The organism is Flagellimonas aequoris (assembly GCF_003584165.1).
Classification (GTDB): domain Bacteria; phylum Bacteroidota; class Bacteroidia; order Flavobacteriales; family Flavobacteriaceae; genus Flagellimonas; species Flagellimonas aequoris.
Genome location: NZ_QXFJ01000023.1, coordinates 461,372 through 518,334 on the forward strand (window position 1 = coordinate 461,372; position 56,963 = coordinate 518,334).

General features: G+C 43.5%; 57 protein-coding genes and 2 pseudogenes (2 of these 59 running past the window's edge). 37 read left to right on the forward strand and 22 right to left on the reverse strand.

Annotation, left to right across the window (positions count from 1 at the left end):
* On the forward strand, positions 1–522 hold the 3' portion of the coding sequence (locus D2U88_RS10735; protein WP_119640572.1) for a helix-turn-helix transcriptional regulator. 321 nt of this gene lie to the left of the window's left edge; the window shows 522 of its 843 coding nt (coding positions 322–843); its start codon lies beyond the left edge, outside the window; it ends in the stop codon at positions 520–522.
* Positions 523–616: 94 nt separating this feature from the next.
* On the opposite strand, the gene D2U88_RS10740 is transcribed toward D2U88_RS10735, so the two are convergent.
* Positions 617–1,534, reverse strand: a complete 918-nt coding sequence (locus D2U88_RS10740; protein ID WP_119640661.1) for a nicotinic acid mononucleotide adenyltransferase — start codon at positions 1,532–1,534, stop codon at positions 617–619.
* Positions 1,535–1,658: 124 nt separating this feature from the next.
* Between D2U88_RS10740 and D2U88_RS10745 the strand changes: the two genes are divergently transcribed.
* Complete coding sequence (locus D2U88_RS10745) at positions 1,659–2,660, forward strand: NAD(P)H-dependent glycerol-3-phosphate dehydrogenase (RefSeq protein ID WP_119640573.1); 1,002 nt, start codon at positions 1,659–1,661, stop codon at positions 2,658–2,660.
* 5 nt (positions 2,661–2,665) lie between these two features.
* Here the strand turns inward: D2U88_RS10745 and D2U88_RS10750 are convergent, their stop codons facing one another.
* The 4 genes from D2U88_RS10750 to D2U88_RS10770 form a co-directional block, all read right to left on the reverse strand.
* Entirely contained in the window at positions 2,666–5,266 is a 2,601-nt protein-coding gene (locus D2U88_RS10750) for a TonB-dependent receptor (protein WP_235855775.1), read from the reverse strand.
* A gap of 126 nt (positions 5,267–5,392) precedes the next feature.
* Positions 5,393–6,115, reverse strand: a complete 723-nt coding sequence (locus tag D2U88_RS10755; protein WP_119640575.1) for a GLPGLI family protein — start codon at positions 6,113–6,115, stop codon at positions 5,393–5,395.
* Positions 6,116–6,379: 264 nt separating this feature from the next.
* Positions 6,380–7,117: a GLPGLI family protein gene (locus D2U88_RS10765; protein ID WP_119640577.1), complete on the reverse strand. Its 738-nt coding sequence runs from the start codon at positions 7,115–7,117 to the stop codon at positions 6,380–6,382.
* A 55-nt stretch (positions 7,118–7,172) separates the two neighbouring features.
* The gene (locus D2U88_RS10770) at positions 7,173–7,379 is read right to left on the reverse strand and encodes a hypothetical protein (protein WP_119640578.1); all 207 of its coding nucleotides are present in this window, start codon (positions 7,377–7,379) and stop codon (positions 7,173–7,175) included.
* A 251-nt stretch (positions 7,380–7,630) separates the two neighbouring features.
* Here D2U88_RS10770 and D2U88_RS10775 point away from each other — a divergent pair.
* Positions 7,631–7,756: pseudogene (locus tag D2U88_RS10775) on the forward strand (NAD(P)H-dependent glycerol-3-phosphate dehydrogenase); the annotation flags it as partial.
* On the opposite strand, the gene D2U88_RS10780 reads toward D2U88_RS10775, so the two are convergent.
* The 3 genes from D2U88_RS10780 to D2U88_RS10790 are packed head-to-tail and all read right to left on the reverse strand — an operon-like array spanning position 7,753 to position 9,137.
* Positions 7,753–8,091 carry a glycerol-3-phosphate dehydrogenase C-terminal domain-containing protein gene (locus D2U88_RS10780; protein ID WP_119640579.1) on the reverse strand — a complete coding sequence of 113 codons (339 nt, stop codon included), beginning with the start codon at positions 8,089–8,091 and terminating at the stop codon, positions 7,753–7,755. The pseudogene D2U88_RS10775 and the gene D2U88_RS10780 sit on opposite strands and share 4 nt — an antisense overlap.
* A 21-nt stretch (positions 8,092–8,112) precedes the next feature.
* The gene (locus D2U88_RS10785) at positions 8,113–8,865 is read right to left on the reverse strand and encodes a GLPGLI family protein (RefSeq protein ID WP_119640580.1); all 753 of its coding nucleotides are present in this window, start codon (positions 8,863–8,865) and stop codon (positions 8,113–8,115) included.
* Positions 8,866–8,921: 56 nt separating this feature from the next.
* The gene (locus D2U88_RS10790; RefSeq protein WP_147378578.1) at positions 8,922–9,137 is read right to left on the reverse strand and encodes a hypothetical protein; all 216 of its coding nucleotides are present in this window, start codon (positions 9,135–9,137) and stop codon (positions 8,922–8,924) included.
* Between the two features lie 248 nt (positions 9,138–9,385).
* Between D2U88_RS10790 and D2U88_RS10795 the strand changes: the two are divergent.
* Positions 9,386–9,511: pseudogene (locus tag D2U88_RS10795) on the forward strand (NAD(P)H-dependent glycerol-3-phosphate dehydrogenase); the annotation flags it as partial.
* On the opposite strand, the gene D2U88_RS10800 reads toward D2U88_RS10795, so the two are convergent.
* The 3 genes from D2U88_RS10800 to D2U88_RS10810 are packed head-to-tail and all read right to left on the reverse strand — an operon-like array spanning position 9,508 to position 11,843.
* A complete protein-coding gene (locus D2U88_RS10800; RefSeq protein WP_119640582.1) occupies positions 9,508–11,175 on the reverse strand; it encodes a glycerol-3-phosphate dehydrogenase/oxidase in 1,668 nt (555 codons plus the stop codon). The pseudogene D2U88_RS10795 and the gene D2U88_RS10800 sit on opposite strands and share 4 nt — an antisense overlap.
* Before the next feature lie 3 nt (positions 11,176–11,178).
* Entirely contained in the window at positions 11,179–11,487 is a 309-nt protein-coding gene (locus tag D2U88_RS10805) for an antibiotic biosynthesis monooxygenase family protein (protein WP_119640583.1), read from the reverse strand.
* Positions 11,487–11,843 (reverse strand): hypothetical protein, encoded by a 357-nt coding sequence (locus D2U88_RS10810; protein ID WP_119640584.1) that lies wholly within the window; start codon positions 11,841–11,843, stop codon positions 11,487–11,489. Before D2U88_RS10810 ends, D2U88_RS10805 begins: the two co-directional genes overlap by 1 nt.
* Before the next feature lie 60 nt (positions 11,844–11,903).
* Between D2U88_RS10810 and D2U88_RS10815 the strand changes: the two genes are divergently transcribed.
* From D2U88_RS10815 to D2U88_RS10840, 6 genes are all read left to right on the forward strand, one after another.
* Positions 11,904–12,437: a CvpA family protein gene (locus tag D2U88_RS10815; protein WP_119640585.1), complete on the forward strand. Its 534-nt coding sequence runs from the start codon at positions 11,904–11,906 to the stop codon at positions 12,435–12,437.
* Between the two features lie 183 nt (positions 12,438–12,620).
* On the forward strand, positions 12,621–13,130 hold the full coding sequence (locus D2U88_RS10820; RefSeq protein WP_119640586.1) for a CAP domain-containing protein: 510 nt from the start codon (positions 12,621–12,623) through the stop codon (positions 13,128–13,130).
* 107 nt (positions 13,131–13,237) lie between these two features.
* Positions 13,238–13,780: a 3-hydroxyanthranilate 3,4-dioxygenase gene (locus D2U88_RS10825; protein WP_119640587.1), complete on the forward strand. Its 543-nt coding sequence runs from the start codon at positions 13,238–13,240 to the stop codon at positions 13,778–13,780.
* Positions 13,777–14,151, forward strand: a complete 375-nt coding sequence (locus D2U88_RS10830) for a DUF1304 domain-containing protein (RefSeq protein ID WP_417935285.1) — start codon at positions 13,777–13,779, stop codon at positions 14,149–14,151. Before D2U88_RS10825 ends, D2U88_RS10830 begins: the two co-directional genes overlap by 4 nt.
* 74 nt (positions 14,152–14,225) lie before the next feature.
* Positions 14,226–15,779 (forward strand): L-piperidine-6-carboxylate dehydrogenase, encoded by a 1,554-nt coding sequence (gene amaB, locus D2U88_RS10835; protein ID WP_119640588.1) that lies wholly within the window; start codon positions 14,226–14,228, stop codon positions 15,777–15,779.
* A 334-nt stretch (positions 15,780–16,113) separates the two neighbouring features.
* Positions 16,114–16,671 (forward strand): hypothetical protein, encoded by a 558-nt coding sequence (locus D2U88_RS10840; protein WP_182859168.1) that lies wholly within the window; start codon positions 16,114–16,116, stop codon positions 16,669–16,671.
* A 7-nt stretch (positions 16,672–16,678) separates the two neighbouring features.
* Here D2U88_RS10840 and D2U88_RS10845 read toward each other — a convergent pair whose 3' ends face one another.
* Positions 16,679–17,674: an acyl-ACP desaturase gene (locus tag D2U88_RS10845; protein WP_119640589.1), complete on the reverse strand. Its 996-nt coding sequence runs from the start codon at positions 17,672–17,674 to the stop codon at positions 16,679–16,681.
* Positions 17,675–17,728: 54 nt separating this feature from the next.
* Complete coding sequence (locus tag D2U88_RS10850) at positions 17,729–18,454, reverse strand: metallophosphoesterase (protein WP_119640590.1); 726 nt, start codon at positions 18,452–18,454, stop codon at positions 17,729–17,731.
* Between the two features lie 154 nt (positions 18,455–18,608).
* Here D2U88_RS10850 and D2U88_RS10855 point away from each other — a divergent pair, with 154 nt between their 5' ends.
* Together D2U88_RS10855 and D2U88_RS10860 are read left to right on the forward strand one after the other, a co-directional pair.
* Complete coding sequence (locus D2U88_RS10855; protein WP_119640591.1) at positions 18,609–19,553, forward strand: carbohydrate kinase family protein; 945 nt, start codon at positions 18,609–18,611, stop codon at positions 19,551–19,553.
* Positions 19,554–21,482 carry an amylosucrase gene (locus D2U88_RS10860; protein ID WP_119640592.1) on the forward strand — a complete coding sequence of 643 codons (1,929 nt, stop codon included), beginning with the start codon at positions 19,554–19,556 and terminating at the stop codon, positions 21,480–21,482.
* On the opposite strand, the gene D2U88_RS10865 is transcribed toward D2U88_RS10860, so the two are convergent.
* The 4 genes from D2U88_RS10865 to D2U88_RS10880 all read right to left on the reverse strand — a co-directional run bounded on the left by D2U88_RS10865 (position 21,479) and on the right by D2U88_RS10880 (position 24,722).
* The gene (locus D2U88_RS10865) at positions 21,479–22,615 is read right to left on the reverse strand and encodes an ATP-binding protein (protein ID WP_119640593.1); all 1,137 of its coding nucleotides are present in this window, start codon (positions 22,613–22,615) and stop codon (positions 21,479–21,481) included. The two genes, D2U88_RS10860 and D2U88_RS10865, sit on opposite strands and share 4 nt — an antisense overlap.
* A gap of 45 nt (positions 22,616–22,660) precedes the next feature.
* Positions 22,661–22,927, reverse strand: coding sequence for a four helix bundle protein (locus tag D2U88_RS10870; protein WP_313782077.1), 267 nt, complete (start codon positions 22,925–22,927; stop codon positions 22,661–22,663).
* A 155-nt stretch (positions 22,928–23,082) separates the two neighbouring features.
* On the reverse strand, positions 23,083–23,838 hold the full coding sequence (locus D2U88_RS10875) for an SDR family oxidoreductase (RefSeq protein WP_119640594.1): 756 nt from the start codon (positions 23,836–23,838) through the stop codon (positions 23,083–23,085).
* 11 nt (positions 23,839–23,849) lie between these two features.
* Positions 23,850–24,722, reverse strand: coding sequence for an aldo/keto reductase (locus D2U88_RS10880; protein WP_119640595.1), 873 nt, complete (start codon positions 24,720–24,722; stop codon positions 23,850–23,852).
* Between the two features lie 159 nt (positions 24,723–24,881).
* On the opposite strand from D2U88_RS10880, the gene D2U88_RS10885 reads away from it, so the two are divergent.
* The 23 genes from D2U88_RS10885 (at position 24,882) to D2U88_RS10995 (ending at position 50,081) form a co-directional block, all read left to right on the forward strand.
* On the forward strand, positions 24,882–25,883 hold the full coding sequence (locus D2U88_RS10885) for an AAA family ATPase (RefSeq protein WP_119640596.1): 1,002 nt from the start codon (positions 24,882–24,884) through the stop codon (positions 25,881–25,883).
* 68 nt (positions 25,884–25,951) lie between these two features.
* Entirely contained in the window at positions 25,952–26,818 is an 867-nt protein-coding gene (locus tag D2U88_RS10890; protein WP_119640597.1) for a DUF58 domain-containing protein, read from the forward strand.
* Positions 26,818–28,479 carry a BatD family protein gene (locus D2U88_RS10895; RefSeq protein WP_235855776.1) on the forward strand — a complete coding sequence of 554 codons (1,662 nt, stop codon included), beginning with the start codon at positions 26,818–26,820 and terminating at the stop codon, positions 28,477–28,479. Before D2U88_RS10890 ends, D2U88_RS10895 begins: the two co-directional genes overlap by 1 nt.
* Positions 28,480–29,478, forward strand: coding sequence for a vWA domain-containing protein (locus tag D2U88_RS10900; RefSeq protein ID WP_119640598.1), 999 nt, complete (start codon positions 28,480–28,482; stop codon positions 29,476–29,478).
* A gap of 3 nt (positions 29,479–29,481) precedes the next feature.
* Complete coding sequence (locus D2U88_RS10905) at positions 29,482–30,528, forward strand: VWA domain-containing protein (protein WP_119640599.1); 1,047 nt, start codon at positions 29,482–29,484, stop codon at positions 30,526–30,528.
* A complete protein-coding gene (locus D2U88_RS10910; RefSeq protein WP_119640600.1) occupies positions 30,521–31,417 on the forward strand; it encodes a tetratricopeptide repeat protein in 897 nt (298 codons plus the stop codon). Before D2U88_RS10905 ends, D2U88_RS10910 begins: the two co-directional genes overlap by 8 nt.
* On the forward strand, positions 31,417–33,201 hold the full coding sequence (locus D2U88_RS10915) for a BatD family protein (protein WP_119640601.1): 1,785 nt from the start codon (positions 31,417–31,419) through the stop codon (positions 33,199–33,201). The genes D2U88_RS10910 and D2U88_RS10915 overlap by 1 nt, the downstream gene beginning before the upstream one ends.
* A gap of 2 nt (positions 33,202–33,203) precedes the next feature.
* Positions 33,204–33,962 (forward strand): tetratricopeptide repeat protein, encoded by a 759-nt coding sequence (locus D2U88_RS10920; RefSeq protein ID WP_313782081.1) that lies wholly within the window; start codon positions 33,204–33,206, stop codon positions 33,960–33,962.
* A 90-nt stretch (positions 33,963–34,052) separates the two neighbouring features.
* A complete protein-coding gene (locus D2U88_RS10925) occupies positions 34,053–34,331 on the forward strand; it encodes a hypothetical protein (RefSeq protein WP_147378579.1) in 279 nt (92 codons plus the stop codon).
* Positions 34,332–34,407: 76 nt separating this feature from the next.
* Positions 34,408–36,000 carry a SulP family inorganic anion transporter gene (locus tag D2U88_RS10930; RefSeq protein ID WP_119640604.1) on the forward strand — a complete coding sequence of 531 codons (1,593 nt, stop codon included), beginning with the start codon at positions 34,408–34,410 and terminating at the stop codon, positions 35,998–36,000.
* Positions 35,997–36,623 carry a carbonic anhydrase family protein gene (locus D2U88_RS10935; protein WP_119640605.1) on the forward strand — a complete coding sequence of 209 codons (627 nt, stop codon included), beginning with the start codon at positions 35,997–35,999 and terminating at the stop codon, positions 36,621–36,623. The genes D2U88_RS10930 and D2U88_RS10935 overlap by 4 nt, the downstream gene beginning before the upstream one ends.
* Before the next feature lie 131 nt (positions 36,624–36,754).
* Positions 36,755–37,447 (forward strand): hypothetical protein, encoded by a 693-nt coding sequence (locus D2U88_RS10940; protein WP_119640606.1) that lies wholly within the window; start codon positions 36,755–36,757, stop codon positions 37,445–37,447.
* On the forward strand, positions 37,440–38,456 hold the full coding sequence (gene pheS, locus D2U88_RS10945; RefSeq protein ID WP_119640607.1) for a phenylalanine--tRNA ligase subunit alpha: 1,017 nt from the start codon (positions 37,440–37,442) through the stop codon (positions 38,454–38,456). Before D2U88_RS10940 ends, pheS begins: the two co-directional genes overlap by 8 nt.
* Before the next feature lie 9 nt (positions 38,457–38,465).
* A complete protein-coding gene (locus D2U88_RS10950) occupies positions 38,466–38,864 on the forward strand; it encodes a hypothetical protein (protein ID WP_119640608.1) in 399 nt (132 codons plus the stop codon).
* A 94-nt stretch (positions 38,865–38,958) separates the two neighbouring features.
* Positions 38,959–39,444 (forward strand): GbsR/MarR family transcriptional regulator, encoded by a 486-nt coding sequence (locus D2U88_RS10955; protein WP_119640609.1) that lies wholly within the window; start codon positions 38,959–38,961, stop codon positions 39,442–39,444.
* A 49-nt stretch (positions 39,445–39,493) separates the two neighbouring features.
* Complete coding sequence (locus D2U88_RS10960; RefSeq protein ID WP_119640610.1) at positions 39,494–40,564, forward strand: efflux RND transporter periplasmic adaptor subunit; 1,071 nt, start codon at positions 39,494–39,496, stop codon at positions 40,562–40,564.
* Between the two features lie 33 nt (positions 40,565–40,597).
* Positions 40,598–43,741 carry an efflux RND transporter permease subunit gene (locus tag D2U88_RS10965; RefSeq protein WP_119640611.1) on the forward strand — a complete coding sequence of 1,048 codons (3,144 nt, stop codon included), beginning with the start codon at positions 40,598–40,600 and terminating at the stop codon, positions 43,739–43,741.
* A gap of 18 nt (positions 43,742–43,759) precedes the next feature.
* Positions 43,760–45,160: an efflux transporter outer membrane subunit gene (locus D2U88_RS10970; RefSeq protein WP_119640612.1), complete on the forward strand. Its 1,401-nt coding sequence runs from the start codon at positions 43,760–43,762 to the stop codon at positions 45,158–45,160.
* 8 nt (positions 45,161–45,168) lie between these two features.
* Positions 45,169–45,777 carry a TetR/AcrR family transcriptional regulator gene (locus D2U88_RS10975; protein ID WP_119640613.1) on the forward strand — a complete coding sequence of 203 codons (609 nt, stop codon included), beginning with the start codon at positions 45,169–45,171 and terminating at the stop codon, positions 45,775–45,777.
* A 153-nt stretch (positions 45,778–45,930) separates the two neighbouring features.
* A complete protein-coding gene (locus tag D2U88_RS10980; protein WP_119640614.1) occupies positions 45,931–47,124 on the forward strand; it encodes a pyridoxal phosphate-dependent aminotransferase in 1,194 nt (397 codons plus the stop codon).
* Positions 47,124–48,257, forward strand: a complete 1,134-nt coding sequence (locus tag D2U88_RS10985; RefSeq protein WP_119640615.1) for an AEC family transporter — start codon at positions 47,124–47,126, stop codon at positions 48,255–48,257. Before D2U88_RS10980 ends, D2U88_RS10985 begins: the two co-directional genes overlap by 1 nt.
* Before the next feature lie 50 nt (positions 48,258–48,307).
* Positions 48,308–49,603, forward strand: a complete 1,296-nt coding sequence (locus D2U88_RS10990; protein WP_119640616.1) for a Zn-dependent hydrolase — start codon at positions 48,308–48,310, stop codon at positions 49,601–49,603.
* 31 nt (positions 49,604–49,634) lie between these two features.
* Complete coding sequence (locus tag D2U88_RS10995; protein ID WP_119640617.1) at positions 49,635–50,081, forward strand: PepSY-like domain-containing protein; 447 nt, start codon at positions 49,635–49,637, stop codon at positions 50,079–50,081.
* A 303-nt stretch (positions 50,082–50,384) separates the two neighbouring features.
* Here the strand turns inward: D2U88_RS10995 and D2U88_RS11005 are convergent, their stop codons facing one another.
* Together D2U88_RS11005 and D2U88_RS11010 are read right to left on the reverse strand one after the other, a co-directional pair.
* Entirely contained in the window at positions 50,385–51,065 is a 681-nt protein-coding gene (locus D2U88_RS11005) for a lysoplasmalogenase (protein WP_119640619.1), read from the reverse strand.
* Positions 51,059–51,532: a CYTH domain-containing protein gene (locus D2U88_RS11010; RefSeq protein ID WP_119640620.1), complete on the reverse strand. Its 474-nt coding sequence runs from the start codon at positions 51,530–51,532 to the stop codon at positions 51,059–51,061. The genes D2U88_RS11005 and D2U88_RS11010 overlap by 7 nt, the downstream gene beginning before the upstream one ends.
* A 27-nt stretch (positions 51,533–51,559) precedes the next feature.
* On the opposite strand from D2U88_RS11010, the gene dinB reads away from it, so the two are divergent.
* Positions 51,560–52,660: a DNA polymerase IV gene (gene dinB / locus D2U88_RS11015; RefSeq protein ID WP_119640665.1), complete on the forward strand. Its 1,101-nt coding sequence runs from the start codon at positions 51,560–51,562 to the stop codon at positions 52,658–52,660.
* A gap of 43 nt (positions 52,661–52,703) precedes the next feature.
* Here the strand turns inward: dinB and D2U88_RS11020 are convergent, their stop codons facing one another.
* Positions 52,704–55,484, reverse strand: coding sequence for a M16 family metallopeptidase (locus D2U88_RS11020; protein ID WP_119640621.1), 2,781 nt, complete (start codon positions 55,482–55,484; stop codon positions 52,704–52,706).
* Positions 55,485–55,681: 197 nt separating this feature from the next.
* Here D2U88_RS11020 and D2U88_RS11025 point away from each other — a divergent pair, with 197 nt between their 5' ends.
* A complete protein-coding gene (locus D2U88_RS11025) occupies positions 55,682–56,260 on the forward strand; it encodes a TetR/AcrR family transcriptional regulator (protein ID WP_119640622.1) in 579 nt (192 codons plus the stop codon).
* Between the two features lie 55 nt (positions 56,261–56,315).
* On the opposite strand, the gene D2U88_RS11030 is transcribed toward D2U88_RS11025, so the two are convergent.
* Positions 56,316–56,864 (reverse strand): carboxymuconolactone decarboxylase family protein, encoded by a 549-nt coding sequence (locus D2U88_RS11030; protein WP_119640623.1) that lies wholly within the window; start codon positions 56,862–56,864, stop codon positions 56,316–56,318.
* A gap of 28 nt (positions 56,865–56,892) precedes the next feature.
* On the reverse strand, positions 56,893–56,963 hold the 3' end of the coding sequence (locus D2U88_RS19530) for a hypothetical protein (RefSeq protein WP_182859170.1). Its footprint extends 85 nt past the window's final position; the window shows 71 of its 156 coding nt (coding positions 86–156); its start codon lies beyond the right edge, outside the window; it ends in the stop codon at positions 56,893–56,895.

A 56,963-nucleotide genomic window follows, 5' to 3' on the forward strand; every position in this document is an offset into this window, starting at 1 on the left:
TATGAACTCTTGGAAAAATCACAACACGGCATTGCCTTTTATGGGGAGACGAAAAAATCCGTGGGGCAGATCATGAAACAATTACAGCCCATGACCCGGTTCGGGCAATTTTTGGAAATCTTGAAACTGTTGAAAATCTTGGCGAAAAGCAATGAATTTGAACTGTTGCATACCAATCCCATCATCAACGATAAGGCAAACAAACAGCAACAACGGTTGCAACAGGTGTATTCCTATATTGATGAGCATTATTCCCAAAAAATTGAATTGGACGATATGGCCCAGCAAGTAAATTTGGGCAAGGAGGCTTTTTGTAGGTACTTTAAACAGAACACGGGTAGCACCTTTACCCAATTTTTGAACCAATACCGCATCACCCAGGCCAAGCGACTTTTGCTGGCCGGAAGAAACATCACCGAAACCTGCTACGAGTGTGGATTTGAAAGCCTCTCCTATTTTAATAGGACCTTTAAAAAGATCAGTGGGGAAAACCCATCGACCTACAAAAGGAAACAGTCCTAAAAAGAACCGCCCCAAGTATTGCTACTTGGGGCGGCCCTTAACTAAATAACCAACCAAAAAAACTATTAGTATAGTCGAACATTACTGTTCTTCCTTACATATCTCGTTGTCGGGTTACGTTCATGGTCGGGTTAATAATCTTAGAACGTTTTTTACCCGTATCTCCTGATTTCAAAAACTGCATGTATCCTCTTCCTGTAAACTCATAGACCGTTCCGCTGGACACATGGTACAACTCTATTGTACTGTCATTAATAACGTACAACTCAAAATAATCATTGCCCAAGAAGTCATAATCCAGTGTTAAAGTTTTTAGGGCTGCATCGTTGGCCACATCGTACACTTCGTAATCCCCTTCATAGTCCCATTGAATGTTGGAAATCGGGATGCCCTGTCCATCAATGGAAGATCTAAAATATCCACCGCCATCGGAGAAGAACTGGAGGTAATTTTCCTCATCAAAATCATTCAGTGCACCAACTTCGCTGGTATAGGTTTTCTCCCAAACCTGATATTCCTGTAGAAAATAATGGATGTTATCGTAGAACACTTGATCGTAATCGAAGGTGCTTCTCTGGAAGCCACGAAGAATATAGGAAGTTTTGCTCTTGGCATCGTATAACTCCAAGGTGTTGTTGTTCACGGCATACACATCGAGAAGCCAAAGCCCGTCCACATCATGATCCACCTCAACTTGTCCAACAAAAGTTCCATAGGTTCCCACATCAATCCCCAAACCATTTCCGGTTTTGCCTATTCCCACCAAATTGTTATTGGCGTACACGACTCCCCTGTCAAAGGAAATGGTAAAGGCCCGTTGTAGGAAAGGAACTTCCCCGTTTCCTTTGGTGGCATTGATATCGATATACCACAGATCATAGGATTCCAAAACCAAGGCGGTGTTGATGGGTGATTCTTCAATATATCCGTCGTCCACGATGACCTCGGTGTAGCACGAACTGGCCAAAAGGCCTATCATTAAAATTCCAAAGAGTAGTTTTCCATTTTTCATAATCGAGGCTTTAAAGTTCACCTCATGTAAACCAAGCACCGTGCCAAAATTTTTAACTATTTGATAATCAATTGATAATGAAGCCATGATTTTATTTTTTAGCTTTACAGCCTAATTTGGTTGCATGCAAGACAAACTACGATTCGGTGTTTTTGGTGGAGGGAGCTGGGGAACGGCCATTGTAAAAATGTTGACGGAAAACGGGGACCGTGTTGGGTGGTATATGCGGAGTGATTCGGCCATCAGGCACATCATTAAAGAGGGGCATAACCCCAATTATTTGAGTTCGGTGGAATTTGAGGTGGAACAACTTCATTTGAGTCATGACATCAATGAAATTGTGGAAGCCAGTGATGTGTTGATCTTTGCCATCCCTTCCGCTTTTTTGGAGGGCGAACTTCAAAAATTGACGGCTTCCCTGAAAGACAAGATCATATTTTCAGCCATCAAGGGCATTGTTCCCGAAAGTGGTTTGATCGTGGGGGAGCATTTTCATGAAAAATATAACATTCCCTTTGAGAACATCGGGGTACTCACAGGACCCTGCCATGCCGAAGAGGTGGCCTTGGAACGTTTATCCTATTTGACCATTGCCTGCGCCGATGCCAAGAAGGCTAAAATAGTGGCCGAACATTTAAAAAGTGAATACATCCGTACCAAAATTTCCGACGACATCATCGGTACCGAATATGCCGCCATGCTGAAGAACATTTATGCCATTGCCGCTGGGATTGCTCATGGTTTAGGTTATGGCGACAATTTTCAAAGTGTCCTTATGAGCAACGCCATCCGGGAGATGAAACGGTTCATAGATCGAGTCTATAAAATGAAACGCAACATCAACGCCTCGGCCTATTTGGGAGACCTTTTGGTGACGGGCTATTCCGTTTTTAGTAGAAACCGCATGTTCGGGAACATGATCGGAAAGGGCTATACCGTAAAAAGCGCCATGATGGAGATGAACATGGTGGCCGAAGGGTATTACGCAACCAAAAGCGCCCATTTGTTGATGGAAAAATTGGAGAAGAAATCCAAGACGCCTATCATCAATGCGGTGTACCAAATACTATACAAAAACAAGGATCCCAAAAAGGTTTTTGAGAAATTGACAGAGAAGTTGGATTAAGCAATCTAAAGTTTGTAAACGATTTTGAACATTGCAATTCTTGGCATAATGAGGGTGGATTGATCACTTATCAGGAAATCTGAAAAGGAGTTCTGCCGTTTATAACTCACATCAAAAAGGTTGGATGTAGAGATTTCGAAACCCCAAGGGCTGTTTTCTTTTTGATAGAACAAAGAAGCGCCTGCTACATTAAAGATATTGGTCAGGTTTTGATCTTCATTTTTGTACTCGGTCCTTTCAAAGTCTCCCTTGAAATGAAAATCCTTTAAAAACACATAGTTAATTTGTGCAGAAAACCTTGTGTTGGTAAAGGTGTTCCTAGTATTCACTGTTCTATATATGGAAGGTTGATGGGTATAACCCAATTCCACATTTGGCCAATTAATAAAAAAGGTCTCCATTTTACCTGTAAGGGATATGGATCGGGATAGATTCTTGGATACATTATTATTTACCAATTGATAAAACTCATTGTAGCTCCCCCTACTTTCCAACCCTAACTTAATTTTATTGATTTTCTTTCCAAAATTGAAATTGGCCGTGAATCCATTCTCTGGTTGGTTGAATATGGTATAGGTCACAAATTGATCAATACCGTCCAACACTGTTGTATTTTTAATGCCCTGACTTTTTCTGTTATAGGTAATCCCAGCATTGAGGTTCAGCCCCCGGAACAGGCTGTATTTGAAATAGTTCAATGAATAGGAATGGATTCGTTCGTTCTGCAACTCTGGATTACCAAGAATCACTGAATTGAAAGACCCTAGCATGAAGTTGGCCGCCAATTGTCCCATATTGGGAAAGCGCATCCGTTGCCTGTATTGAAAGCGTAGCTTTTCACTGTTGTTGAACTCTGCTTCGGCATTAAATGTCGGCAATAAAACTTGGATATTGTTTTGTATGGAGACACCCTTCTGGTCATTGTCCCAATTGTACTGATGATAAAAAAGACCTGATTTCACCGTGAAGATTCCTGTCAGAAACTTGTACTCCAATCCTAAAAAGCTATCATTAAAGCGATGGTCAATATCGTTTCCAAATCCATTTTCGGAAAAATCATTTATGGTTCCATTGGAGAGTTGCTGTGCTTCCTGTACTTTAAAATCTTCAAAAGAAAGGCTTGTGCCAATACTGGTGTAGATATGGTTGTAATTATTGAGTACCCAATAATCCTTCAAAACCAAATCAAAGGAAGTGGTATGGGTCTGTTTTTGCTGCAAGACCTTATACATGGTGTCCTCCTCCAAAGGAATAAGTCCAAAAAGAAAGGCATCATTGGTTTCCCAATCCTTATCAGGGGTATTCTTTAAATGTGCAACCGTTGCCTCCATGCTAAAGGTCTGGGCCCTTGAAAAGCGCTTGTTGTATTCCAGGTTCTGTTTAAGATCAAGGGCAGAAATATTCGAAACGGTATTAAAAAAGTTGCTTTGATCAAAGCTCTGTGTCAGAATGGAACCTTCTCCCTTATTCTCTGTGAGTTTTACAAAGGTGTTTGCGGATAGTTGTTCCTTGGAATTGGGTTCGTGTTCCACAGTGAATTTTCCGATCAAGAAGAAATTGTCATAATCATTGGTGACATTTCTGCCTTCGTCAAAGGAACCATCAGAATTAATGTATGTATTGAGGTAGTTGGTTTCGGTCACAGTGGTACTTCCATTGACAATAGCATAGCTATTGATGTCCATTTTGGAAGTGACCGATTGTCTTATGTTCAAAGCTCCAAAACGATTGGTATTGGCCTTGAAATCAGTGTTGGACAAAAATTGTGAAAAATCATCGTTGCTCAGGGACAGATATGCGCCGATATCCCCAATGAGCTTTCCAAACCCGCCGTTGAACTCCAGATAATCGGTGAGGGTAAAACTCTTGATGCCCACGTTGTTCAAGTCGCCGATAAAATTGAGGTTGGTCTTGGGACTGTAATAAAAAATGTTGGGATGGACCAAATAACGGTCCTTAATACCTCCCCCAACTTCCATGTCGCCAAAGGCGAATTTTTTTTTGTCCTCCTTGAGCTTGATGTTAAGGGCGACCTCATCGGAATCCTGAAGCCCTTTTAAAAAACCAATTTTGTTGTAGTTGTCCAACACTTGAACCTGGTCCACGGCATCCGCAGGAATGTTGTTCACGGCCAGTTTGCTGTTGCCAGTAAAAAAGGTCTTGTCCTCTACCAGTACCTTGGTCACTTTTTTGCCCTGCGCGGTAACGTTTCCTTCGCGGTCCACTTCTATGCCCGGGAGTTTTTTGAGCACTTCCCGTAATTTTCGCTCCTCTCCGGTTACAAAAACATCGGTTTGGTAAGTAATGGTGTCTTCCTTTACTTCAATGGGGATTTTATATTCCAGCACCACCTCTTCCAGGTCATTTGCCTTGGGAACCAGGGCTAAATCTTTGGTCTCGTCTTGGGTGGCCGTATATTCAAAAACAAGTTTTTGGTAACCGAGATAGCTTACCTCAATGGTGTAGGCAACATCCTTTTCCAAGCGGAGCACATATTCCCCTTTTTCGTTGCTGATGGCAAACCGGGTGCTTTCATCGGGGTTTTGGGGAAAGGCCAAAATGTTGGTATTGACCAACGGTGTGGCACTGGTAGTATCCTTTACCATACCGCTTAGGACTATATTCTGACCGAAAGAGTTGGTAAGGTTGAAAAAAAGAATGCCAACCAATAAAAAATATCTGATCAATGAAATCTTAACCTTTATAAATCAACATTTGCCCATTCGTTTGCATCATCTTCCCCCAAATTGTTCCTTGGCGATTTTGGCACCAATGGCGTCAAATTCTTCCTGTGAAATGGGTTTTTTACCTTTTGGGGGGACAATCAGCTGAAGCTGATCATTGTCTAAGTTTCCCAACATTATTTTATCCGCATAGAAAACCCTATCCTTTTCCTGTAATTCCAAAATAAGTCCGGGCAGACCAGAATAATTTTTAGGACCAAAGGGTAGGTTTATTTCAGGAGTGTACCATGCCACGACAGGAAATTCAAATCTTCCTTTACTATTATTCACCACATAAGTAGTAGTTGCCTTGAAACATTCATATTTACCAATTCTCTTCTTCTCCTTCTTTAATTGCCAACCACTTATTATTACGTGCTCAATTACAAACCTTTCTCCAAAAGCTGGTAAATCCTCATAAACCAAACCCTTTTGGAAATTTGTAAAATACTTGCCTTTTGCTCCTAAAATTGTCAATGCAATGTCAGCGCCTTTTTCTGCATCATTAGTCAACAACTTTTCCCTATAAAAAATAGACTCATTTGTGGAACCCAAAAGTTTAAATTCTATAAACTTTACATTCTCATAAGCTATTTTATAAATGTCCTTTAAAACTTCAGAAACTTCAGTTTCCAAAAGATCTACCTTGTATGTAACCTCAACCGCTGGTTGTTGGGCAAATGCACAGAAATTGATACTAATAAAGAACAGAATCAACACTGTTTTTTTCATAAAATTTAATTTAATTAACGCTCCTACCACTTATATAAGTGGCAGGGACATAAGATTATACAATTCCAGCACACGCCTTATAAACTTTGTCTACAACATCCATTGCCTGGCTCTCAGACAATCCAGCATCCATGGCCCCTTCATAAAAATCCTCCATGCTTACGTCATACCAAACCCGTCTGCTTTGAATCTGTGCAAACACGTAATGAAAGTTCTGTAGAACGAAACAGATGTGTATGACAACGTACTTTTTCATTATTGACTTTAGTTAGGTATAGGCCTCATTTTTTGGAGAAGCTCCAAGTATTCTTTTTCGGTCATTTCCTCACCACTATCTATCATCAACTTTCTTTCGTTTTTGAGATTTGTGTTTATTTCTATTTTATCAGCATACAAGAAAAGTTTTCCATTCATAGAACCCTCTAACACCAAACCTGGAAGTCCATCAATTCCATTCGGCCCAAAAGGCATGTTGAGTTCTGGAGCAAACCATGCTACTGGGGAAAATGTTAACAATTTTTTACGCCCAGGGTCGTATTGTTCTTTGTATCCAACTGCTTTGTAACAGGTATAGCCCAATATTGACTTTGTCTCATCCGTAATCTCCCAATTAAGTTCATTAGGGTCGTAAACCACATTAATTTTTTTACCAAAGTCATTAATATGTTCTATCTTTTTTTCTATTGTTCTAAAATAAATTGAGTTGCCACCACCATGATTAACAGCCAATTGATAAATTATATCATCTTCCCCGATTTCAAGTTTCTTAACATATTTATAAACCCCGATTTCACTATTCGACACTAGTTCAAACTCCAATTGTGAATATGCTTGATAGAGTTTTTCAATCACATCTTTATGCTTAGTAACCTTTGAATTACTTTCGGATTCAACCTTTAGCTTATAAATAACTTTTATTTCCTGCCTTCGGATTTGCGCAACTATTTTTTCAAAGCAAAAGATAGCTACGATACAAACTATTATTAAATACTTTTTTTTCATTTGAAATTACAATAATAAGGGTGGCCTAACCACCCTTATTTAAATATCGCTTTAACTACATCTGATTAGCACAATATTTTACCAAACTATTATAATCCGAGTTGTAATCAGAAGCAGACATACAGCCTGATTCCTCTTCAATAACTTCGAGAATATCAGCAGCCCACTCACCACATGTTTTTGCCTCTTCATCATCATAAGGATTGTTCGCTGAGAGCACAAAGGAGAACATAAACAATAATCCAAAAATCACTTTTCTCATTTTCAAAAAATTTAATAGGTTAAGAATTTGTTTCCCTTACCCTATTCAGCGCTAAAAATGTAAGATTGGGATGAAGCTATTTAAAACATATCCTTCAATACCCCAAAAGTCTACAGATGCTAATTTTGGATTGATGGATGGTGTGATTGAATTGATGAATTGACGATTTTGAGTTTGTTTCGAAAGAAAAAACGCCTCAAAATGCAATCCATTTATGCTTTTTGTGAGTTGAAATCCGTTTTGTTCAGAAGCACTTGTTGATGGAAAAATTGGAGAAGAAATCCAAAACGCCCATCATCAATGCGGTGTTCCAAATCCTGTACAAAAACAAGGATCCCAAAAAGGTTTTTGAGAAATTGACAGAGAAGTTAGATTAGGCCCTATCCAACGAAAAATTGGAATGGCTTTCCAGTTCTTCTTCCAAATCTTTTTTGAACATATCCATTTCATCCGAAGTATAATCAAACGCCTTTTGGAATTCATCAAAAACAGGTTCCATAAAGTTCCTGACGCTGTCGATATCAAAATAAAGTCTGCCCGTTCTTCTTATGAAAAAGTCCAACGGGTTCAAGACCATCTCATGGGCAATGGTAAACTGGGCTTCGGCACGGATCATTCTTTCCTGCAGATTTTCCGCCTTGATTTGGGCATGCATACATTGAAAGGTCAAGAAGGCAATACTGAAGTGGATAAAAATATATTTACTTATCATTGAACTATAAACCTATTGTACCTATTTATTACCTGTTTTCCCCATCCTTTGTAAAATTATCCTCCTGGCTTCTTCCTCAAATTCCTTTTCCGTAATCTCCCGACCTCCTTTTGGTTTTTTGATTTTCACAATGCTTGAATCCTTGTGAATCTTTATTTCCTTGGCAACAATTCTACTTCTACCATCTTCCACCTCCAATATTAGACCTGGTAACGAGTTATATTTTTCTGGCCCAAAAGGCATTTTTAGTTCCTGGGTATACCAAGCAATAATTTTGTTATGCTTGGGATTATTGTTTATATCATTATAAACAATGTCCCACTCTGCCTTTGTACACCTATATCCCCCAATAATTTTTTCCTCATCCAATATCTGCCATTGTGGATCTGTATAAGACAACATCAGTATTGGTTCCCCTAAGTGTTCTTTTTTATGTATTGTTTCGTTGGTTTGAAAATTAAAATAAAAGTCTCCAATGAAGCTACCAAGATTCAATTTTGAAAGGGCTCCTCTATCAGAATCATTTACCAGCCTTTTGACCATAGTATAATTTGACTCCTTCCCTGAAAAGGAAAGTAGGTATTCATTATTTTGGGATTCTTTCTGCAATTTTTCTAGAAACAAAACTGTTTGCTCGTTGTTATCCTGACCTATCCTATCTTTGAGTTCTTCAAAATTTAGTTTTTTGGTATATACCACCTCTCCAGAAATAGTTTGGGATACACATACCATGCATTGGAAGACAAAAAACATTATCGGAGAAATTTTGATCATTTGGATTAATTTTATGATAAGGGCCTCAAGTTTTGAGGCCCTTATAATTTTTGAAATTAAAAAATAGGTTCAAGGGCATCACAAGTATCATATAGATTGTTCCAATCCTCAACGGCTTGCGACAAATTACCATCATAAGCACCTGCAGCAACAAGGTTCGACATCAAAGTATCCACCATCCCATGGCAATCCAACTTAACAATTTCTTCAGATGCATTTATTGTGGAACCAATAAATAGTACCCCGCACAGTGTCAAAAACATTCTTTTCATTTCATAAGGATTTAAATTAAAAAACAGGATTTCCCTTACTTGTTTTTGCGCAAAATGTAAGATTGGCATGAAGCTATGTAAACCTTATCTTTCAATTTCCTGGAAATCTACGGATACTCCTTTTGGATTGATGGATGGTGGCATTGAAATGATGAAAAAGCAATTTTGAGTTTCTTTGAAAGAAAAAACACCATAATATGCAATCTGTTTTTTGCTTTTCATGGATTGAAACCCGTTTTATTCGGAAGCACTTGTTGATGGAAAAATTGGAGAAGAAATCCAAAACGCCCATCATCAACGCAGTGTACCTAATCCTGTACAAAAACAAGGATCCCAAAAAGGTTTTTGAGAAATTGACCGAGAAGTTGGATTAGGCCCTATCCAACGAAAAGTTGGAATGGCTTTCCAGTTCTTCTTCCAGTTCCTTTTTGAACGCATCCATTTCTTCTGAAGAATAGTCATACGCCTTTTGGAATTCATCAAAAATGGGTTCCATAAAATTCCGGACGCTGTCGATATCAAAATAAAGCCTGCCCGTTCTTCTTATGAAAAAGTCCAAAGGGTTCAGGGCCATCTCATGGGCAATAGTGAATTGGGCTTCGGCACGGATCATTCTTTCCTGTAGATTTTCCGATTTAATTTGGGCATACAGTTCCAAGATGGTCTCGGTCTGTTTGCCATACGTGGTCACCAAATACCAAGCATCGTATTCCGTAAAACCGTTGTCATGCAGTCGATCAAAAACCGTGGCAATATATTTTTTTACATGTTTGTACTTTTTAAAATCGCTGCCGCAAAGTGGAATTTTATCGGTGGTGCAAGGCTCCAATTTTCGGTCATGGTCCTCTTCCATATGTTTGGCGATGCGATTTACCGTACGCTCCGCCATTTTTCGATAGCCCGTCAATTTTCCACCGGCAATACTGATCAATCCGGTATCCGAAGTAAAGATTTCGTCCTTACGTGAAAGCTCCGAAGCAGATTTGCCCTCTTCGTGGATCAAGGGGCGCAATCCGGCCCATGAGGAAACGATATCGTCCAACTCCAAATGGATGTCGGGAAACATATGGTTTACTGCGGTAATCAAGTAAATGGCATCGGCAATATCGGTGGTTACATGGTCCTTATCAGCATTGTAATTGGTATCCGTAGTGCCAATATAGGTGACCTTACCACGGGGAATGGCGAACATCATCCGGCCATCGGGAATATCAAAATAAACGGATTGTTGTACCGGGAGCTTTTCCTTTGGAAACACCAAATGCACCCCTTTGGTCAAATGCAAACGCTTTCCCTTTTTGGAATGGTTCACGCTTCGAAGTTCATCTACCCAAGGCCCGGCAGCATTGATCACATAGGTGGAAGAAACACTGTATTCCTCCCTAAAAACCTCATCCTTGAAAGTAACGCCGGCCACTTGTTCGTTTTCATACACAAAATCGGTAACCTTTGCATAGTTAAGGGCCTGGGTGCCAAATTTTAGACTGGTCTTGACGTTCTCCAACGTTAGCCTGGCATCATCGGTACGGTATTCGGCATAGTAGCCGGCACCGTTCAATATCTTTTTGGGCAAAAGAGGTTCCAATTTCATGGCCTCCTTTTTTTCCAACATCTGCCTTTTATCGTCCCCCGTTACTTGGGCCAAAATATCGTATACCTTCAACCCTATGGAAGTCAACCATTTACCGTAGGAACCTCCTTCGATCAAAGGGAGCAACATTTTTTCGGGAATGACCAAATGGGGCGCCAGTTTGTGCACAATGGCCCTTTCGGAACCTACTTCTTTCACCAACCAAAAATCGAACTGCTTCAAATACCGCAAACCTCCGTGGATCAACTTGGTAGATTTGCTACTGGTACCCGATGCGAAATCTCCTTTTTCCAATAACAAGACTTTTAACCCTCGTGAAGAAGCGTCCAACGCTATTCCTGCACCGGTAATCCCACCTCCTACTACAATCAAATCGTAGGTGTCAGAGGCTATTTTTTGAAGTTTTTCTTTTCGGCCAATGTTGGAAAAAGCAATGTCCTGGCTCATAGATTATTTATTGAATTCGTATTCCCTTTCCACACGGCAAATCCTCACCTTGTACCAGGAATACCATTTTTTTATTCCATTTTTTTGGGCCTGTTTGTGGTCCATGTTCGCCTTCCAATTGGCAATGGCTTCCAAACTTTCCCAATAGCTCACGGTAATACCAAGTCCGTCCCTGGCACTTTCAACATCCAAAAACCCAGGTTGCTGTCGGGCCAGTTCTTCCATTTCGGCACCCATTTGGGCATAGCCTTGGTCTCCCTCGGTACGTAAGCTAGTAAAAATAACGGCGTAATAGGGTTTTTGCAGTTCCATTATATGATGTATTCTTTTTCAAGGAAATAGTTGACCAAGGCCTCTTTCATCAGAACGGTCTGTTCCCCAGCCTTTAAGGGTGGCAATTGCTCCTTTACTTTGTAATGGGGCCAACCTTCGTCATCAAAAAATTCGAAATCGTAATACCCATAGGGCTCCAACAACCTACAAATGGCAATGTGCATCAGGTTTACCTTTTCATCTTTTTTGAAACTGCGGTGGTAACTTCCCAGTTCCTGTACACCTACTAGATAGATGATACCGTCCAACTCCAAGGGGTCCCCATCCGAAAACTGTGCGGACAGTTTCACCACCAAATCATCCCAGCGTTCCCTTAATTTTTCGTCTCTGGACATAAGTTTTTGTAAGAAATCCAAAGGTACAAATCAATATTCTATATTTGTTAAAACCTGCCTATGAGCTTTTTTGATATCGTCATCGGAATATTGTTGGTCTGGGGCCTGTACAAAGGGCTCAAAAATGGACTTTTTGTGGAAGTGGCATCTTTAGTGGCCCTTATTGCAGGGATTTATGGGGCCATCCACTTTTCGCACATCACTGGGGAATATTTGGCCGAACGCTTTGATTGGAGTGAACAGTACCTGAAACTGGCCGCTTTTCTCATTACTTTTTTTGCCATCATCATTGTGGTGAACCTTGCCGGAAAGTTTTTGACCAAGATTGCCGATTTTGCTATGCTGGGCCTATTGAACAAGATTGCCGGTGGACTTTTCGGTATGTTGAAAGTTGCCGTCATCTTGGGCGCGCTGCTCATTTTCTTGGAGAAACTTGCGGGTCCCATGAACATGATCAAGGAAGAAACCAGGGAGAATTCCGTATTTTACCAACCTGTTCGGGATATCGGCGCCTTTGTATTTTCATTGGTTTTGGATGACGATGATGAAGCCGAACCAGAGGAAAAAATTGAGGTAAACCAACAAGTCATATGACATTCAATGCCATAAGACAAAAGGCAAGATTTTTCGACTACCTGCTATGGTAGATTTCAGTTGGTGCAATTCAACGTAAGAAATTGACTTTCTGCGGATATTTTATGGTAATGCCTTTTCTCTCCATTAGATTAGCGACCAGAACACTAGGGGATTTAGAACACCCCCGAAAACACCCCGAAAATGAAAAAAGTATATGGCATAGTATTGGTCATAGTGCTCTTGTTTACTCTAAGCAAATGTAGCACAACATCCACCCAAGAAGAAGAACAGTATACCGAGGCTACCTTGGGCAACGATAAAGTAACCATTGATCCAGTGGCTATGGAAACAGATTTGTTGGCTTTGGTGAACCAACATCGCTCTGCTATTGGATTGAATACGTTGGAAAACAGTTCTGTTTCGTATAAATATGCAGAGCAGCACAATGATTACATGATCTCCAAAAACTCTTTGAGCCACGATAACTTTGAAAATAGGGCAACCAAAATTGCAGAGGTGACTAATGCAGTGAGCATTTCAGAAAATGTGGCACGCTATTATACCACCGCTGAAAAAACCTTGGAGGGTTGGCTCAATAGTTCATCGCACAAAGCAGCCATGGAAGGTGATTTTACGCATACCACCCTCAGCGTTGAATTGGACAAGGAAGGTAGGCCTTACTTTACCCAGATTTTCATAAAAGTGGAATAATCAAACCAAAATATTTGTGAAAAGAGGTCTGCAGGATTGCAGGCCTTTTTTTGTTGTATGCTATGTTGCCACCTAGGTTTTTTTTACCTTTCGTAAAATCTTGAATTATGGCTATACAGGCTCCATTCAACCTGAACAAATGGATAGAGGAAAACCGGGATACCCTTAAACCCCCCGTGGGCAACAGGAACCTTTACAAAGAATCGGATGACTATATCGTGATGATCGTTGCCGGGCCCAATGCCCGAAAGGATTATCACTATAACGAAACGGAGGAACTCTTTTATCAACTGGAAGGCCACATTGAAGTGCATATTCAGGAAGACGGACAAAAGAAAACCATGAAACTGGGGCCCGGGGATATGTACCTACATCCCGCCAAAGTACCCCATTCCCCTGCACGCCAGGAAGGTTCCATCGGACTGGTAGTGGAACGGAAAAGGGTAGCGCTTGATGCCAAGGATGGCCTGCTCTGGTTCTGCGATAACTGCAACCACAAACTTTACGAAGTGTATTTTCCCCTGAACGATATCGAAAAGGACTTTTTGGGTCATTTTAAACATTTTTACGGGTCGGAAGAACTCCGCACCTGCGACAATTGCGGTACCGTTATGCCTGTGGATGAACGTTTTGTAGCCAAAGAAGAATGATACTGTTGCTAGCCAAGATCATTGTGGCCATTGTGGCACTGCTCCATCTCTATTTTTTATGGCTGGAGATGTTCGCATGGACGACCAAGGCAAAAAAGGTCTTCCGTCAGTTTCCCGAAGACTTGTTTGAACCTACCAAGACCTTGGCTGCCAATCAAGGGCTGTACAATGGGTTTCTTTCTGCTGGATTGATTTGGTCTTTGTTAATCGAGGATCCCACGTGGCAGGTGTATGTGGCCCTTTTCTTTTTGGGCTGTGTGGCCGTTGCAGGAATTTATGGGGCACTGACCGCATCCAAGAAAATTTTTACCGTTCAGGCACTGCCAGCCCTCTTGGGAATAGCCTTGTTCCTAGTACACCAAATGCTTTAAAAATCTTCATTTTCCTGTGAAGTATTATTTGTATTTTTGTGAAAATATAACAATTCACCTTTAAAAAGTTATAAATGTCGATAGTTGCCACAGATTTTGGAATGGACAAGGCCCTAAAACAACTTGGGCTTCAAGAGATAAACAATGGAACATCCACCGGTTCGGAAAATTTTGGGTCGGGTGAGATCATTTCATCCATATCACCTGTTGATGGTACCCTAATCGGCAAGGTGAAGACCACCTCGCCCGAAGACTATGAAAAAGTAATGCAAACGGCAACGGCTGCCTTCAAACAATGGCGATTGGTTCCTGCTCCGCAAAGAGGGGAAATCGTTAGGCAGTTCGGCGAAAGGTTGCGCGAGCTTAAAGAACCCCTAGGAAAGTTGGTGTCCTATGAAATGGGTAAATCCTACCAAGAAGGGTTGGGAGAGGTCCAGGAAATGATCGACATCTGTGATTTTGCCGTTGGCCTTTCCCGACAATTGCACGGATTGACCATGCATTCCGAAAGACCAGGACACCGCATGTACGAACAATATCATCCACTGGGAGTGGTCGGCATCATCTCGGCCTTTAACTTTCCCGTGGCCGTTTGGGCTTGGAACACGGCTTTGGCCTGGGTATGTGGTGATGTCTGTATCTGGAAACCTTCCGAAAAAGTTCCGCTTTGTGGGGTTGCCTGCCAAAATATCATTGCCGAAGTGTTGAAAAAAAATAACCTTCCCGAAGGAATTTCGTGCCTTATCAACGGTGATTATAAGGTCGGTGAATTGATGACCAACGACAAAAGAGTCCCTTTGATTTCTGCAACAGGATCTATCCGAATGGGCAAAATCGTAGCGCAGGCCGTAGCATCCCGATTGGGCAAATCCCTTTTGGAACTGGGCGGCAACAATGCTATCATCGTAACTCCGGATGCGGATATTAAAATGACGGTAATCGGTGCTGTATTCGGTGCCGTGGGTACCGCAGGCCAACGATGTACCTCAACCCGAAGATTGATTATACACGAATCCATTTATGATAAGGTAAAAGATGCCATTACTTCTGCCTATAAACAAATCAAGATTGGAAACCCGTTGGATCAGTCTAACCACGTAGGACCTTTGATCGATACCGATGCCGTGAACATGTACCTAAAAGCCTTGGAAGAGGCCAAAAAAGAAGGAGGTAACATTTTGGTTGAAGGCGGGGTACTGCAAGGAGAAGGTTACGAAACCGGTTGCTATGTTAAACCGGCCATTGTGGAGGCCGATAATTCCTTCAAAATCGTACAGGAAGAGACCTTTGCTCCCATCCTATATCTTTTGAAATATTCCGGTGGGGTCGAGAATGCCATTGAACAACAAAATGGCGTGGTCCAAGGACTTTCTTCTGCCATCATGACGAACAACCTAAGGGAGGCGGAGCGTTTCCTTTCGGCTGCGGGCAGTGATTGCGGTATTGCCAATGTGAACATCGGTACTTCGGGTGCCGAAATAGGCGGTGCTTTTGGTGGTGAAAAAGAAACTGGAGGCGGACGTGAAAGTGGTTCCGATGCCTGGAAAGTATACATGCGCAGACAGACAAACACCATCAATTACACTACGGAACTGCCTTTGGCTCAAGGCATTAAGTTTGACCTATAAAAAAAGCCGCCCAACTAGGATGAACACTAGATGGGCAGTCTTTAAAACCAACTTAACTAACTCAAACTTAACTTAAACCCTACTCCAATGCCAATCTTTGTCGGGAGAAATAGGGTTGTTTGTCTTTTATTGCCTGCAATTTCTCAAATATTGTTCGAGAATTTAGGAAGTATCTTACAGGTGGTCATAAATAGTGTATGATTGGTTCCTTTTGTTCCTTTTTCCGTTCGTGAATTGGTGCCCATTGCTTAAATTCTAGCATTTAAATTCAAAATTTTAAGATTTTTTTAATATTTTGGATAGGCTGTTGTGCGGCAAATTAACCTCATACAAAATGGATTTGGAAGGCGCTAACATTTGGTACTGGATCATACTCGCCATAGTGGGTATCATAGCCGCCATTCTAGGCTACTTTTTTGGAAAATCAGATGCTCCTTCTGCTCCAGACTTTTCGGAACAGATCAGTATTTTGGAAATTGAAAATGCCAAGCTAAAGGCCGATCTGGATACTTGTAAAAAAAGATTGTCCTCAACAAAACAACCCAAAATTTCCGAAGAGCTTTCTTCTTCTATAGCCGCAAATCATGTACCGGCATTTAATGCCGATGAAGCCAAACTCGCATTCGGCACCAAAGTCAAGGACAACGACCTTAAAATCGTGGAGGGCATTGGCCCAAAAATCGAGGGCCTATTCCACGATTTCAACATCAGAACATGGAAGCAACTATCAGAAACCTCTGCGGACAAATGTCAAGAAGTATTGGATTCCGGAGGCAAGAGATACCGTATACACGACCCTGCCTCATGGCCCATGCAGGCAAAAATGGCCTATGAAGGCCACTGGAAGCAATTAGCGGAATGGCAAGAAAAACATCGCGCCGGAAAATTCTAATCTTATCTTAAAGCGACCCGTTGGCCTCCACCCATTTGAAGGTCTGTTGGGTCTGGGGAAATTTCATCCGCTCCGCGATACGCTCCAATCGTTCCGGAAGTTTCATCAAATAATCCCTTGCCTTTTCTCCCTGTTCAGTAAGGGAACGTAGATTGCCGATTTCCCAATAGCTGTTCAATTTCTTCAAGATGTCCACATAGTCTTGGGCGGTATACACACCCAACTTCTGTGCACAGTTGGAAAAGTGTTCAAATGCGGTACCAATACTTCCACCGGATTCCCTTAAAAAATGAGCCGGCATCACGATTTTTCTTTTCATCATATCGGCAAAAGCCTGCACCATACCATCAGGATCCTGTCCCATAATGGTCTTCACAAATTCACGATAGGCCAAGTGGTGCCTCATTTCATCCCCAGCGATGATGGTACACATTTTTGCCAGCAGACCGTTGCTCTTTTGTCTGGCCATTTTGCCCACCCTTTTGTGCGAGATGTTGGTGGCCAACTCTTGGAAGGAAGTATATACAAAATTCTTGTAGGGATCTCTATCCGTGCCAATATCAAATCCGTCCGATATTAGGTGTTGGGTGGTGATTTCCACCTCCCTCATGTTCACCCTGCCTGATAAGTAAAGGTACTTGTTCAAAACATCACCATGGCGGTTCTCTTCGGCGGTCCAAGCCCTCACCCATTTGCTCCATCCGTTTTCCTTTCCGTTGTGCTGGTCGATTCCCTCCACATCCATTAACCAAGATTCATAGGTAGGCAACGCCTCCTCCGTAATGGTATCCGCCACAAGGGTCACCCAAAAATCGTAACCGAGTTCTTTAGCTTCTTCCCTGATCTGTTCCACTTCATCAAAAAAGTTATCGGATTGGGAATCGGGTAAAAAATCAGTGGGTTGCCAAATTTTCTCGGTTGGTATAAGAAACTCATCCATAAAACCCTTTACCTGGGGTTCAATGGCCTGCATCACCTCCAAACGCACATTTTTAATCGACATAAACTTGTTTTTTACAAAGGTCTCGATTAAAATTTATTTTGGGATGGATTTATCCTAATTTCTGCCCCGTTCTCCCGGATAAAAAGTATGCACGGGATCACTTTGCCAAAATTCCTTGGTTTCAACGTTCAGAATAGTGAGCCCTCCCTTGAATGCCGCTCCGGTATCCACATTCCATACATTGGCCGCTTTTTGGGGTTTTACCACTTGGGTCTTGGATAAGGGAGTATGGCCAATAAAAACCTCTTTGTAATGGGTGAGTCTTTTTGGGAATTTGGGGTCGGTGGGTTCCAATTGAGGATTAAGCGCAGTGGCCAGTTCCCACAAGGTCCTGTCCCAATAGTAGGATTGCACAAAATATTCAAAATCAATGCCTTTTAGGTTGGTGTAACCTGCATGCAGATAAAGTCTGTTGTCCTCCGCGAGGTGGTAGTTTTCCAAGTTTGCATAAAATTGAAGATGTGTTTCCCACTTGTCCCGATTGGCATCCAAATAGGATTGTCTGGTAGCGGTACCTCCGTGGGCCAACCATTGAGGGTTATCTTTTTGTGTCAACAGCCATTCCCTGCAAAGTTCATCATGGTTACCCCGAATAAAAGTGCAGTTGAAAGCATCCTTCAACTGAATTAAAAAATCCACCGTTTCTACAGCAGTGCTCCAAGCATCCACATAATCCCCTAAAAAAATAATATGGTCTTTTGGTGTTACCTTGGCTTTGTCCATAACCTGCTCCAAAGCCCTTAGCCCGGAATGGATATCGCCCACAACCAGTGTTCGCATAGAGAAGTTTTTGGCAATATTACACACAAATGACCGGGATGCTAAACAAATACGGCAAAGTTTATCAACGGATTATTACAGGTCATTTAAAAAGCGATGCCTATTTTTGGCCGCGGTACAAAATTCTATGTACCTTAGGATAATTCCATAAAAAATGAAGAAGGTATTCTGTATTGGTGAAGCATTGATCGACTTTGTTGCCGAAAAACAGGGAAGTGATCTTTCCAAAGCTGTACAATTCACCAAAAAAGCAGGGGGTGCCCCCGCCAATGTGGCCTGTGCCATATCCAAACTTGGGGGAAAGGGAATATTTGTGGGATGCGTTGGGAACGATCCTTTTGGAAAATTCCTTCTTGATGTGCTCAAACATGAGGGGGTCGATATTTCCCTCGTTCAATTGTCCAGAACCTTTACCACCTTGGCATTCGTTTCGTTGGCAGAGGACGGGGAACGGGATTTTGTCTTTAGTCGAGGAGCCGATAAAGAACTGGAATACGACCATGACCTTAGAAAAACTTTAAAAGGAAACATTCTACATTTGGGTGCCGCAACGGCCCTTTTGGGAGGTTCTTTGGAAAAGGCCTATGGCAAATATCTGTTCGATGGACTCACCAAGGAAATGTTTATCAGTTTTGATCCCAATTATCGGGAAGACCTTTGGAAAGATGAACAGGAAGTCTTCATCAAAAAATGTATGCCCTTTATAGAAAAATCCCATTTGTGCAAGTTCAGTAAGGAAGAGGCCCAACTGCTTTCCGGAAAATCGGATATCCACGAAGCCTGCGATGTCCTTCACGAAGTGGGGACACAGATCATAACGGTAACCTTGGGCAGCGAAGGAACCCTTTTGAGTGCCCAAGGAATGAAGAAAATCATCCCCAGTATCGAGGTAAGGCCTGTGGATACTACTGGGGCCGGTGATGCGTTCATCGGATGCCTATTGAACCAGATTTCGAATCTTGGAAACTTTGACCCCGTTTCTGAAGACTTTGCCCTGCTCGAAAAAATGGTTGCCAAGGCCAACAAAGCGGGTGCCATAACCACGACCAATTTTGGGGCCATTGTGGCTTTGCCTACCAAAGACCAGCTCGAAGCATAAATGAACCAGGCCAACATACATAGATTGGTTGCCACGCAGCTCAAACAAAAGGATGCCGATGCCCTTTTTGACCTTCGGTTGGCAGCAAATCTTCCCTTAATCCAAAAATTGTTTTCATCCCTCTATCCTGATGAACACCACATAGGTCATTTTCAAAAGTTGATGGACCTACTCTCCAGATTATATGCGTCGAGACCATCAGAATTAAAAAAGCAGGATCTTGAAAGATTGGACTCGGGCAATTGGTACCAGTCCGAAAAAATAATGGGCATGCAACTCTATGTGGAGCACTTCAACAAAGACCTCAACGGCCTAAGGGAAAAGTTGCCCTACTTTAAAGATTTGGGAGTGAACTTTTTGCATTTGATGCCCATCACCACTCGCCCCAAAGGTGAAAGTGATGGCGGATATGCCGTAAACAGTTACCTTCAGGTCGATAAAAAATACGGCACCAAAGAAGATTTATTGGCCCTTACTTCCGAGTTTCGGAAAGAAGACATGTACCTAATGCTGGATTTTGTGGTGAACCATACTTCCAACGAATTTTCATGGGCCAAAAAAGCCATGAAAGGCGATAAAAAATACCAAGGGTACTATTACACTTTTGAGGATTACACCATTCCTTCCGAATTTGAAAAAACCCTTCCCGAAGTGTTCCCTGAAACCTCCCCGGGCAGTTTTACCTATGTCCAAGAAATGGATCGGTGGGTCATGACCGTTTTCAACAGTTACCAATGGGACCTCAACTATACCAACCCCGAAGTGTTTTTGGAAATGCTGACCAATTTGGTGAAATTGACCGATCTTGGTGTCGATGTGGTCCGTTTTGATGCACTGGCTTTCCTTTGGAAAAAAATGGGAACCATCTCCCAGAACCTTCCCGAGGCCCATAATCTGGTTTCCTTGTTCAGGATGTGCCTGCAAGTGGTGGCTCCAGGGGTGATTCTTTTGGCTGAGGCCATAGTGGCACCAACCGATATCATCAAATATTTTGGCGAGGACCAAAAAATGGGCAACGAATGTGAGGTAGCTTATAACGCCTCCCTGATGGCTCTGCTCTGGAATTCGATTGCCACCAAACGAACCTCGCTGCTTTACAAAAGTTGGGACCATGTGCCACCAAAACCAGTAGATTGTACTTGGATCAACTATATCCGTTGTCATGATGACATTGGGCTTGGTTACGAAAACCAATTGATCCAAGAGTTGGGCTGGAATCCTGATATGCACCGCAAGTTTCTGCTCGATTATTATTGCCAACATTTGGATTGGTCGTCGTCCAAAGGGCTCATGTTCATGTACAACCCCAAAACAGGGGATGGGCGCATTACCGGTAGTGCAGCCTCATTATTAGGGCTGGAAAAAGCACTGGAACTGAAGGATAATGCGTTGATTACGGAGTCCATCAATAAAATTGTTATGCTGCATGGCATTATTCTGGCTTTTGGGGGTATTCCCTTGATCTATGCCGGGGACGAAATCGGGACACTCAACGATTATTCCTTTCGAAATGACAATTCCAAAAAAGATGATAGCCGTTGGGTAAATCGACCCATGCAGAATTGGAAAACGATTTCAAAATTGGATAACAGGGATCTTCCACAGTCCAATATCTATCATACACTTCAAAAATTGATCAACATCAGAAAGAGCAATCCAGTTTTTGCGGACAACAATAGCCTTTCGCTTTGCCACACGGGCAATGATCATATCCTGGTCTTTGAAAAAAGGGGCAACGGTCGTGAAGGTCTTTTGGTCGTTTGCAATTTTGACGAAAACGCACAGGTTATTGAAACGGGATGGATCAAAAGACTGGGTTATTTTGCCAAAGGGGATCCTGTTGATCTGGTATCGGGCAATAAATTGGTCATGAAAAGTGGCCTTCTGGAAATTGCTCCCTACCAACTCCTCTGGTTGAAAAGGGATTAACTGTACTTCACTTTTCTGAGAATACGTTGCGATTCCTTAAGGGATTGGTACACATTCCTGTCGTACTCTTTCAGGATATCCCGCGATCGGTCCATTTGCTCCTTGGCCTCCTCAAAACCGTTCAGATAACAGATAAGATAGGTCGCAGGAAGGTGGGTCACATCCACATGTTCCGATGCGGTGAGGGGAATATTGTTCTCCAATTTCTTCAATAGGGAATTGTTGGTATTATAGACATGGTACAGCGTTTTTTTATCAAACTGGGGCGGTTCAAATATCAGCTTGCTGTTAATGGTGTATTTCCCGTTCTCTGAAAAGGTGATCATCATTTCTTCCAATGGATAATATTTTTGCTGTGTCCCCAAACCTAGCTGCACATATTCCACCGTACTAAAGGAATCCTCATTGTATTCGATCGTGATCTCGTCCAATGCAGAATAGAACAATTTTACCTGTTCGTTGATGAGTTCAATATCCACACGGGAGTAATAGGTCTTGCTCTTTACCTTTTTCTTATTGCCCGCCCAACAGACCACAAACTGCTCCTTGAATACCTTATAGTCGCTGGTTAGATCGGGATGCCGCGTATTGATGAAATTGATCACCGCATCCAGGGTAAGTTCAATGTTGTTGCGGGCATGTTGTTCAATGGTGGCCACCTTTTCGGAATTGATGTCCTTCAACTCCACCCCATAAGCCTTGGGCAAACTAATGCTTCCTTCCCGAAAAAAAACGGAACCCCCGTAGTACTTCCAAATGTTCTTGCGCAGGGCACAAACCTTTCCATTGGATCGAATGGTAACTAGGCCCACCACCTTCCCTTCAGGTAACTGGGGAAATGGGATATTTTCATAGGAAATAATCGGTGGATTTTCCAAATAGGCATTCACAAGGTTTTGAATCTTGCTGTCGTCGAAGAAGTCCACACCTACAATTTCATTATCGGCATCTTCCACACCGATCACGATAAAGGAGTTGTTCTTGGGATTACTGTTGGCCAGGGCGCAGACGTGCTTCAAGAACTTGGCCTTGCCCTCTTTTTCCCCTATGGATATAAAACGCTTTTTATCGTAAAAACTATTCTCGTCGTTGTGTGCCAATAAGTTTTTTACGAGTAGGCGTTTGTTGATCATATTATAAAGTTTCGAGTTACAAGTTGCGAGTGCAAGGCTTGTGTTTTAATCATATTTGGCACCCTTTCTCTCAGATTTTTTAAGATACGCCATGAATGCACCTATCTTTTTTCCTTCCGTTATTGTTTTTGAAAAAATCCCATCAAACTGTTCTTTAGAAATATGCTTCCTGTCCAAACATCGATATAGCTGAGATCTCAACTCGCCACATGAAGCTTTTGCTATACTTAAAAATTGAATGAATTCCCGATTACCATTTCTTTCAAATCCTTCTGCAACATTGTCCATTATGGAACCTGAAGAAGCATTCATTTGATTTTTGAGACTATAATCATTCCCCAATGAGGTGTTCTCGATTAGCCCCCCAAACGTCATTATAAATTTCCCTTGCCAACTTCCAAACATCCAATTCTTCGAAACCATTCATAATAGCTCTTTTAAACTTTCAACCCAAAACGCGCAACGTTTTAACTGCTTTTCTTGACGATTGTACTGCTGGCCTGGGCCGTGGGCATGACCACCAGATCCGCAATGTTGACGTGATACGGTCTTGTGACCACAAAATGAATGATGTCTGCAATATCCTGCGGCTTTAAGGGCTGAAACCCTTTATAAACATTGGAGGCTCTTTCCTTATCTCCTTTGAACCGAACATCACTGAATTCCGTTTCCACCAATCCTGGGTTCACGGCCCCAGCGCGGATGCCATAGGCATTCAGGTCGATGCGCATCCCTTGGTTGATCGCATCCACGGCATGTTTACTGGCACAGTACACATTTCCGTTGGGATAAACTTCCTTGCCTGCAGTGGATCCAATGTTGATGATGTGCCCGGACTTACGCTCCACCATTTGGGGCAGTACCGCTTTGGACATATACAACAGTCCTTTTACATTGATGTCCAACATGGCTTCCCAATCATCGGGGTTACCTTTGTCGATGGGGTCAAGACCGTGGGCATTGCCCGCATTATTGATCAAAATATCGATTCTTGAAAACTCATCCGGTAGCTTTTCAATGGCCGAAAAGACCGCCTCCCGATCACGAACATCAAAAGTTAAGGTGTGGATTTCCGTTTCCTCCCCAAGTGTTTTTTTAAGTTCGTCCAATCGTTCCTGTCTTCGGCCACAAAGAATCAATTTGAATCCTTCTTTGGCAAAAAGTTCTGCCGTAGCTCTTCCGATGCCACTTGTGGCTCCTGTAATCAAAGCTGTTTTACTCATTTCCTTCTATCTTAAGGCACATCATGGCCTTGGCTTGCCACCAAAAGGGAAAACCAATCCTGAAGTTCCATGTCTATCTCCGCAGCTTTGGCGGATTGTTTTATTCTTTTCTTGTCAGTTGTGCCAATAACAGGATAAATTTTGGCAGGATGTTTCAATATCCAGGCCAACAGCAACTGGCTTTCATTGGCGGAATACTTCTCCTCCAAAGGTTCCATCGCCTTTTTGATCCTTTTGGTTTGCTTGTCACTGTCCCTAAAATAGCTCCCCAACGGACTCCATGCCATGGCCATCCTTTTGTTGGCGATACAATCATCAAAAGTTCCATCGTACATGGGTTCGTCATGGGTCAGGGAAAATTCCACTTGGTTGCCCGAAACGGGAATCGCCTTTTCCAGCATGGCCACTTGGGTTGGGGTGAAATTAGAAACCCCGACCTGCATGACCTTTCCGCTATCGAGCAGCTGTTGAAGGGCCTCGGCCATTTCAAAAGGTTCCATCAAAGGACTTGGTCTGTGCATCAAGAGCAGATCCAAATACTCGGTATTCAGTTTTTTCAAACTTTGTTCCGCGGACCAGATGATGTACTCCTTGTCGTATTGATAGTGGTTGATCTTATTGTCCCTGCCCCGGGTCAACTGGATCCCACATTTGGAAATCAACTGGATATCCTCCCTTTTTATCCCGCTTTCGGCATAGGCCTTACCAAAATCGGCCTCTGTGGAATAGCTGCCATAAATATCGGCATGGTCAAAGGTGGTCAATCCATTTTCGATGCAATGGTGCATCAGTTCGATCATTTCTTTTTTGGAAAGTTTCTTTCCCCAACTTCCCCACGTCATGGTTCCAGAGATGATTCTGGAAAAATTCTTGTTCTTTTGCATATCGGATGAAAGTATAAAATTAAACCCTTAAATCCTTCATAAAACTAGGGGTTTAGCGTTTTTTTTAACCATTAATTAACAGGTAGGTTTTAAATAAATTTTCATTTTGCACACCCTAGCAAAATCACTGACAGTAATACCAAACAACAGGAGCTTATAATGGAAGAAAACACTACTATCGATATTAGTGCTGTGAATGAGAAAATTGCCCAAGAAAGTGCCTTTATCGATCTTCTTACCACTGAAATGAACAAGGCCATCGTTGGCCAAAACCACATGGTCGAACGATTGTTGATCGGTCTCTTGGGAAAAGGACATATTCTTTTGGAAGGTGTCCCCGGACTGGCAAAGACATTGGCCATCAACACATTGGCAAAAGCCGTTAAAGGAAGTTTTAGCCGGATCCAGTTTACCCCCGACCTTTTGCCTGCCGACGTGATCGGTACATTGATTTACAACATCAAGGAGAACGATTTCTCCATCAAAAAAGGACCCATTTTTGCCAATTTTGTTTTGGCGGATGAGATCAACAGGGCCCCTGCCAAAGTACAATCGGCCCTTTTGGAGGCCATGCAGGAAAAGCAGGTGACCATTGGGGACGAAACCTTTAAACTGGATGCGCCCTTTTTGGTAATGGCCACCCAAAACCCCGTGGAGCAAGAAGGAACCTACCCTCTACCCGAGGCACAGGTAGACCGTTTTATGCTGAAAACCGTAATCGATTATCCCAAGCTCAACGAGGAGCAACTTATCATCAGGCAAAATCTGAAAGGCGAAACCGAACCCATTAAGGCGGTGGTTTCCATTGAGCAGATCCTAAGGGCACAAAATACGGTACGGGACGTATACATGGACGAGAAAATTGAAAAGTACATTCTTGATTTGATCTTCGCCACCCGTTACCCTGAAAAATACAACTTGGAAAGTTTGAAGCCACTGATCAGTTTCGGTGCATCTCCAAGGGGCAGTATCAACCTGGCCAATGCCTCCAAATGTTACGCCTTCATCAAACGTAGGGGCTATGTAGTGCCCGAGGATGTTAGGGCCGTGGTGCATGATGTACTGCGACACAGGATTGGCATTACCTATGAAGCGGAAGCGGAAAATATCACTTCCGAAGAAATCATCAACAAGATCGTAAACGAGGTAGAAGTGCCGTAGCGGTTCAATGTTTCTCGGTGTAAGTAGCCATACTTTAAGCCAACCCGAAAACCTATTTCTTGAACCAGATGGATACAAAGGAACTACTAAAAAAAGTACGTAAGATTGAAATAAAGACCCGGCGTCTGTCCGACCATATTTTTGGTGGGGAGTACCATTCTACGTTCAAAGGTAGGGGTATGACCTTCAGTGAGGTGAGGCAGTACCAGTTCGGGGACGACGTCAGGAGTATCGATTGGAATGTGACCGCCCGTTACAACGAACCTTTTGTGAAGGTTTTTGAGGAGGAACGTGAATTGACCATGATGCTGATGGTCGATGTCAGTGGATCCGAACTTTTCGGAACGTCCAACCAGTTCAAAAAAGAAATCATAACGGAGATTTCAGCCACGCTTGCTTTCTCCGCCTTGCAGAACAATGATAAAGTGGGATTGATCCTCTTTTCTGATGAAGTGGAACTTTTCATCCCTCCGAAAAAAGGAAAAAGCCATGTGCTCCGTATCATTAGGGAGCTGTTGGAATTCACCCCAAAAAGCAGCAAGACGAACATTGCGGAGGCACTTAAGTTCCTGACCAATGTGATGAAGAAAAAAGCCATCGTATTCGTGCTATCCGATTTTATAGCCGATGATTACCAGAACACACTTCGGATCGTGGGCAATAAACACGATGTAACGGGCATACGGGTGTTCGATGAAAGGGAGGAGTCCATCCCCAATTTGGGCATGGTACAGATGCAAGATGCGGAAACCGGGGAATACCAATTGGTGAACACCCAATCCAAACGCGTTCGATACGCTTACGGACAATACTATAAAGACAAAGTAGCATATTACACCGATTCGTTCACCAAGTCAGGTTGCGGGGTGATCAATTGCCGTACCGACGAAAGTTACGTACGAAAACTGTTGGGTTACTTTAAACGAAGGGCATAATGCAGAGTGAATTTTTACATAGCAGAAAGCAAAAGATCCTAGACGTCTTCACGACGGCCCTTTTTGGTGTTCTTTTACTGCTGCCTTTGATGGGTCATTCCCAAACTGAACCCAAAGTTGAAGCAAAGGTGGACACCCTTGCCATCAAGATTGGGGAACAGATCCATTATACCATTACCGTGGATACTGATTCCACCGCAGTGGTGAATTTTCCCGAAGGGCAGACCTTTTCTCCTTTGGAGACAGTGGATGCCATCATGGCAGATACCATAAGAAACAAAGATCGGGTAACCCTGCAACGGATCTATGCCCTCACCCAGTTTGATAGTGGCGCCTATACCATTCCACCACAGATCATCACCATCAACGAACGCCAAATCTTTACGGATTCCTTCCGCGTTAAGGTGGCCGATGTTGCCGTGGATACCACCAAACAGAAGATGTACGACATCAAACCACTGATCCAAGTGGAACGTAGTACGGCCGATATGTGGCTAACGGCACTATGGATCCTATTGGGACTGATCGTGGTCGGCGGATTGGTCTATTGGTTCTTCATCAGAAAAAAACCACTGACCGAAGAGGAAAAAGTGGCTTTGCTGCCCCCTTATGATCGGGCGCTTTTGGAACTCAAAAAATTGGAAAATTCCAAATACCTCATCCAGGACGAGTATAAACAATATTACTCGGAACTGACCAATATCGTTCGGATGTATCTAGAGGAAGATGTGCACCTGACCGCCATGGAAAGTACCACCTCGGAACTTATTGCCAAGTTGGAGATGCTGAAGGACTCGGGCGAACTCAAGTTGGAGGATAATACCATTGATCAGTTCCAAAAAATATTACAGACGGCGGATCTGGTGAAGTTTGCCAAGTCCAAACCCGCCACATCCGTTGCCGAACAGGATCGGAAATTGGTGGAGGAAATCGTGGTGAAGACCCACGAGGCGCTTCCAGAACCCACGGAAGAAGACCTCCTGCTCAATGAGGAATATTTGGCTGAACTCGCCAAGAAAAAACAACGCAAGCGGATTTACTGGGCGGCCGCCATATTTGCAGGAATCATCTTTTTGGGAGGTGCCTTCTCTGTGGCCTATTTTGGATTCAAACAAGTAAAAGACACTGTTTTTGGTTACCCCACAAAAGACCTTTTGGAAGGGGAATGGGTTTCCAGTTCGTACGGGTTCCCACCTATTCAATTGGAGACACCGGATGTTTTGGTCCGCCAGGAGGTTCAACTCCCCAAAGAGGCCGAGGAACTCATCAAACAGCTTCAGGCTTTTTCATACGGAAGTTATGTGGGCATCTTTTCGGTGAGTACCAGTTCCGTTACCTACAAAGAGCAATCGGAACCCAATTTTGATGCTGCCGTTAGTACCATCCTGTCCAATTTTGAAAAATTGGGTCTGAAGAACATCGTCACCAAACAGGAGGAATTTACCACCCAATCCGGTGTAACGGGTATTAAGACCTACGGTACAGGAACTTTTGAGGCCCCTGCACAACAGGCGGGCAAAAAGGCCAAGTACAATATTCTATCGTTTGGTGGCAAAGGCTTTATGCAACAAGTGGTAATCACTTGGGAAGATGGGGATGAGTATGCGGAACAGATCGTGAATCGAATATTGAACAGTTTAGACGTAAAAACACAGGCATAGATGTTTGAAAATATAGAATTTGCAAATCCTGAGTTCTTTTGGCTGCTTTTGTTGCTGCCACTGGCTTTGCTATGGTATTTTTTCAAGCGGAAAAATGAAATGGCATCCCTTCGCATTTCTAGCATCAAGGGATTTACCGTGAGCAATTGGGCATCCAAGGCCAAGCCGGTTCTTTTCATTATGCGTTTGTTGGCACTGGCTGCCATTGTAACGGCACTTGCACGGCCACAGACCGAGGACATTTCCACCCGTACCAAGACCACCAAGGGTATTGATATTGTGATGGCCATCGACGTTTCATCCAGTATGTTGGCCCGCGACCTGAAACCCAATAGGCTTTCCGCCTTGAAGGAAGTTGCTGCCAACTTTATTAAGGAACGTCCCAACGATCGTATCGGTATTGTGGGCTATGCCGGGGAAAGCTATACCAAGACCCCGATTACCAGCGACAAGACAATCGTTTTGAACGCCCTCAACGATATCACCTATGGTGAACTGGAAGATGGTACGGCCATTGGCATGGGATTGGCCACAGCAGTAAACCGATTGAAGGAAAGCAAGGCAGTGAGTAAGGTCATCATCCTATTGACCGATGGGGTGAACAACTCCGGTTTCATTGAACCCAAGACCGCAGCCGATCTTGCCGTGGAATTCGGGATCAAAACCTATACCATTGGGTTGGGTACCAACGGAAACGCACTGTCGCCCATCGCCTATAACAGCGATGGTTCGTACCGATATGGCATGAGAGAGGTGCAAATCGACGAGGATCTACTCAAGGAAATTGCGAATGTTACCGGCGGTAAATATTTCCGGGCAACGGACAACGAATCCTTGGAAGAAATCTATGACGAGATCAATAAATTGGAAAAAACGGAAATAGAGGAATTCAAATATTACAAGTACGAGGAAAAATTCCGCCCCTTGATATTTTTGGCAGGCATTTTTCTATTGTTGGAATGGGGATTGCGCAATTCCATATTTAAAAGTTTTATTTAAGGAATGATTCAGTTCGACGAAAAAATATATTTCTACCTTTTGGCCATTATCCCGGTAATGGTTCTGGCCTTCTTTTTTCTTCAAATCTGGAAAAAAAGGACCCAAAAACGATTCGCCAAGTCCAAATTGCTCAGGCGTTTGGCACCTAATCGTTCCAGTTTCAAATCAGCGGTTAAATTGGCTTTCCTCTTGGCGGGCCTTTCGTTCTTGATCCTTGGACTTGTAAACCCCAAGATAGGAACCAAATTGGAGACAGTAAAACGAGAGGGGGTCGATATTGTTTTCGCAATCGATGTGTCCAAAAGCATGTTGGCCGAGGACATTGCCCCCAACCGATTGGAAAAAGCAAAACGAATTGTTTCCGAAATCATCAACCAACTGGCAAGTGACCGTATCGGTATCATTGCCTATGCCGGGCAAGCATATCCACAACTTCCGATCACCACGGACTATGGGGCGGCCAAAATGTTCTTACAGAGCATGAACACCGATATGCTTTCCTCCCAAGGGACCGCCATTGACGCCGCCATTGATTTGGCCAGCACCTATTACGATGATTCCCAACAGACCAACAGGGTGCTTTTTATCGTTTCCGATGGAGAGGACCATTCGGAAAGTTCTACCACGGCCGCGGTTGAAAATGCTACCCAAAATGGCATCCGGATCTTTACCATTGGGGTGGGAAAGGCGAAAGGCGCGCCCATTCCCATCAAAAGAAATGGTATTGTGGAAAGCCTGAAAAAAGACAATCAAGGAGAAGTGGTCATTACCAAATTGAACGAGGCCATTCTTACCGATATTGCCGAAAGGGGCAACGGCGAATATATTGATGGTTCCAATACGGATGACGCAGTGGAATACATCAAGGAACAACTGAACAGGATGGACAAGACCGAGTTTGAGGCCAAGCAGTTCGCGGAATACAAGGATCAATTCCAATGGTTCCTTGCTGCTGGATTTTTATTTCTATTTTTGGACATCTTCGTTCTGGACAGAAAAACCCAATGGTTGAAAAAACTAAATCTTTTTAATGAGCATGATGATGACTAAGATAAGATTGGTGTTTGGACTATTGCTTTGTTTTGGATGGGTCCAAGCACAGGATGACGCTGCCGAAAAGGCACAAAAAGAAGCCGAAAAGGCCCTGAGGGCTTCCACAAATCTCACATACGAGGCCAACCAGGAACTTACCGCCAACGATTTTGTGGGCGCTGAATCCGAATACAGAAGGGCCATTTCCAAAAGTGACAAAAACGCAGCTGCGCCCTTTAATTTGGGAAATGCATACTATAACAGGGAAAGTTATGGTGAAGCTTTTGGCCGATACAAACAAGCAGGGGACGCCGCGGAGGACAAAGCCGAAAAACATAAAGCTTTCCACAACATGGGCAATGTGTTCATGAAGAACAAGGAATACGAAAAAGCCGTGGAGGCCTACAAGGAAGCGTTGCGGAACAATCCCGACGACGAGGAAACCCGTTACAATCTGGCCCTTGCCAAGAAAATGTTGGAAAAACAACAGGACGAGCAAAAGAACGATCAAGATCAAAACAAGGACAACCAGGACAAGCAGGATCAAAAAGATAAAAACCAAGACAAGCAGGACCAAAAAAACGAAGGCGGCGACAACGACAAGCAGGACGAGGGCAAACAGAACGAGGACGAGAACAAGGACAAGGGAGATCAAGGAGAAAATGGGGAGGATAAACCTGAGGAAAACCAAAAGGGAGACGGTGACCAAAAGAAAGAGCAGGAGAAAAAACCCAACGAAGGAGATCAGCCCCAAGACCAAAAACAGCAGCCTAGACCCAATCAACTGTCCAAGCAACAGATACAAAACCTGCTAGAAGCTATGCAGAACGAAGAGAAAAAGGTGCAGGAAAAGATGGAGGCTAGAAAGGTACGTGGACAGAAGGTTAAAAACGAAAAAGACTGGTAATGAAGATGCTAAGGGGCAACATATTACTTTTCTTGGCGATGGTGTTCCTATCGGGTTCCATGGTCCATGCCCAGAATGACGAAATTACCTTTACCATGAACCTCAGCAAGGAGAAGCTCGGGATAAATGAACGCCTCCGTGTCGATTTTACCATGAACAAGGACGGGGATAATTTCACTCCGCCTGCCTTCGAAAATTTTAAGGTGGTCATGGGCCCTTCACAATCCATAAGTTCTTCATGGATTAATGGTAAACGCACTTTTTCCAAAACCTACACTTACATCCTTTTACCTACTGCGAGGGGAAATTTTACGATTCAACAAGCTACAATAGAAATTGCAGGCGAAACCTATAAAACAACCCCAAAAACTGTGGAGGTCACCGCGGCGGTGGATAGGCCCAATGGTGAAAAGACAGTGGATGATGTGGCCGACGAAAGCCTTCACTTGGTGGCGGAGGTTTCAAAGGACAACCCCTATTTGAACGAAGCCGTGACCGTGGTCTACAAGCTTTACGTTAGTCCGGATATCAGCGTGACCAACTATCGCCCGTTGGACAATCCCACCTATAACAATTTTTGGAGCCAAGATATACCTGTTACCAAACACACCGCGCAAAATGGCACTTATGAAGGGAAGCCATTTCGCTATGTGGTGCTGAAACGCGTGGTACTATATCCACAAAAGTCAGGTCAATTGGAGATCGAGCCACTTTCCTTGGAAATTTTTGTGGATGTCCCTACCAATCGAAGGGATTTCTTTGGTGGAAGAATCTATACCCAGACCAGTAAAACGGTATCGGCCGGGAATAGGACCATTAACGTAAAATCTCTACCCGAAGCTGGAAAGCCTGCTGATTTTAGCGGTGCCGTAGGTGATTTTGAATTCAGTGTGACCACCAGCAAGGACCAATTGAATGCCTCGGAATCGCTTCAGGCCAAGGTTGAGATTTCAGGTAAAGGAAACTTAAAATTGTTCCAGTTGCCCAAACCAGAACTACCCAGTTCGTTGGAAGTTTACGACCCAGAACACGAGGAGGACATCAATACATATAGCACAGGAATGGAAGGTAAAGTGGTTGACAACTACACCATAGTACCCTCGTTTAGGGGTAAATATCCCATTCCCAGTATTCCGTTCAGTTATTTCAACCCCGCAACAGGCAAGTATGTGACCTTGCATTCCGATGAAATCAATATTGAGGTGATGGAAGGTCCTGTAAGTTCTGCGGACAATCTTGCTACCGGTTCAACAACTAACAAGCAACTGGTGGTTCCAACGGGCAAGCAGTTCCATTTTATCAAGATAAATCCAAATTTGAGTGCCATTGGAAGCCATGATTTCTTTGGATCCAGAAGCTTTTTTATTCTACTGTTGGTGCCATTTTTGTTGATTCCCATTGCCATTTTTACTTCAAAGAAAAGGGAGGCCATTGCCAGTGATGTGATTGGGAACAAAATCAAACAGGCCAACAGATTGGCCAAAAAATACCTCTCTGCAGCAAAAAGAGACCTTGGCAACAAAGAAGCCTTTTACGTAGCGCTTGAAAAAGGTCTGCACAACTATCTGAAAGCCAAGTTGAACATCGAAACCACTGAATTCAGTAAAGAAAAGATTACTGGCATTTTGAAAGGAAAGCAAGTGGACCAAGAAGATATCCAAGGGTTTATTGGTCTGCTCACCAGTTGTGAAATGGCCCGTTACAGCCCCTACACACAAGTGCAGATGCAGAACGATTATGACAAAGCAAGTGAAGTAATCTCTAAATTGGACAAGCAATTATGAGCATGAAGACGTTATTCATATGGATGTCCCTTTTCTATTTGTCCACAGGGTTCGCTCAAAATGAGACCTTGTTCTCACAAGCCACGGAATATTATAACAACGGTCAATATTCCAAGGCCATTGAAAACTATAACGCCATCTTGGAAAATGGCGAACATTCCGCATCCCTCTACTTTAATATGGGGAATTGTTATTACAAACTGAACAATATAGGCCCGAGTATTTATTATTATGAGAAAGCCCTTTTATTGGCCCCTAACGATAGTGAGATCCTCAACAACTTGGCCTATGCCCAAAATATGCGATTGGACGCCATTGAGGAAATGCCCAAAACGGAGATTTCTAAAATCTATAATGGGGTGGTGGGCCTTTTTACCTATAATGGATGGGCCTATCTTGCCGTAGTTTTGGTCATGCTGTTCGTTATCCTCTACCTCACCTACTTTTTCCTTAGAAGTGCCAACAAAAAACGGATTTCCTTTATAGCAAGTATATTTTCCATAACGCTTGGTGTGCTCTGTGTGTTGATGGCATATCTTCAGCAGCAACAGGAGAAAAAAGATGATCCCGCCATTGTGTTCAGCAAGGAAGTAAAGGTTTCTTCAGAGCCCAATAAAAACAGTGAGGCTGTCTTTACCCTTCATGAAGGCACCAAGGTAAATGTCCTTGAAGAGCTGGATGGGTGGGAAAAAATATGGATTGCCGATGGGCAAACCGGGTGGCTTTTGAGCAATGATATTAAGAAAATCAAGGACTTTTAGCCAAAAAAGCTCCGTCATACCCTTATTTCGTTATTTTTACCAAAAAATGGTCCTGTGCTAAAAACATTGGTTTTTCCAATTTTATCCCTGATGCTGATAGGTTGCCTGTTGGTATCTCCCATTGTACCCTTTTTGGACAAGGAATTGGGGAAGACCATGATTTTTGGTTCTGCAGAAGAGGAAAAAAGCAGCAAAAAAGAAGAAGCTGAAAAGAATTTTGATGAATTAGATCTGTACATCAAAAGTTTTTATGAACTGTCTTTTTACCAAGTTCCACAACAACAGGATATTAGCTCCTCAAGGTATATTTTTCCGACCATGGAGTTTTCCATGGAAATCCTTGACCCCCCTCCCAAGGTATTGATTTAAGACCCTTCCTCATTTAAATCAATTTCTAACCTTCTCCTATGGGCAATGTCCCTAGGAGAACCTAACTTATTTATTCATGTTCAAGTATATTAAAAACGACTTGCCAGCCAGTATCGTGGTGTTCTTTGTGGCCCTTCCACTTTGTTTGGGCATCGCATTGGCGAGCGGGGCACCCCTGTTTTCCGGGCTCATTGCCGGAATCATAGGAGGAATCGTGGTGGGTGCCCTTAGTGGTTCACAGATTGGGGTAAGTGGTCCGGCTGCCGGTTTGGCCGCCATCGTGCTCACTGCTATCGGGACCTTGGGTGGTTATCAAAACTTTTTGGTCGCTGTGGTCATCGCCGGCCTAATCCAAATACTGTTTGGTGTTCTAAGGGCTGGGGTCATTGCCTATTACTTTCCCTCCTCTGTCATCAAAGGAATGCTCACTGGCATCGGTATTATCATTATCTTAAAACAGATTCCCCATTTTTTTGGGTACGATGCCGATCCCGAAGGAGACTGGGCCTTTTTTCAAGTGGATGGTGAAAATACCTTCAGTGAAATTGTCAATACTATTAATTCCATAAGCCCTGGCGCTTCCCTTATAGCTATCATTGCCTTGGCCATTTTAATCCTTTGGAATCAAGTGCTGAGCAAAAAAGCAAAGATTTTCGAATTAGTCCAAGGTCCATTGGTTGCCGTGGTATTGGGCATACTTTATTATGCCTTCACCAAAGGTGAGGCTATTTGGGGGATTGCAGATGAACATTTGGTAAAAGTACCTGTTCCTGAAGGTTTTGAATCTTTTATTGGATTGTTCAGTTTTCCCAATTTTTCAGCCATAACCAATACCGAAATTTGGATCACGGCCTTTACCATGGCTTTGGTGGCCAGTTTGGAAACACTTTTGTGCGTGGAAGCCACGGACAAACTTGACCCTTTAAAAAGAGTAACCCCAGCCAATCGTGAACTACTGGCGCAAGGAATTGGAAACAGTCTTTCCGGTCTCATTGGTGGATTGCCCATAACCCAGGTAATTGTGCGTAGTTCGGCCAACATCCAATCTGGAGGGAGAACCAAACTTTCCGCCATTCTGCATGGTTTTTTGCTTCTTGCCTCTGTATTGATCATTCCAAGACTACTTAATATGATTCCCCTTTCGGTGTTGGCTGCCATCCTGTTCATTGTTGGTTATAAACTGGCCAAGCCCAGTTTGTTCAAGACCATGTTCAAGGCAGGATGGAAACAATTTATTCCTTTTATCGTGACCGTTGTCGGAATCGTATTTGCGGATCTTTTGGTGGGCATTACCCTTGGTTTGGGTGTGGGCATCATTGTAATTTTGATCAAGAGCTACCAAAACTCCCACTTTCTTCACATTCAGGAAAAGGGAAATGATGGGCATCGCATTAAAATGACCTTGGCCGAGGAGGTGACTTTCTTCAATAAAGGGGCAATCCTAAAAGAATTAGATCGTATTCCGGAAAATTCATATCTTGAATTGGATGTTGCCAACACCAAATATTTGGACAACGACATCATTGAAATATTACAAGATTTCGGAAGTAAGGCAAAAAACAGGAATATTCACATTAAATTGATTTCAGAAAGAGGCATAGAGGACAATCCAGAGGATTACATTCAATTTTTTAAGAAACCAAAAAACCAGCATAACAACAGCAAATGAAAGCACATACCAAAGAAACGCAGTCGACCATGACTCCAGAAAAAGCCCTTCAGTTTTTGAAAGAAGGCAATGAGCGTTTTCAAAATAATCTTAAGGCCAATAGAAACCTTTTACAGCAAGTGAACGAAACCAAGGATGGGCAATTCCCATTTGCCACTATCCTAAGCTGTATCGATTCTAGGGTATCGGCCGAATTGGTCTTTGACCAAGGTTTGGGAGACATTTTTAGTATTCGGATAGCTGGCAATTTTATAAACCAGGATATTCTAGGAAGTATGGAATTTGCGTGCAAACTGGCAGGTACCAAATTGGTGGTCGTACTCGGACATACGAGTTGCGGGGCCGTAAAAGGAGCATGCGACCATGCCCGGTTGGGTAACCTAACTTCACTGATAAACAAGATTGAACCGGCCGTATATGCCACCAAAGAACCTAAAGATGAGGAATTAAGGAATTCCGAAAATTCAGAGTTTGTGGATGCTGTGGCAATCAAGAACGTGGAAATGGCCTTGGAAAATATTAGGAACCAAAGCGTAATCCTGAAAGAAATGGAACAAAAAGGGGAAATCGCCATTGTAGGTGCCATGTACGACCTTTCTGATGGTAAGGTCACCTTTTTATAAAATTGAAGATCTTAAAAAGGCCGGTGAACAAGTTCACCGGCCTTTTTGTTTAGAGTCTTTTCTACTCAAATAATTTGCACCCTATCTGACCAATCCCTTATTTTATCTTTTCAAAAGAATTGCCCAAGACCATGCTTGCACTAAAATTTCCCAATGACTCCGGCCCCATTTATTTGGAAACCATGGATGGTCGCTTTCCTGTAGAACCTTTCAATACCTTCAGCAACCTGGTTTTCTTGGCCCTCATCATTTACTGGGGAATCAAGGTCTACAAAAATCCAAAGCAGCACTTGTTTTTGGCTTGGATGATACCCATAATTGCCATCAGTTATGTGGGCGGCACCGTTTACCACGCCACACGGAGCCATGAATTTTGGTTGCGGTTGGATTGGATGCCCATTTTGTTCCTATGTGTGGCACTGGTGGTCTATTTTATTTTTAAACTGGTCGGCACTTGGTGGAAACGAATCTTGCTCATCGCTTTGGTTTTGGGTGCCTCCTACCTATTGAGGATACTTCCCATTCCCCCGGGCCTTCGGATTTCCTTGGGCTATGTCATCAGCGCGGGGACCATCTTGGTGCCCATTGTGTGGTACTTAGTAAGGACCCGGGGCAGGAATCTATACTTGGTCATCCTTGCCTTTGGAATTTTTGGGGTTGCCCTCACGTTCAGGATCCTGGACAAATCGCAAACCTTGTTCCCAATGGGAACACATTGGTTGTGGCATTTTTTCGGTGGAATTGCGGTACATTTCCTAATGGCCTATATATTCAAGGACAATTTGCTAAATTTGTCGGCCAATAGTGCCATCGAACATGATTGAGACCATAAAGGAACACCTCGCTGAAGTAGAAAAGTTCGCTTCAACCTCGAAAGAAGAAATAGAAGCTTTCCGAATCAAATATTTGGGGAAGAAAGGTCTGTTGAATAGCTTCTTTGCGGAGTTCAAGAACGTACCGAACGACCAAAAGAAGGAATTTGGCCAGGTCATCAATGAGTTGAAGAATTCTGCCACGGACAAGGTGAATGTCCTTAAGGAAGCCTTGGAAAGTCAAGTTGAAGAAGGAAAATATGGAGACCTTACCCGTCCTGGCGAACCCATGGAAATTGGGGCAAGGCATCCAATCTCCATCGTCAAGAACCGAATCATCGATATTTTTTCAAGGATTGGGTTCAATGTTTCCGAAGGACCCGAAATAGAGGACGACTGGCATAACTTTACCGCATTGAACCTTCCCGAATACCACCCGGCAAGGGACATGCAGGATACTTTTTTCATCCAAACCGATCCAGATATCCTGTTGCGAACCCATACCTCATCCGTGCAGGTAAGGTATATGGAGAGCCATAAACCGCCCATCCGGACCATTTCTCCGGGAAGGGTATACCGCAATGAGGCCATTTCGGCACGTTCACACTGCTTTTTCCATCAAGTAGAAGGCTTATATGTGGATAAAAACGTATCCTTTGCCGATTTGAAGCAGACTTTACAATACTTCACCTCGGAAATGTTCGGTAAGTCGAAAATCCGATTGCGCCCATCCTATTTTCCATTTACGGAACCCAGTGCCGAAGTTGATGTGTATTGGGGCCTTGAGACCGAAACCGATTACCGTATGACCAAGGGAACCGGTTGGTTGGAGATTATGGGCTGCGGCATGGTGGATCCCAACGTGCTCAAAAATTGTGGTATCGACCCCGAAGTGTATTCCGGTTTTGCCTTCGGAATGGGTATTGACCGAATTGCCTTGCTCTTGCACCAAATTTCGGATATCCGCCTGCTCAGCGAGAATGATGTTCGCTTTTTGGAGCAGTTTAAAAGTGCCTTGTAGACCAACTTTATGAAAAAGGATATTGAAATTCCCGTTGCTAAGGATGTCCACATAGTGATCATTCGTGAGTGGAACGATGAGTTTCTATCCAAAGATTGGAACGCTTACCTGATCAATAACAGAAATGACGCCATTGAAATGGCCATTGTAGTTTCCAAAGGCTTTGATGGGGATATAAAAACCTCCACAATGCGGCATGGAATTGGTTATCTTGAACCGAAAACTTTTAGAAAGGTTGAATTGATCCAGGAAGATGTGTTGGCACTTAACAATGAGTTCTTTGTTACCTTTTTTGCCGAAAACAAATTGTTCGAAAAAAGATTTCTATTCCCCAAGCATACCATAACTGAAGAAAAGCTTACCAACATCCCAATTATGGATCAAGAAGGTATTCTTTCCGAGTACTGATTTTGAACATGGAATTTATTTAACAAATATTTAAGTTCGTTTGGTTTTGTTTGTTCCGAACCAACATTAATTTTGTTCCTTCAAAAATCCTTTTATGGAAAAATCGAAGGAAGAAATCATCGAGACCTTAGGGCTCCATTTGGAAGAGCAACAGAACTTACCTCCTTTGGCGGCACGTATTTATGCCATTATGGTCTTGTCCGATGAAGATGGGCTTACCTTTGAGGATTGCTTGGAAAAAAGAGGGGCCAGTAAAAGTTCCACTTCCACTTCCTTGAACCTATTGCTCAAAATGGGCATCATTACTTATTTCACAAAGCCAGGAGATCGAAGGCGTTATTTCACCTTGGCCAAAAAGAAGACTTTTTTCCTTACCAAGCTGCAGGAATTCCTGAAACGTTTGGAGGCTGAAAAATCGGTTATCACCTTGGTCATGGACTATCATAAAAAACATTGTCCAAAAAAGTTTGAAGAAGGCAAGGAAAGAACAGGTGTATATCTGGATTATATGACCAGCAATGAAAAACTCCTGAAAGAGTCCATTGCCAAATTTGAGATCATAGAACAAAAAGAAAATTGAACACCCAACGATAAAACCCAACAATAACCCTAACAACGTTAGACCGTACATGAAAACAATCAAGTCAATATTAGTATTAGCAAGTATCGCAGTACTCATGTCCTGTGGCGGCAAAACCCAACAGCAGGCCGCTGCCTCGGCACCCTCGTTAAAAGTGACCCCCTTGAAAAAGGAGGACATCACCATATATAACACCTATTCCACCACCATGCAAGGGCAACAGAATGTTGAGATTTGGCCCAAAGTCTCCGGATTTGTCCAAAACATCTATGTGGAAGAGGGCCAAAAGGTAAAAAAGGGACAGTTATTGTTTAAGCTGGAGACGCAGACCCTATCCCAAGATGCCAAAGCAGCCCAAGCAGCCGTGAATGTGGCCCAGGTAGAGGTAAACAAATTGGTTCCCTTGGTAGAAAAGGGCATCATCAGCAATGTGCAATTGGAAACGGCAAAAGCCCAGTTGGAACAGGCCAAGAGCAATTATAACAGTATTTCGGCCAATATTGGATATTCCAACATTATCAGTCCTGTCAGCGGATATATCGGGGAGCTTCCCTACAAAGTAGGTGCCTTGGTCAGCAGTAACATGGGAGAACCCTTGACCATGGTTTCCGATATCAGCAATGTGCGCGCCTATTTCTCCATGAACGAAAAAGAACTTTTGGAAATGAAAAAGCAAATGGCCTCCACCGGCACGGGAATTTCCGCGGATGCCTCCCCAGAAGTGGAACTGGTCATGATCAATGGCGAAACTTACCCCCACAAAGGGAAAATTGCCATGGTCAACAATCTTATCAATTCAACCACAGGAAGCGTCACCCTAAGGGCCGATTTTGACAATCCTGACTTATTATTGAGTTCCGGGAGCACCGGCACCATCAAGGTTCCTTCCAATTTTGAAGGCGTTTGGGTAATTCCCCAATTTGCCACTGTGGACCGACAAGGTACCAAAATGGTTTTTATATTGAACGATGACAACACCGTGACCACAAAGCCACTTTCCATTGTGGCCCAAACGGACACCCAGTTTATCGTATCCGAAGGTTTTGAGGAAGGCACCTCCCTTGTTACCGAAGGGGTTTCCAAACTAAGGGATGGACAGACCATCAACCCTGTTAAATAAATAATCCAACAATCTCACAAGAACAACTAATATATGTTCCAAAAGTTTATAGATCGTCCCGTACTGTCCACAGTAATATCCGTGATCATTTTGATCTTGGGTATTTTGGGGCTCAGTATATTACCCGTAGAACAATATCCTGAAATTGCTCCACCGACCGTTCAGGTAAATGCCAATTACACGGGTGCCAATGCCGAGACCGTACTAAAAAGTGTGGTCATCCCTTTGGAAGAACAGATCAATGGTGTGGAGGGCATGACGTATATGACCTCTTCCGCCAGTAACGACGGTGCGGCCAACATCAGCGTATTTTTTGAACTGGGTGTTGATCCCGATATTGCCGCGGTAAACGTTCAGAATAGGGTGGCCCGAGCCAATAGCTTGTTGCCCCAAGAAGTAATCAATACCGGTGTAACCACGCAAAAGGCACAGAACAGTGCCCTGCTCTTCTTCTCCATTTTTTCCAAGAATGAGAACTATGACGCCACCTTTGTGGAAAACTACGCCAAGATCAATCTGGTTCCGAAACTTCAAAGGATCAAGGGGGTCGGTAACGTAAACGTGTTCGGATCCAAGGATTATTCCATGCGGATTTGGATCTCCCCGGATAAAATGGCTGCCTATAACTTGGTGCCCGCGGATATTCAAGCTGCCTTGAGGGAGCAAAACCGAGAGGCGGCAACAGGAAAGATCGGGGAAAATGCCGATGGGATCTTCGAATATGTGATGAAGTACAAAGGTCGCCTTTCCGAAGTGAGCGAATATGAGAACATCATCCTAAAAACCACGGATGATGGCGGTTTCCTTCGCTTGAAGGATGTGGCCGATATAGAACTGGGGGCCTTTAGCTATGTAAGGAAAAACTCGGGAATGGGTTATCCTGGCGTAGCTGTTGGGGTGTATCAAACTTCTGGCTCCAACGCAAAGGAAATCATTGATGTGGTAGAGTCCATTTTGCAGGAGAGCAAAGCCGAATTCCCAAAAGGTTTCGATTATGTGATTCCGTTCAACTCCAAGGATTTCTTGGATGCCTCCATTGACCACGTGGTACAGACCTTGATCGAGGCCTTTATTTTGGTATTCATTGTGGTGTTCCTCTTTTTACAGGATTTCAGGTCGACTTTGATTCCGGCCATTGCGGTACCCGTCGCCATTGTGGGAACCTTCTTCTTCCTAGAGATTTTTGGGTACTCCATCAACATGCTTACCCTTTTTGCCATGATCTTGGCCATTGGTATTGTAGTGGATGATGCCATTGTGGTGGTAGAAGCCGTCCATGCAAAGCTGGAAGAAGGCGGCACCTCGGCCAAAAGCGCTACCAAAAAAGCTATGGGTGAAATTTCAGGAGCTATTATTTCCATCACCTTGGTCATGTCAGCGGTATTTATTCCCGTGTCCTTTATCCAAGGATCATCCGGGGTATTCTACCAACAGTTCGGGATTACCTTGGCGGTAGCCATCTTGATTTCAGCTGTCAACGCCTTAACCTTGAGTCCGGCATTGGCCGCCCTGTTCCTAAAACCGCACGATCCTGAAAAGGGCCACAAATCCAACTTTACGACCCGCTTTTTTAAGGCCTTCAATGTCGGGTTTACGGCCATCACCAATAAATATACCAATGCCGTTGGGCGTATGGTGAAACGAAAATGGATTACTGCCGTGCTATTATTGGCGTTTACGGGACTTGCCATTTACCTTTTCAAAACTACCCCATCCGGATTTGTACCCGATGAGGACCGGGGCATCATCTTCGCCAATGTGAGCATGCCTCCCGGCACGACCATTGAAAAGACCGAGGAAACCATCATGAAACTGGATTCTATTTATGAGTCCATGGATGTAATCGATGCCCGGATGAGTGTGGCCGGATTTAGTTTGTTGAACCGGGTAAGTGCTGGATCTTATGCCTTTTCCATCATGAAATTGAAGGATTGGAGCAAACGAAAGGCAGACTCCTTATCCGTTAATGCCACCATGCAGAAACTGTACGCGACTTCGGCCGCTTTCAATGATGCGCAGATTATTTACTTTACCCCACCCAGTATACAAGGTTTTGGTACCAACTCTGGTTTTGAAGTCCAATTGCAAAGCAAGGGGGGAGAGGATTGGTTGGCCATCAACGATGTGAAAAATCAATTTTTGGGGGCCCTCAATGCACGGCCCGAAATCCAATACGCCATTTCGCAGTTTGATCCAGGGTTCCCCCAATATAACCTTGACATCGATATGGAAAAGGTGAAAATGGCCGGGTTCTCCGCAACCGACATCTTCAATGCCCTTCAGGGATATTATGGAGGTATCTACGCCACCGATTTTAACAGATTTGGAAAACAGTATCGCGTAATGATTCAAGCGAAGCCGGAAGATCGTGCCAATGAAAATTCCCTCAACCATATTTTTGTTAGAAACGAAAATGATGAGTCGGTTGCGGTAAGCCAGTTCGTGACCCTCAAAAAGATTTATGGGCCAGAGGTGGTGGAACGATTCAACTTGTTGAGTTCTGTAAAAATCACTGGGGTTCCGAATGCTGGATACAGTACCGGTGATGCCATCAATGCCATTGAGGAAGTCGCCGCACAAGTATTGCCTACCTCTTATACCTATGACTATTCCGGGCTTACCCGTGAAGAGAGCAACGCAGGCTCACAGACCATCCTCATCTTTATTTTGAGTTTGGTATTCGTGTATTTCTTGTTGAGCGCACAATATGAAAGCTATATTTTGCCCTTATCCATTTTGCTTTCCCTTCCCGTAGGGATTGCGGGTGCCATCCTCTTCATCAACTTGGGTGGTTTGCAGAACAACATCTATTTCCAAATTGCCATCATCATGTTGATCGGTCTGTTGGCCAAGAACGCCATCTTGATTGTGGAATTTGCCCTTCAACGACGAAGGGCGGGACTATCGTTATTCGATGCTGCGGCAGATGGTGCCAGGGCCAGGTTACGCCCTATTTTGATGACTTCCTTTGCCTTCATATTTGGTCTGTTGCCACTGGCGCTTTCATCAGGAATCGGGGCTATCGGAAACCAATCCATAGGACTCAGCGCCGTGGGAGGAATGCTTGTGGGAACCATATTGGGGGTATTTGTGGTACCGGTCCTTTTTGTGGTGTTCCAAGCATTACAGGAGCGCATCTCCGGAAAACCTGAACCCACTGAAAAAACCATTGCTTAACAACAACGCCAAAGAATCATGAAAATACAATCCACATATAAATTCATCTTGTTGCTAACGGCTCCCCTGTTACTGCAATCCTGCTTTGTGGCCAAGAATTATTCGCGGCCGGAATTGGAAACGGAAAGCTTGTACAGAACGGACCAATTGCCCCAGGACAGTATTTCCATGGCCAATGTGTCATGGAAAGACCTTTTCAACGATGAACAGCTGAAGTCCTACATTGCCCAAGGGTTGGAGAACAATCTCGACATCCGCATTGCCCTTCAAAATGTAGTGGCTGCCGAAGCTTATCTCAAACAAGGAAAAGCAGGGTATTACCCCACATTATCCGGAACAGCCAGTTTTACCCGTACCAAAAACTCAGGGAACAGCCAGTTCGGGAGCTTCTTTACAAGGCCTTTGGAGCAGTATGAACTTTCTGGGTCACTATCATGGGAAGCTGATGTTTGGGGAAAGATACGAAGCAACAAAAGGGCGTATGGTGCCTCTTACCTGCAAAGTGTAGCGGCCCATCAAGCGGTAAAGACCAACTTGGTTTCCGGTATTGCCAGTACCTATTACCAATTAATGGCGTTGGACAAACAAAGGGAAATCGCTGAACAGACCCTCGAAGCCAGAAAGAGCAGTCTTGAGACCACGCAGGCCTTAAAAGATGCTGGACAGGTGACCGAAGTGGCGGTTAAACAAACCGAGGCCCAAGTGCACACTACGGAAATCATCTTGATCAATTTGAAGAACAACATCAAGCTTTTGGAAAATGCTTTCTGTATTTTGTTGGGAGAACCGGCCCACGAAGTATTAAGGGGAAAATTGGATGACCAATCCATTGATACCGATCTAAAAACCGGTGTTCCCTATCTACTTTTGGCCAATCGCCCTGATGTGATGCAGGCCGAATATGGGCTCATTAATGCCTTTGAGCTGACCAATGTAGCCAAGAGCAGTATGTATCCTTCCTTAAAACTGACCGCCAATGGCGGTTTCCAAAGCTTGGAATTTGAAAATTGGTTGGATGCCAGTTCTTTGTTTTCCCAATTGATCGGTTCCTTGACCGAACCTATCTTTAATGGAAGAAGGTTGCGTACCCAAATGGAAGTGGCCAAAGCCCAACAGGAAAAGGCCCTTTTATCCTATGAGAAAATATTGTTAACGGCCGGAAGGGAAGTTTCAGATGCGCTCTATACCTACAATGCGGAGTCTGAGAAACTATTGGCCCGCTCCAAGGAACTCGAAGCTTACTCTACAGCCGAGGACTATTCTGAAGAGCTGTTGAACAATGGTCTTGCCAATTATTTGGAAGTGCTCACCGCAAGACAAAATGCTTTGAACTCGGAACTTAGCTATGTGGATTCCCAATATGGACAATTGAATGCCATTGTGGAACTCTACCGGGCACTTGGTGGCGGCTGGAAATAAACTGATCCATGTTGGAGAACAAAAGGGACATATTGGCCTATGCAATTCAGAACTTTACGAAGTTCGGCAGTAAACGGTTCTCCATGGACGAGTTGGCCCATGATCTGGGTATTTCCAAAAAAACACTGTATAGGTATTTTGACAGCAAGGAGGAATTGGTTTCAGAAAGTCTTGGTTTCCTTTTGAACAAATTAAGGGCCAATATCAATGGCTACATGGAGCAAAATCCGAATGAGAATGAGCCCCTGACCACCATAATCTATATTTATAAACTAGGGTTGATGACCTTACAGGAAATCAACCCTTCTTTTCTGTATGGACTTGCCAAATATTACCCCAATGCATACAAGGAATATTCAAGTTTTAAAAAAGACATTGTTTGGGACCTGGTGTGTCCTCTATTGAAAAAAGCCCAAGAATTGGGTCAGGTCAGAAAAGAGGTCAAGGTGAAGCTCGTATGTGTGCTTTTTTTGTCCAGAATGGAAGAGATGGTCTACTCCAGCCCCACCCTTTTTGAGGAATATAGCATCCAAGAATTGTTGGAACATATCATCATCAATAACCTAAGGGGCGTTCTGACCTTGGAATACCTTTCCACCTCCCCATTAGAAAAATGACAACAATTTTGGCCAAAACAATGACAATATGAAAATATGCGTGGTCTTGTTTTGTCATTATGTTATTTTAACATATTGATTTTTATGTTTTTAGCATTGCATTTAGCGAAATGATCGCCTAATTTTAAATTCTTGCTAAAAACTCAAAAATCAATGGGAACAACCAACATCAACCGAAGAGACTGGATCAGAAAAAGTATGCTCACCGCAGGTGGAGCAATGGCCCTTCCATATTTTGGAATAGCTGAAACCCCTAGAACTCCACTACAGCTGGATGTCAGAGGAAATGCAATATATAGTCCATTTTTCAAGGAATTTTTGCCGGACACCCCTGTACCTCTGGCTCCACTTACCGCTAAGTTGAACGCTAACGAGAACCCTTATGGACCATCGCCCATGGCGTTGGAAGCCTTCAAGAATTCTGCTGCCGGAGGAAATAGGTACGCCTGGAAAGAATTGTTCCAACTGGTGGACAAAATCGCTGATTTTGAAGGTGTGGAAAGTAAAAACATCATGATGGGCCCAGGATCATCCGACCTTTTGGAAAAAACGGCCATGGTCTTTTTCATGAACGGAGGCAATGTGGTTTCTGCCGACCCAGCCTACATGTCCCTAATTCAAGTTGCCAAATCCGTTGGTGCCACATGGAAACCCGTTCCATTAAAGGATGATTGGTCGCATGACCTTAAGGCCATGGAAGAAGCCATTGATGACGAGACCAAATTGGTATACATCTGTAATCCCAACAACCCGACCGGAACCATGACAGACCATCAGGAATTGGTGGATTTCTGCTCAAGGGTATCCGAAAAGGTTCCTGTGTTCGTGGATGAGGCCTATTTGTGGTTCCTGGACGAAGGAGCCAAAAAGAGTATGGTCTCCTTGGTGAATGAAGGCAAGGATGTCATCATTGCCAGAACCTTCTCCAAAATTCACGGTATGGCCGGCCTTAGGGTAGGTTACATTGTGGCCCAGCAAGCTACGTTGAACCGTTTGCAAAATATCACCCGAGGCGGCATGGGCATTTCCCTTCCATCCGTATACGCCGCCATGGCTGCCATGGACGATGCGGCCTTCATTGAAAAATCAAGGACCTTGAACGCCGAGTGTAGGGAATATGTATATAAAAGCTTGGCCGCAAAAGGGTTCGATTATGTGCCTTCCCATACCAGTTTTCTCATTTTCCCCATTGAGATGGAAGGAAAGGAGTTCTTGAACAAAATGACGGAGTTGAAGGTAGGTGTACGTGCCTTCCAGTTTATGGACAAAAACTGGTGCAGGGTAAGTATGGGAACCATGGACGAAATGAAAATGTTTACCGCTGCCATCGATAAAGTATTGGTATAGTGGATACTGGATTTCAAAAAACTATTGTATTCCTCTTTTTTATCTTCATTGGAATCTTGCTCAAGGCAAAGTTCAAAAACAAGGAAGAGATAACGGGAATCAAAAAAATAATTCTAAACCTTGCCCTGCCCGCAACCATTTTTATTGCGTTGTTGGGCATCAAGGTGGAATTACATCTTTTAATATTGCCCGTATTGGCCCTTGGGCTTAACCTGCTTTTGTTCTTGGCCGTGCCCCTTATTTTGCCCCTTGTGGGCGTCAGAAAAGGAACCCCTGAGTTCCGTACCGCCAAATTGTTGATACCCTCGCTGGCACCCGGATTATCATCCTTTCCCTTTATTCTTGAATTTTTAGGGGAGGATTATTTGGCCAAAGCGGCCATGTCCGATTTGGGGAACAAGATTTTTGTGTTGTTTTTCTTATACCTCGTTGCCATGAACTGGCATTATGGTCTCCAGTTCGATCAGCCCAAAAATGGCGGAACCAAGCTTAAGCCCCTTATGAAGGCCATGGTCTCGGAACCCGTGAATATTTTTATTGCCGCAGCCCTATTGCTTTTGGGTTTTGGTTTTACCATGCATTCCTTGCCCTTCTTTTTGAGTGAAACACTTGAAAAATTGAGCATGATCATGACCCCGTTGGTATTGCTCTTCATTGGTTTGGCGGTGAAAATCAAGAGAAAGCAATTTTTTCAGATATTTTCACTCCTATGTACCCGGGCAGGATTGGTGTTGTTGATCTCAGGAATTTTTGTTTCCGTGGCCGGAATTGAAACTCAAAATGAAATTCTATTGATCTTGGCCTTCGGGTTGAGTGCCTGTAGTTTCTGGCCCTATGCCCATATTGCCGCAGTGGATGGTATGGAAATGGATTTGAAGGACAAGAAAAAAACGTTTAGCAGTGATTATGGGGTGGCTATTTTGGCACTTTCCTTCCCGTTGTCCACCATGCTCATCTTGGGCATATTGAACAGCGGCTCCTTTTTTGTGCACACCTACAACATCTTCTTGATTTCCGTTTTGTTTTTGGGCGTGGGATTTGCCATTCCTTTGTTCGGTGGGTTGAACAAAAAATGGTCCGGTTTGAAAAGCTTGGGGTTTAAAATAAAATCCCCGGCCACCGAGAACGCATAATTACGGTAAGTTTCTTGTAAATTGTTACCTTTCAAGAAATCAAGGCTATCATGTTTTCACGTTCCATCTTCCTCATTTGCTTTTTTACCATTGGAGTCTTATCTGCACAAAAAAACAACCCAAAGGTCGATCAGGCCCGTTTGGAAAAACGCATCTTCGATTTGGCCAAATTCGGACTTCAAGAAAACGGTGAAACGGAACGTGTTGCTTTTAGCGATGCAGATATTGAAGCCCGGAACTGGGTGGTAAAAACCCTTAAGGGTTTTGGCATGACCGTAACCATAGATGCCGCCGGCAACATCATTGGAAAAAAACCGGGAAAGGACGCCTCTAAAAAACCTATAGCTTTTGGATCACACATTGACCGGGTGCCCCATGGGGGTAATTATGATGGCTGTGTGGGCTCCATGGCCGCTTTGGAGGTTATCGAGACCTTGATAGAAAACAACATCAAGACCAAGCATCCTTTGGAAGTCATCATTTTCCCCAATGAAGAAGGTGGGGTTATGGGCAGTCGTGCCATGGCCGGAAATTTGACCAAAGCCGCTTTTCCTGTGGTCAATGCCACAGGATATTCCATGGGCGAGGGCATTATGAGAATCGGTGGGGATACCACAAAAATAAAAGATGCTATCCGTGAAACTGGCAGCCTGGCAGCCTTTTTGGAACTCCATATTGAGCAGGGCGGGAAACTTGAAAAAGCGAATCTGGACATCGGTGTTGTGGAAGGCATTGTGGGCCTCAAATGGTGGGATGTGGTCTTTACGGGCTTTGCCAACCATGCCGGTACCACGCCCATGAACGCCAGACAAGATGCCCTGTTGGCAGCCGCCAAATTCATCGTGGCCGTGAACGAGATCACCAATGGTTTTGAGGGTACCCAAGTAGGTACGGTAGGCCGAATAAGGGCAGAACCTGGAGCACCCAACGTGATTCCAGGGAAGGTCGTGGCCAGTTTGGAAATACGGGATCTTTCCGCAGAAGTGATTGAAAAAGTCTATCAGGCCATCAAGAAAAAAACTGAAGAAATTGCCGAGGCCTCCCATGTATCTGTGGAGTTTTTGCCTTTGGATACCACATCGGAACCTGCATTGACGGACCCTTCCATTCAAAAAGAAATAGAAAGCTCTGCCAAGGCTCTTGGGTTGACCTTTCAATATATGCCTAGTGGGGCGGGGCATGATTCGCAGGATGTTTCCAGATTCGCACCTGTTGGGATGATCTTTGTGCCCAGTAAAGGGGGCATCAGTCATTCCCCGAAAGAATTCACTTCGGCTGAGGATATGGCCAACGGCGCCAATGTACTTTTGAACACCGTTTTGGCCCTCGATAAAAAACTGGATTAAAAATTAGACCAAGAAATAAAAATCATCAGAAATGAACACGAAAAAGTATTTCATCGGAGCCGCCGCCATCATCATCATTGGAGTGGCCATCTATATGTATTACATCTATACCAATGCGCCTGAAGGTGCCAGAAACGGATTTGCCCAAAAATTCCCTGATATGGCCAGTGTAGGTTGGATGAAGGAATCCGCCAACGAATGGGAGGCCGAATTTGACATGAACGGGGAAGAATATGCCGCTATTTTTACGGAGGATGGCACCTGGGTGAGAACAGAACATGAAATCGAGGAAAAAGACCTACCGGAAAAAGTTTGGAACCTATTGAATGAAAAATTCAAGGACTACCGCATTGATGAAATTGAATATGTGGAAAATGCTGATAGCAGTACTGGCTATAATATTGAACTTGAAAAAGATGAAGAGTTGAGAATCTTTATCAGCAGCGAAGGGGAGTTGGTCTCTTTGAGGGAGGAGTGATTTGTTAAGATGATGAAGAAGTCCATCGCATTGATTGTCTATCATTTATAAAACAAAAAGCATGAAAAAACTATCAAGGGATTTTTTTGCTCTTTGTTTTGATTTTATGAATGCATATCCAATTTTATCAGCATCGTTTATTTTAATGATATGTCTCTATTTAATGTTTGTAACTCTTCCAGATGCCTTTAACAAAAAAAGAAAAGAAATTGGTCTCTATGCCTATTATTCCAGAGTAGGCCTAGTATTATCTCTAATTTTTGTCTTGATATGCTTTTTTATAGTCCTGTTGACAAAAATATTTTAAACTGTCTCTTTACCCCCTTTGGTGATGCTATACGTTGCATTCGCAATAAAGGCAATACTCATCCAATACGTAGCCAAGATCAATGGCCCAGAAAGGTAAAACGGGGTCTTGAATTTGGCAATCGCCAATAACGTGTCCGACAACATAAAACACAATACGGCCATGACCATCCAAGCATGGGCATTGTTCCTTTCCCGTAGGTACAAACCCACCCCTTGCCACGCCATAAACGTGATGATCAATATATAAATGGAAACGGGCAGCAGCAAATCGCCCAAACCGGGTTTCAACCAAAAGAACAATACTCCGGCAATGCCAAACAGGAGCAAAAAGGAAATCCAGCTTTTGTAAAACCCCTTGTATTGGATAAAGGCCACAGAGAACAGAATATGGGCAATCAGGAATGCCACAAGTCCAAATAAAAAATAGGCTTCAAAAAGCAAGAGGACATCCCCCAGCAAACAGAACACCAAGGCAATGGTGACCATATTACCCAATCGAACATTACGCTTTCTTGGGGCGAATAACAGCAATGCAATCACCAAGATTGTCGTCAACGGCTTCAGAAACATAAAAAGGGTCTTGTCTTCATACAGCCCAAAGTAAATGGCCAAACATGCGGACACCAATATTAAAATATTGATGGTGCCTCTTTTTGTATCGGTTTGGGCTACCATGTAGTATAGGGATTTTTGCTCAATTGGGAGTTGTAATATTGTTTCCGACCTGTGACTTCCTCACCTAGCCATTCCGGTTTTTCAAATTTTTCGTCTTCGTGATTGAGCTCCACTTCCGCCACAACCAACCCTCTGTTTTCACCCAAAAATTCATCCACTTCAAAAAAGTGGTTGCCATAGGGAACTTCATACCGATGCTTTTCCAAAATCCCCGTGTTACAGAGGTCGATTAGATTGGTAGCCTCGGCAGTCCCGATCTCAATTTCCCATTCAAATCGAGTGGTACCGGAATCGTTGGGGCCTCCTTTTATGGTCAAAAAACCTTTGTCGCCCATAATTCGCACCCGAACGGTCCGGTCGGGGTCGGTGTTCAAATATCCTTGTGCAATCCGGGTTTGGGAAGTGGCCTCTTGCCGATAGGCATCGGAGGTAACCAAGAATTTTCGCTCTATTTCCAAATGTTCCATCAAACTAAATATACCCTAAATTTGAGTATGGACTTCGATTTTCCCTTAAGAAAAATCATTCACGTAGACATGGATGCCTTTTATGCCTCCGTGGAGCAGCACGACAATCCTGAGCTGAAAGGGAAGCCGATTGCCGTGGGTGGGGGATCCAAACGCGGCGTAGTTTCCGCCGCCAGTTACGAGGCCCGAAAATTTGGGGTGCGCAGTGCCATGTCCGGAATGCAGGCCCAGCGGAATTGTCCACAACTCATCTTTGTGAAACCCCGTTTTGATCGGTACAAAGAAATCTCCCTACAAATTCGAAGCATCTTTTTTGAGTACACCGATCTGGTAGAACCCCTTTCTTTGGATGAGGCCTATTTGGATGTAACGGAGAACAAAAAAGGAAATCCGTCCGCTACTTTGATTGCCAAAGAAATCCGTCAGAAAATTTTGGACAAGACGGGATTGACGGCTTCTGCAGGTATTTCCATCAACAAGTTCATTGCCAAAGTGGCCAGTGATTACAACAAACCCAACGGACAAAAAACGGTAAACCCCGAAGAAGTCATCCAATTTTTGGAGGATCTGGACATCCGGAAATTTTATGGGGTGGGAAAAGTAACCGCGGACAAAATGTATCGATTGGGAATCTTTACCGGCAAGGACCTAAAACAGAAATCCCTGGAATTCTTAGACGAACATTTTGGCAAGAGTGGCAAATATTATTACCATGTGGTTCGTGGCATCCATTTGAGTGCCGTGAAACCGCATCGTATCCCGAAATCGGTTGGGGCCGAAAGGACCTTTTTTGAAAACCTGAGCAGCGAAATCTTTATGCTGGAAAAATTGGATCACATTGCCGAAGAACTGGAACGGCGGTTGAAGAAATCCAAAATTGCAGGCAAGACCATCACCTTAAAAATCAAGTACAGCGATTTTACTCTGCAGACGCGAAGCAAGACACTGCCCTATTATATTTCGAGCAAGGACCTCATCTTGGAAACGGCCAAGGAACTGCTATACCAATCCCCCTTGGAAGAATCGGTTCGGTTGTTGGGGATTTCATTGGCAAACCTCAATACCGAAAAAGAGGACGAACCACCCAAAAAGGAATCGGTGTTGGTGCAATTGAAGTTCGATTTCTAATCCCCTTAAAAAAAGAAAAACCTCCCAGAGGGAGGTTCATCTATTAGTTTTTGATGTCCGATTTTATGGGCTCCACTGTTGGTTTCAGCATATTGCCATCGGCATCGATTTCTATGATGCTGTCAAAACCAAGTTCATCCAATTTTGAAATGATCTCGGCCCTATCGCCTACCATAAACCAGTTCATTTTTTCCGGTTTCACGACTTGGTTGCTTACTTTTCGGATGTCATCCACAGAAAGCGTCCTAACGTTCTGGTCGTATTTTTGATAGTAATCATCAGGTAAGTTATATCGAATCAAATTCCTCACCGAACTGTTCACGGAACTGTTGGTTTCCCATTGTCCTGGAAGTTTCAACACTTGGTTGGTCTTCACTTTTTCCAATTCCTCCTTCGTGGCAGGTCGAGTAGACGTGAACTCGGAAATTTCCTTGCGTATCTCGGTAACGGATTCAGCGGTTTTATCGGTCTGAACTGGAGCGTAGACAATGAATGGACGTACTTCCTTGGAGCCCATCACAAAACCACCCGCACCGTAGGACCAGTGCTTGTCTTCCCTCAAATTCATGTTGATACGGGAAGTGAAATCGCCCCCAAGGATATTGACCATTTGCTCCAAGGCCACTTCGGAAACGTCCCCATATTTTTCGGTCAAATGTCCGGCCAAGATGACGGATTGTTGGGATTCAGGTCTATTCATCAGATATAGCGTATTCTTGGTGCTGGTTTTAGGCTGGTTGAACACAATTTTGGGCACATCGCCTTTCTTCCATTTGCCCAATGTTTTTTCCAGTTTGGATTTTAATTCGCTCATTTCCACGTCTCCTGTAACGATTATAGTTGAGTTGTTGGGCTTGAACCAAGTATCGTAGAAATCCACTACATCTTTACGGGTCAGTTTGGCCACCCCATCTTCATAACCGGTTCCGGTATAAGGGCTGCTATAGGGGTGATCATCCCCATATAGGTATTTGTTCATGGCACGCAAGGCCATGGTGATGGGTTGCGACTTTTCCTTTTTTATGTCATTGATCTGTTCGCTTTGCAAACGTTCAAATTCCTTTTCAGGGAAAATAGGATTCAGCACCACATCCAAGAACAAATCCAAACTAGCGTCCAAACTGGGTTTTAACGTTGTCATGTAGACATTGGATTCATCTTGACTGGAGAACGTACTCAAGGAAGCACCCAACAATTGGAGCTGCGCATTGATTTCCAAAGAAGTTTTATCCTTAGTACCTTCGTCCATGAGGTTCATGGCCAATTTTGCGGTACCGGGGGTGGACAGATAATCGGTTTTGTAACCCGCATCGGTCACCAAATTGATGACCACTGTGGGAACCCCTTTGCGTTGGGCTAAGACCACATTAAGTCCGTTGGACAATTGGGTACGTTGCAAATCGGGGAATTTGGAGCTTTTCTGCTCTGCAAGGGCAGGTAACTTGCTCCGGTCCACCGTTGATGGAACCACATCGTATTCTGGAAATGGATTACAAATCAGCACATGCTTGCCCTTGGTCAACCACTTGGCCGCCGTTTTCTTAAGGTCTTCGGCAGTGGCATTCTCAATATATTTCAATTGGGTTTTGTAATATGATGCATCCCCGTGATACGTTTCATTGGATGCCAGGATATCGGAAACACCACCGAAACCACCTATCCGTTCCAATCCTTTGATAAAGTTGGCAAAGTAACTAGCTTTCACCCTTTTCAATTCCTCTTCGGTCGGGCCTTCCTTGATAAACTTATCAATCTCATCCCATAGTTCTTGTTCCAATTTTTCGGCATCCTGCCCTGGCTTTACATTCAACCACGTGATGAACTCACTGGCAATTTCACTGGAAGACTGAAAGGAGACCGCGGCACTGGCCGATTGATCTTTATAAATGAACTTTTGGTATAACCTTGAATTCTTGCCACTGGTCAAAATAGAAGAAATCAAATCGAAATAAAGATCCTCCTTAGACCCAAATTGAGGAGAGTTCCAAGCAAACAAAACCCTTGTCTCGGGAACCCTATCTTCATATACCTGGCGCGAATCGTACACTTTGTTGGGAATGTTCACCTCTTGCCTTTCCAAGGTGGGACCAGAGGGAATATCTCCAAAATAAGCGGTCACTTTTTGAAGGATTTCCTCCGCATTCACATCACCAGCTACGGCCACCACGGCATTGGCAGGTCCATAATAGGTTTTGAACCAATTCTGTACATCCTCCAAAGAGGCGGCATTCAAATCTTCCATTTCCCCGATAACGGTCCAAGAATACGGATGCCCCTTGGGATACATGGCTTTGGTCAGGTAATCCCATTGCTTGCCATACGGCTGATTTTCCCCTTGTCTTTTCTCGTTTTGGACCACACCCCGCTGCTCGTCCAATCTGGCTTGGTCAATGGCGCCCAACAAATGTCCCATACGATCCGATTCCAAGAACAATACTTGGTCCAAGGCAGAGACCGGAACATTTTGAAAATAGTTGGTACGATCACTATTGGTGGTTCCGTTCAAATCGGTTCCCCCTATACTTTCCAAAGCCTGGAAATAATCCGTATTGTAGTTTTCACTTCCGTTGAACATCAAATGTTCAAACAAATGGGCGAATCCACTTTTACCGGGTTTTTCATTTTTGGAACCCACATGGTACCATACGTTCACCGCAGCAATGGGTGCCTTGTGATCTTCATAGACCAACAAGGTAAGGCCGTTTTTCAATGTATATTTTTTGTATTGGATGTTGATATCATCCGCTGTGAATTGAAACCCTTGCCCATAGTTCATGGAAAGGCAAAGAAGGCCCAATATCAGGGCCGAGAGTAGTTTTTTCATTTGACTATTTTTAATTATTTGATCGATAAATTGCTCTTGACAATATAAGAAAATGTTTACAAATATCACTATATTAACCACTTATGGCAGGAAATAAAGATTGGAGGCATTGGTTTTCATTTGGCATATCAACCGCATTTTGTGTTTAGGCTTAGCTTTAGTTGTCCGACCCGCATTTTCTTATTTAATTTGTACATATGCAACGCCCTGAATTGCACCAACATATCATCACCACCGCTGGTAATCTATTCTACTCCCAAGGGTACAACTCTACGGGGATCAATGAAATTATCGACAAAAGTGGCATTGCCAAGGCCACTTTATATGGGCATTTTAAATCGAAGGAGGACATTTGCGTCGCCTATTTGGAACAACGGCACCAAGCTTTTATGGATTCCCTGAAAAAGTATGTGGAGCGAAGCAAGACTGGAAAAAATCAGTTGTTGGCCATTTTTGACCTTTTACAGGACATGTACCGTGAAGAAAATTTTCAAGGATGTTGGGGGCTTAAAACCTTGGGTGAACTTTCTCCCAACCAAAAGAAGATTTTAGGGGTCATTCAAAAACAGAAAAAAGAACTGCTCCTTTACTTGGGTGAGGTTGTAGGCCGAAACATTTCCAACCTGTCCAAGGCGCAAACGGAAAAAATGTCCGGAGGGCTTTACCTTCTCTACGAAAGTGCGATAACCGAAAGCCATTTGTTCAAGAACGATTGGCCCATCTATATGGCAAAAAGCATTGCCCCAACCTTCTTTGCCGAACTGGAATTGGAATAAAAAAACCCTTTCATTGCCATGGAAGGGTTTGTTGAATTCAATAGGTGTTGGAATCTTAGGCTTCTATAGCTTCCAAAGGCTGAACCTCAGGAAAATCAATAGGTGTGCCCACAGTGTTGTTGATATAGTTGGAGATGGTCTTATCGCCCACCAAAACAATGGTATCAATCAAATTTTCCTTTGTCCACCCCGCATTAAAGAAGTTTTCCAAAACGCTGGCATCGGCTTTTCCTTGGTTTTCGGTAATGTTTTTGGCCAATTTTGCCAAGGCATCCAATTTGGTGTCAAAAGAAGCTTTACCGGCCCTCAACTCCAAAATCTGACTATCGGTATACCCGTTCATCTTACCAATGGCGGTATGTGCGGCCAAACAATAGTCACAATTGTTCACTTGGCTCACGGCCAAGTTCACTACTTCTTTTTCTTTGGCTTTCAAAGAAGTTTTGGCATTGGCAAAGGTTAGATAATTGCCCAGTGCATTTTGGGAATAGGCAAAGGTGGCATACAGGTTGGGAACAAAGCCCAAGGCTTTTTCCAAGTTGTCAAAAATGGCCTGATTGGCGGCGCTTACTTCTTCTTTTTTAGGTACATTGAATGTGCTCATGATTTAATTTATTTAATGTTATAATGGATTAATAATTCTGAATGAAGGGTTTCTCGGCATCACAGTAAAAATCGTGATGGAACTTTTGCTCACAATGCT

Excerpts from the sequence above, each read along its gene's own strand:
- D2U88_RS10770 (WP_119640578.1), bottom strand. The coding sequence starts at position 7,379 with ATGAGAAAAGTGATTTTTGGATTATTGTTTATGTTCTCCTTTGTGCTC.
- D2U88_RS10940 (WP_119640606.1), top strand. The coding sequence starts at position 36,755 with ATGCTTGCACTAAAATTTCCCAATGACTCCGGCCCCATTTATTTGGAA.
- D2U88_RS10815 (WP_119640585.1), top strand. The coding sequence starts at position 11,904 with ATGAGCTTTTTTGATATCGTCATCGGAATATTGTTGGTCTGGGGCCTG.
- D2U88_RS10840 (WP_182859168.1), top strand. The coding sequence starts at position 16,114 with ATGGATTTGGAAGGCGCTAACATTTGGTACTGGATCATACTCGCCATA.
- D2U88_RS10765 (WP_119640577.1), bottom strand. The coding sequence starts at position 7,117 with ATGAAAAAAAAGTATTTAATAATAGTTTGTATCGTAGCTATCTTTTGC.
- D2U88_RS10865 (WP_119640593.1), bottom strand. The coding sequence starts at position 22,615 with ATGATCAACAAACGCCTACTCGTAAAAAACTTATTGGCACACAACGAC.
- D2U88_RS10885 (WP_119640596.1), top strand. The coding sequence starts at position 24,882 with ATGGAAGAAAACACTACTATCGATATTAGTGCTGTGAATGAGAAAATT.
- D2U88_RS10805 (WP_119640583.1), bottom strand. The coding sequence starts at position 11,487 with ATGGAACTGCAAAAACCCTATTACGCCGTTATTTTTACTAGCTTACGT.
- D2U88_RS10755 (WP_119640575.1), bottom strand. The coding sequence starts at position 6,115 with ATGAAAAAAACAGTGTTGATTCTGTTCTTTATTAGTATCAATTTCTGT.
- D2U88_RS10810 (WP_119640584.1), bottom strand. The coding sequence starts at position 11,843 with ATGTCCAGAGACGAAAAATTAAGGGAACGCTGGGATGATTTGGTGGTG.
- D2U88_RS10745 (WP_119640573.1), top strand. The coding sequence starts at position 1,659 with ATGCAAGACAAACTACGATTCGGTGTTTTTGGTGGAGGGAGCTGGGGA.
- D2U88_RS10970 (WP_119640612.1), top strand. The coding sequence starts at position 43,760 with ATGAAAATACAATCCACATATAAATTCATCTTGTTGCTAACGGCTCCC.
- D2U88_RS10845 (WP_119640589.1), bottom strand. The coding sequence starts at position 17,674 with ATGTCGATTAAAAATGTGCGTTTGGAGGTGATGCAGGCCATTGAACCC.
- D2U88_RS10905 (WP_119640599.1), top strand. The coding sequence starts at position 29,482 with ATGATTCAGTTCGACGAAAAAATATATTTCTACCTTTTGGCCATTATC.
- D2U88_RS10925 (WP_147378579.1), top strand. The coding sequence starts at position 34,053 with ATGCTGATAGGTTGCCTGTTGGTATCTCCCATTGTACCCTTTTTGGAC.
- amaB (WP_119640588.1), top strand. The coding sequence starts at position 14,226 with ATGTCGATAGTTGCCACAGATTTTGGAATGGACAAGGCCCTAAAACAA.
- D2U88_RS11005 (WP_119640619.1), bottom strand. The coding sequence starts at position 51,065 with ATGGTAGCCCAAACCGATACAAAAAGAGGCACCATCAATATTTTAATA.
- D2U88_RS10930 (WP_119640604.1), top strand. The coding sequence starts at position 34,408 with ATGTTCAAGTATATTAAAAACGACTTGCCAGCCAGTATCGTGGTGTTC.
- D2U88_RS10935 (WP_119640605.1), top strand. The coding sequence starts at position 35,997 with ATGAAAGCACATACCAAAGAAACGCAGTCGACCATGACTCCAGAAAAA.
- D2U88_RS10965 (WP_119640611.1), top strand. The coding sequence starts at position 40,598 with ATGTTCCAAAAGTTTATAGATCGTCCCGTACTGTCCACAGTAATATCC.
- D2U88_RS10800 (WP_119640582.1), bottom strand. The coding sequence starts at position 11,175 with ATGAGCCAGGACATTGCTTTTTCCAACATTGGCCGAAAAGAAAAACTT.
- D2U88_RS10990 (WP_119640616.1), top strand. The coding sequence starts at position 48,308 with ATGTTTTCACGTTCCATCTTCCTCATTTGCTTTTTTACCATTGGAGTC.
- D2U88_RS10960 (WP_119640610.1), top strand. The coding sequence starts at position 39,494 with ATGAAAACAATCAAGTCAATATTAGTATTAGCAAGTATCGCAGTACTC.
- D2U88_RS10825 (WP_119640587.1), top strand. The coding sequence starts at position 13,238 with ATGGCTATACAGGCTCCATTCAACCTGAACAAATGGATAGAGGAAAAC.
- D2U88_RS10950 (WP_119640608.1), top strand. The coding sequence starts at position 38,466 with ATGAAAAAGGATATTGAAATTCCCGTTGCTAAGGATGTCCACATAGTG.
- D2U88_RS10920 (WP_313782081.1), top strand. The coding sequence starts at position 33,204 with ATGAAGACGTTATTCATATGGATGTCCCTTTTCTATTTGTCCACAGGG.
- D2U88_RS10955 (WP_119640609.1), top strand. The coding sequence starts at position 38,959 with ATGGAAAAATCGAAGGAAGAAATCATCGAGACCTTAGGGCTCCATTTG.
- dinB (WP_119640665.1), top strand. The coding sequence starts at position 51,560 with ATGGACTTCGATTTTCCCTTAAGAAAAATCATTCACGTAGACATGGAT.
- D2U88_RS10855 (WP_119640591.1), top strand. The coding sequence starts at position 18,609 with ATGAAGAAGGTATTCTGTATTGGTGAAGCATTGATCGACTTTGTTGCC.
- D2U88_RS11020 (WP_119640621.1), bottom strand. The coding sequence starts at position 55,484 with ATGAAAAAACTACTCTCGGCCCTGATATTGGGCCTTCTTTGCCTTTCC.
- D2U88_RS10995 (WP_119640617.1), top strand. The coding sequence starts at position 49,635 with ATGAACACGAAAAAGTATTTCATCGGAGCCGCCGCCATCATCATCATT.
- D2U88_RS10740 (WP_119640661.1), bottom strand. The coding sequence starts at position 1,534 with ATGAAAAATGGAAAACTACTCTTTGGAATTTTAATGATAGGCCTTTTG.
- D2U88_RS10890 (WP_119640597.1), top strand. The coding sequence starts at position 25,952 with ATGGATACAAAGGAACTACTAAAAAAAGTACGTAAGATTGAAATAAAG.
- D2U88_RS10860 (WP_119640592.1), top strand. The coding sequence starts at position 19,554 with ATGAACCAGGCCAACATACATAGATTGGTTGCCACGCAGCTCAAACAA.
- D2U88_RS10790 (WP_147378578.1), bottom strand. The coding sequence starts at position 9,137 with ATGAAAAGAATGTTTTTGACACTGTGCGGGGTACTATTTATTGGTTCC.
- D2U88_RS10980 (WP_119640614.1), top strand. The coding sequence starts at position 45,931 with ATGGGAACAACCAACATCAACCGAAGAGACTGGATCAGAAAAAGTATG.
- pheS (WP_119640607.1), top strand. The coding sequence starts at position 37,440 with ATGATTGAGACCATAAAGGAACACCTCGCTGAAGTAGAAAAGTTCGCT.
- D2U88_RS10900 (WP_119640598.1), top strand. The coding sequence starts at position 28,480 with ATGTTTGAAAATATAGAATTTGCAAATCCTGAGTTCTTTTGGCTGCTT.
- D2U88_RS10830 (WP_417935285.1), top strand. The coding sequence starts at position 13,777 with ATGATACTGTTGCTAGCCAAGATCATTGTGGCCATTGTGGCACTGCTC.
- D2U88_RS10780 (WP_119640579.1), bottom strand. The coding sequence starts at position 8,091 with ATGATAAGTAAATATATTTTTATCCACTTCAGTATTGCCTTCTTGACC.
- D2U88_RS10870 (WP_313782077.1), bottom strand. The coding sequence starts at position 22,927 with ATGAATGCTTCTTCAGGTTCCATAATGGACAATGTTGCAGAAGGATTT.
- D2U88_RS11030 (WP_119640623.1), bottom strand. The coding sequence starts at position 56,864 with ATGAGCACATTCAATGTACCTAAAAAAGAAGAAGTAAGCGCCGCCAAT.
- D2U88_RS10915 (WP_119640601.1), top strand. The coding sequence starts at position 31,417 with ATGAAGATGCTAAGGGGCAACATATTACTTTTCTTGGCGATGGTGTTC.
- D2U88_RS10875 (WP_119640594.1), bottom strand. The coding sequence starts at position 23,838 with ATGAGTAAAACAGCTTTGATTACAGGAGCCACAAGTGGCATCGGAAGA.
- D2U88_RS10750 (WP_235855775.1), bottom strand. The coding sequence starts at position 5,266 with ATGGTAAAGGATACTACCAGTGCCACACCGTTGGTCAATACCAACATT.
- D2U88_RS10820 (WP_119640586.1), top strand. The coding sequence starts at position 12,621 with ATGAAAAAAGTATATGGCATAGTATTGGTCATAGTGCTCTTGTTTACT.
- D2U88_RS10975 (WP_119640613.1), top strand. The coding sequence starts at position 45,169 with ATGTTGGAGAACAAAAGGGACATATTGGCCTATGCAATTCAGAACTTT.
- D2U88_RS10895 (WP_235855776.1), top strand. The coding sequence starts at position 26,818 with ATGCAGAGTGAATTTTTACATAGCAGAAAGCAAAAGATCCTAGACGTC.
- D2U88_RS11010 (WP_119640620.1), bottom strand. The coding sequence starts at position 51,532 with ATGGAACATTTGGAAATAGAGCGAAAATTCTTGGTTACCTCCGATGCC.
- D2U88_RS10910 (WP_119640600.1), top strand. The coding sequence starts at position 30,521 with ATGACTAAGATAAGATTGGTGTTTGGACTATTGCTTTGTTTTGGATGG.
- D2U88_RS10880 (WP_119640595.1), bottom strand. The coding sequence starts at position 24,722 with ATGCAAAAGAACAAGAATTTTTCCAGAATCATCTCTGGAACCATGACG.
- D2U88_RS11025 (WP_119640622.1), top strand. The coding sequence starts at position 55,682 with ATGCAACGCCCTGAATTGCACCAACATATCATCACCACCGCTGGTAAT.
- D2U88_RS10850 (WP_119640590.1), bottom strand. The coding sequence starts at position 18,454 with ATGCGAACACTGGTTGTGGGCGATATCCATTCCGGGCTAAGGGCTTTG.
- D2U88_RS10785 (WP_119640580.1), bottom strand. The coding sequence starts at position 8,865 with ATGATCAAAATTTCTCCGATAATGTTTTTTGTCTTCCAATGCATGGTA.